44 protein-coding genes, 1 tRNA gene and 1 pseudogene (2 of these 46 cut by a window edge) are annotated in these 57,671 nt (G+C 59.7%); 20 read left to right on the top strand and 26 right to left on the bottom strand.

Going from position 1 to position 57,671, the window contains the following annotated elements; translation table 11 throughout:
- The 6 genes from FGA82_RS00455 to FGA82_RS00425 all read left to right on the top strand — a co-directional run.
- Positions 1-278, top strand: partial view of a hypothetical protein gene (locus FGA82_RS00455; RefSeq protein WP_141125612.1) — the 3' portion only. 172 nt of this gene lie to the left of the window's left edge; only the last 278 of its 450 coding nucleotides appear in the window; its start codon lies off the left edge, out of view; the stop codon is at positions 276-278.
- Between the two features lies 1 nt (position 279).
- A complete protein-coding gene (locus FGA82_RS00450) occupies positions 280-855 on the top strand; it encodes an adhesin (protein ID WP_141125611.1) in 576 nt (191 codons plus the stop codon).
- A 73-nt stretch (positions 856-928) separates the two neighbouring features.
- Positions 929-1,951, top strand: a complete 1,023-nt coding sequence (locus FGA82_RS00440) for a heme utilization protein (protein WP_171057220.1) — start codon at positions 929-931, stop codon at positions 1,949-1,951.
- 63 nt (positions 1,952-2,014) lie between these two features.
- Positions 2,015-2,695: a C39 family peptidase gene (locus tag FGA82_RS00435; protein ID WP_141125608.1), complete on the top strand. Its 681-nt coding sequence runs from the start codon at positions 2,015-2,017 to the stop codon at positions 2,693-2,695.
- 44 nt (positions 2,696-2,739) lie between these two features.
- Positions 2,740-3,486, top strand: coding sequence for a hypothetical protein (locus FGA82_RS00430; protein ID WP_141125607.1), 747 nt, complete (start codon positions 2,740-2,742; stop codon positions 3,484-3,486).
- A gap of 45 nt (positions 3,487-3,531) precedes the next feature.
- Complete coding sequence (locus FGA82_RS00425) at positions 3,532-4,839, top strand: transporter (protein WP_141125606.1); 1,308 nt, start codon at positions 3,532-3,534, stop codon at positions 4,837-4,839.
- 99 nt (positions 4,840-4,938) lie between these two features.
- On the opposite strand, the gene FGA82_RS00420 is transcribed toward FGA82_RS00425, so the two are convergent.
- On the bottom strand, positions 4,939-6,264 hold the full coding sequence (locus tag FGA82_RS00420; RefSeq protein WP_141125605.1) for a sigma-54 dependent transcriptional regulator: 1,326 nt from the start codon (positions 6,262-6,264) through the stop codon (positions 4,939-4,941).
- Positions 6,265-6,617: 353 nt separating this feature from the next.
- On the opposite strand from FGA82_RS00420, the gene FGA82_RS00415 reads away from it, so the two are divergent.
- The 3 genes from FGA82_RS00415 (at position 6,618) to nhaB (ending at position 10,041) form a co-directional block, all read left to right on the top strand.
- A complete protein-coding gene (locus tag FGA82_RS00415) occupies positions 6,618-6,884 on the top strand; it encodes a hypothetical protein (protein ID WP_016983763.1) in 267 nt (88 codons plus the stop codon).
- Between the two features lie 279 nt (positions 6,885-7,163).
- Entirely contained in the window at positions 7,164-8,465 is a 1,302-nt protein-coding gene (locus tag FGA82_RS00410; protein ID WP_141125604.1) for a hypothetical protein, read from the top strand.
- Between the two features lie 73 nt (positions 8,466-8,538).
- A complete protein-coding gene (nhaB, locus tag FGA82_RS00405) occupies positions 8,539-10,041 on the top strand; it encodes a sodium/proton antiporter NhaB (RefSeq protein ID WP_141125603.1) in 1,503 nt (500 codons plus the stop codon).
- Positions 10,042-10,162: 121 nt separating this feature from the next.
- Here nhaB and FGA82_RS00395 read toward each other — a convergent pair whose 3' ends face one another.
- Genes FGA82_RS00395 through gnd form a run of 3 tightly spaced genes read right to left on the bottom strand, consistent with a single transcriptional unit; the run spans position 10,163 to position 13,481 of the window.
- Positions 10,163-10,984 carry an HAD family hydrolase gene (locus FGA82_RS00395; RefSeq protein ID WP_141125602.1) on the bottom strand — a complete coding sequence of 274 codons (822 nt, stop codon included), beginning with the start codon at positions 10,982-10,984 and terminating at the stop codon, positions 10,163-10,165.
- Positions 10,981-12,504, bottom strand: a complete 1,524-nt coding sequence (gene zwf / locus FGA82_RS00390; protein WP_141125601.1) for a glucose-6-phosphate dehydrogenase — start codon at positions 12,502-12,504, stop codon at positions 10,981-10,983. The genes FGA82_RS00395 and zwf overlap by 4 nt, the downstream gene beginning before the upstream one ends.
- Positions 12,501-13,481 carry a phosphogluconate dehydrogenase (NAD(+)-dependent, decarboxylating) gene (gene gnd, locus FGA82_RS00385; RefSeq protein ID WP_007914838.1) on the bottom strand — a complete coding sequence of 327 codons (981 nt, stop codon included), beginning with the start codon at positions 13,479-13,481 and terminating at the stop codon, positions 12,501-12,503. Before gnd ends, zwf begins: the two co-directional genes overlap by 4 nt.
- A gap of 273 nt (positions 13,482-13,754) precedes the next feature.
- On the opposite strand from gnd, the gene FGA82_RS00380 reads away from it, so the two are divergent.
- The 6 genes and pseudogenes from FGA82_RS00380 to FGA82_RS00360 all read left to right on the top strand — a co-directional run bounded on the left by FGA82_RS00380 (position 13,755) and on the right by FGA82_RS00360 (position 17,825).
- Positions 13,755-13,937 carry a DUF6026 family protein gene (locus FGA82_RS00380; protein WP_007914840.1) on the top strand — a complete coding sequence of 61 codons (183 nt, stop codon included), beginning with the start codon at positions 13,755-13,757 and terminating at the stop codon, positions 13,935-13,937.
- A gap of 210 nt (positions 13,938-14,147) precedes the next feature.
- Positions 14,148-15,896, top strand: a complete 1,749-nt coding sequence (locus FGA82_RS00375) for a phosphoethanolamine transferase CptA (RefSeq protein WP_141125600.1) — start codon at positions 14,148-14,150, stop codon at positions 15,894-15,896.
- Positions 15,897-16,133: 237 nt separating this feature from the next.
- Positions 16,134-16,217, top strand: a pseudogene (locus tag FGA82_RS32785) (DUF6124 family protein); the annotation flags it as partial.
- A 247-nt stretch (positions 16,218-16,464) separates the two neighbouring features.
- Positions 16,465-16,710, top strand: coding sequence for a type II toxin-antitoxin system ParD family antitoxin (locus tag FGA82_RS00370; protein WP_141125599.1), 246 nt, complete (start codon positions 16,465-16,467; stop codon positions 16,708-16,710).
- The gene (locus FGA82_RS00365; RefSeq protein WP_141125598.1) at positions 16,703-16,993 is read left to right on the top strand and encodes a type II toxin-antitoxin system RelE/ParE family toxin; all 291 of its coding nucleotides are present in this window, start codon (positions 16,703-16,705) and stop codon (positions 16,991-16,993) included. The genes FGA82_RS00370 and FGA82_RS00365 overlap by 8 nt, the downstream gene beginning before the upstream one ends.
- Positions 16,994-17,465: 472 nt before the next feature.
- Positions 17,466-17,825: a DUF6124 family protein gene (locus tag FGA82_RS00360; RefSeq protein ID WP_141125597.1), complete on the top strand. Its 360-nt coding sequence runs from the start codon at positions 17,466-17,468 to the stop codon at positions 17,823-17,825.
- A 165-nt stretch (positions 17,826-17,990) separates the two neighbouring features.
- On the opposite strand, the gene FGA82_RS00355 is transcribed toward FGA82_RS00360, so the two are convergent.
- The 7 genes from FGA82_RS00355 to fdnG form a co-directional block, all read right to left on the bottom strand.
- Positions 17,991-18,086 (bottom strand) — tRNA-Sec (locus FGA82_RS00355).
- A gap of 6 nt (positions 18,087-18,092) precedes the next feature.
- Positions 18,093-20,009, bottom strand: coding sequence for a selenocysteine-specific translation elongation factor (gene selB / locus FGA82_RS00350; protein ID WP_141125596.1), 1,917 nt, complete (start codon positions 20,007-20,009; stop codon positions 18,093-18,095).
- Positions 20,006-21,409: an L-seryl-tRNA(Sec) selenium transferase gene (gene selA / locus FGA82_RS00345; protein ID WP_171057224.1), complete on the bottom strand. Its 1,404-nt coding sequence runs from the start codon at positions 21,407-21,409 to the stop codon at positions 20,006-20,008. Before selA ends, selB begins: the two co-directional genes overlap by 4 nt.
- Positions 21,410-21,454: 45 nt before the next feature.
- Entirely contained in the window at positions 21,455-22,381 is a 927-nt protein-coding gene (fdhE, locus tag FGA82_RS00340) for a formate dehydrogenase accessory protein FdhE (protein ID WP_141125594.1), read from the bottom strand.
- Positions 22,382-22,384: 3 nt separating this feature from the next.
- Positions 22,385-23,050: a formate dehydrogenase subunit gamma gene (locus tag FGA82_RS00335; protein ID WP_141125593.1), complete on the bottom strand. Its 666-nt coding sequence runs from the start codon at positions 23,048-23,050 to the stop codon at positions 22,385-22,387.
- Entirely contained in the window at positions 23,047-23,982 is a 936-nt protein-coding gene (gene fdxH, locus FGA82_RS00330; RefSeq protein ID WP_141125592.1) for a formate dehydrogenase subunit beta, read from the bottom strand. Before fdxH ends, FGA82_RS00335 begins: the two co-directional genes overlap by 4 nt.
- Complete coding sequence (fdnG, locus tag FGA82_RS00325; protein WP_141125591.1) at positions 23,983-27,048, bottom strand: formate dehydrogenase-N subunit alpha; 3,066 nt, start codon at positions 27,046-27,048, stop codon at positions 23,983-23,985. It abuts the gene before it with no gap.
- 319 nt (positions 27,049-27,367) lie between these two features.
- Here fdnG and FGA82_RS00315 point away from each other — a divergent pair, with 319 nt between their 5' ends.
- The 4 genes from FGA82_RS00315 to FGA82_RS00300 all read left to right on the top strand — a co-directional run bounded on the left by FGA82_RS00315 (position 27,368) and on the right by FGA82_RS00300 (position 31,563).
- Positions 27,368-28,522, top strand: coding sequence for a MalY/PatB family protein (locus FGA82_RS00315; RefSeq protein WP_141125589.1), 1,155 nt, complete (start codon positions 27,368-27,370; stop codon positions 28,520-28,522).
- Positions 28,523-28,717: 195 nt separating this feature from the next.
- Positions 28,718-29,575 (top strand): glucose 1-dehydrogenase, encoded by an 858-nt coding sequence (locus FGA82_RS00310; RefSeq protein ID WP_141125588.1) that lies wholly within the window; start codon positions 28,718-28,720, stop codon positions 29,573-29,575.
- Positions 29,576-29,735: 160 nt separating this feature from the next.
- Positions 29,736-31,079: a cation:proton antiporter gene (locus tag FGA82_RS00305; RefSeq protein WP_141125587.1), complete on the top strand. Its 1,344-nt coding sequence runs from the start codon at positions 29,736-29,738 to the stop codon at positions 31,077-31,079.
- A gap of 187 nt (positions 31,080-31,266) precedes the next feature.
- Positions 31,267-31,563 (top strand): hypothetical protein, encoded by a 297-nt coding sequence (locus FGA82_RS00300; RefSeq protein WP_141125586.1) that lies wholly within the window; start codon positions 31,267-31,269, stop codon positions 31,561-31,563.
- A gap of 301 nt (positions 31,564-31,864) precedes the next feature.
- Here FGA82_RS00300 and FGA82_RS00295 read toward each other — a convergent pair whose 3' ends face one another.
- The 4 genes from FGA82_RS00295 to FGA82_RS00280 form a co-directional block, all read right to left on the bottom strand.
- The gene (locus tag FGA82_RS00295; RefSeq protein WP_016983364.1) at positions 31,865-32,401 is read right to left on the bottom strand and encodes a hypothetical protein; all 537 of its coding nucleotides are present in this window, start codon (positions 32,399-32,401) and stop codon (positions 31,865-31,867) included.
- 77 nt (positions 32,402-32,478) lie between these two features.
- Complete coding sequence (locus FGA82_RS00290) at positions 32,479-34,398, bottom strand: hybrid sensor histidine kinase/response regulator (RefSeq protein ID WP_141125585.1); 1,920 nt, start codon at positions 34,396-34,398, stop codon at positions 32,479-32,481.
- Between the two features lie 5 nt (positions 34,399-34,403).
- A complete protein-coding gene (locus FGA82_RS00285; protein WP_141125584.1) occupies positions 34,404-36,722 on the bottom strand; it encodes an ATP-dependent DNA helicase in 2,319 nt (772 codons plus the stop codon).
- A complete protein-coding gene (locus FGA82_RS00280; RefSeq protein WP_141125583.1) occupies positions 36,719-38,371 on the bottom strand; it encodes a VRR-NUC domain-containing protein in 1,653 nt (550 codons plus the stop codon). The genes FGA82_RS00285 and FGA82_RS00280 overlap by 4 nt, the downstream gene beginning before the upstream one ends.
- A 195-nt stretch (positions 38,372-38,566) precedes the next feature.
- Here FGA82_RS00280 and FGA82_RS00275 point away from each other — a divergent pair, with 195 nt between their 5' ends.
- Positions 38,567-38,791 carry a YgdI/YgdR family lipoprotein gene (locus tag FGA82_RS00275; protein ID WP_077572987.1) on the top strand — a complete coding sequence of 75 codons (225 nt, stop codon included), beginning with the start codon at positions 38,567-38,569 and terminating at the stop codon, positions 38,789-38,791.
- A 144-nt stretch (positions 38,792-38,935) separates the two neighbouring features.
- On the opposite strand, the gene FGA82_RS00270 is transcribed toward FGA82_RS00275, so the two are convergent.
- The 11 genes from FGA82_RS00270 to FGA82_RS00220 form a co-directional block, all read right to left on the bottom strand.
- On the bottom strand, positions 38,936-39,310 hold the full coding sequence (locus tag FGA82_RS00270; RefSeq protein WP_141125582.1) for a hypothetical protein: 375 nt from the start codon (positions 39,308-39,310) through the stop codon (positions 38,936-38,938).
- A gap of 240 nt (positions 39,311-39,550) precedes the next feature.
- Positions 39,551-41,404 (bottom strand): polyurethane esterase, encoded by a 1,854-nt coding sequence (locus FGA82_RS00265; RefSeq protein WP_141125581.1) that lies wholly within the window; start codon positions 41,402-41,404, stop codon positions 39,551-39,553.
- 210 nt (positions 41,405-41,614) lie between these two features.
- Positions 41,615-43,303, bottom strand: coding sequence for a polyurethane esterase (locus FGA82_RS00260; RefSeq protein ID WP_141125580.1), 1,689 nt, complete (start codon positions 43,301-43,303; stop codon positions 41,615-41,617).
- A 57-nt stretch (positions 43,304-43,360) separates the two neighbouring features.
- Positions 43,361-46,438: an autotransporter serine protease gene (locus tag FGA82_RS00255; RefSeq protein WP_141125579.1), complete on the bottom strand. Its 3,078-nt coding sequence runs from the start codon at positions 46,436-46,438 to the stop codon at positions 43,361-43,363.
- Positions 46,439-46,598: 160 nt separating this feature from the next.
- Positions 46,599-49,550: an autotransporter serine protease gene (locus tag FGA82_RS00250; RefSeq protein WP_141125578.1), complete on the bottom strand. Its 2,952-nt coding sequence runs from the start codon at positions 49,548-49,550 to the stop codon at positions 46,599-46,601.
- Between the two features lie 262 nt (positions 49,551-49,812).
- Positions 49,813-51,183 carry a TolC family outer membrane protein gene (locus FGA82_RS00245; RefSeq protein ID WP_141125577.1) on the bottom strand — a complete coding sequence of 457 codons (1,371 nt, stop codon included), beginning with the start codon at positions 51,181-51,183 and terminating at the stop codon, positions 49,813-49,815.
- 2 nt (positions 51,184-51,185) lie between these two features.
- Positions 51,186-52,535, bottom strand: a complete 1,350-nt coding sequence (locus FGA82_RS00240; RefSeq protein WP_034154169.1) for an HlyD family type I secretion periplasmic adaptor subunit — start codon at positions 52,533-52,535, stop codon at positions 51,186-51,188.
- Positions 52,532-54,307: a type I secretion system permease/ATPase gene (locus FGA82_RS00235; protein WP_141125576.1), complete on the bottom strand. Its 1,776-nt coding sequence runs from the start codon at positions 54,305-54,307 to the stop codon at positions 52,532-52,534. Before FGA82_RS00235 ends, FGA82_RS00240 begins: the two co-directional genes overlap by 4 nt.
- 209 nt (positions 54,308-54,516) lie before the next feature.
- Positions 54,517-54,939 (bottom strand): AprI/Inh family metalloprotease inhibitor, encoded by a 423-nt coding sequence (locus FGA82_RS00230; RefSeq protein WP_171057219.1) that lies wholly within the window; start codon positions 54,937-54,939, stop codon positions 54,517-54,519.
- A 93-nt stretch (positions 54,940-55,032) separates the two neighbouring features.
- Positions 55,033-56,499 carry a serralysin family metalloprotease gene (locus tag FGA82_RS00225; RefSeq protein WP_141125574.1) on the bottom strand — a complete coding sequence of 489 codons (1,467 nt, stop codon included), beginning with the start codon at positions 56,497-56,499 and terminating at the stop codon, positions 55,033-55,035.
- 456 nt (positions 56,500-56,955) lie between these two features.
- Positions 56,956-57,671, bottom strand: partial view of a polyamine ABC transporter substrate-binding protein gene (locus FGA82_RS00220; protein WP_141125573.1) — the 3' portion only. 370 nt of this gene lie beyond the right edge of the window; the window shows 716 of its 1,086 coding nt (coding positions 371-1,086); its start codon lies off the right edge, out of view — the gene reads right to left on this strand; it ends in the stop codon at positions 56,956-56,958.

Here is a 57,671-nt window from a genome sequence, read left to right as displayed (position 1 = left end):
TCAATGCCAACCCTTCCGGCCGCATCAACCAGGCGATGAACAGCACCGAACTCAATGACGGTGACTTCGCCAGTGTAGCCAGTGGTTCGTCGATTCGCGGCGGTATGTCGACCGCAACCGGTAGCCTGCCGGGGACCAATGTGCTGACCAACCCCAATGGTCTGCCCGGCATGAGTGCCGGTCATGGCGGCGGCGGTGGCAGTTCCATCTCCAACACCGTCAACCGCGCAATGGGCGCCGGCCTCGCTCCGCTGACCCGCATGGCTGGAGGCCAATAAGATGAATCGCACCCTGCTCCTGCTTACCCTCTTCGGCTGCGCCAGTGCCATGGCGGCCGACCCCAGTTCAGTGAACAACGCGAACATTCAGGACACCGGCATTCAGTACCGCGGCAATTACAACGTCAACCAGGCCGCCGGCGACCAGATGCAGCAAACCAATGCCAAATCCATCGCCATTGGCACGTCGGCGAGCGCTACGACGATCGTCCGCCAACACATCGATACACCCGGCAATCCGTCGACGAATGCCAGCGCCACCATCGGCGGCAACTCTTTCAGTAATGGCAACGGGATTCTCGGTGTGAACCAGGGTGCCGGCGCCAACAACCAGATGGCCAACGTGACGCGCGTCAGCATCAGTGCTGCCCCGCAGAGCGTTGACGACAGTGCCCTTTCACAACAGAACGTGGCGCTTTTACCGAGCTCAGGAGCAACTGGTACCTCACCCGGCAGTCGCCAGGTCACGACAAGTGATCAGGCCTTCACCGGCAGCCGCGGGGTAATCCAGGTGAACCAGAGTGCCGGGGTGGGGAACCGAATGGCTAACACCCTGAGCATCCGGGTCGCTGACTGACCCAAACAACAAAAGCAGTGCAATTAGAAAGTACCAACACTTAACCAACTAATAAGCACGATGGAGAAACACCATGAAACCTACAATGGCTCTCAAACCACTGGTTTTCGCACTTGCAGCAGTGATGGCAATCGCAGCACAGGCAGGCGGTCGTGATGACAATGATCACGGTCATGGTAACGGGAACGGCAACGGTCATGGCAATGGCCATGATCCAAAAGGCCCTACCCTCGAAGAACTGCTGCAAATCGGCGCTGGCGCCGGTGCCGCAGTGCTCGATACGCAAAGCAGCGGCGGCAATGCTGTGCTTAACCAAGGCACTCAAAACAACGCCAGCGTCAGTGGCTCGCTCAATGGTGCCAACGGCAACATCGGTGCGAACAACACCGCAGGCGACGGCAACCAACAAGACAACGCTGCGGCTCTGGCGACTGCTGACGAAAGCTTCATCTTCGGCACCGCAGTGGCTGCTTCCAGTGCCACTCAAGTCAACGCCAACAACGCTGTAGGCAACTACTCCAGCACCGCCAACGCCAGCCTCAACAACGTCGGCAACAGTGGCTCGGGTAATATCGGCGTGAACAACAGTGCCGGCAACTTCAACCAACAGAAAAACAACCTGGCAATCGCTGTGTCCGGTGGTCGCGTAGCTCAAGCAGCTGCCGCTGCCAACCAAAGCTCCAGTGGTTTGTCTGTCGCCAACAACGGCACTCAAACCTACAAAAAAGATACCCTCACTGGCACTGTTACCGCCGCCGGCGCATTCGTCGCCGCCGGTACTGCAACCACCAAAGATGACGATCATGGTCATGGCGGTGGCGGCTATGGCAACAATGACAAAGGGCATGGCGGCAATGGTGGCAACAAACCATCCAGCTCTGACTTCGTCGCTGTGGGTGTCTTCGGTCTGGCTGGTGTAACCACTCAACAAGTGATGACTCCAGATGGCTGGAAAAACCCTGTCACCAACAATGCCAACATGACCAACGTGGGCAACAACTGGTCTGGCAACGGTGGCTTCAACAACGCCGCTGGTGTTGGCAACCAACAAAGCAACTCGCTGTCCATCGCTGCAGGTTGCAAAGCCTGCATGTAATCGCGATCGAAAAGAAAGCCCCGGAAACGGGGCTTTTCCTCAGTCCGCAAAGGCGTATCGATCATGCGTAAAACTGCCCTTTTCGCTCTGCTTTGTGTCTGTGGCCTGACTCAGGCCGGTCAGATGCCCGTTGCCGCCTTGCCGGGTGGCACGCTCATCTACAAGAACGTGCAAAGCATTCGTGAGCGCAAATTTTCCGACATCGTCGAACAGAAAACCGATTTCAGCTGCGGCGCTGCTGCACTGGCCACGGTGTTACGCCAGGCCTATTGGCTCGACGTCGATGAGGAGCACATCATCAAAGGCATGCTGGTCAACGCAGACCAGGACCTTGTTCGTACTCAAGGGTTTTCCATGCTCGACATGAAGCGCTACATAGAAAGCATCGGCATGCGCGCCAGGGGTTACAAGATTCCACCGGAAAAGCTCGACGCTGTAACGATCCCGGTGGTGGTACTGATGGAAATTCGCGGCTACAAGCATTTCGTGGTTCTGCAGCGTTCGGACAAGGACTGGGTTTACATCGGAGACCCGGTTTTAGGCCATAAACGCTACAAACACGATGACTTTGTCAAAGGTTGGAACGGCATAGTCTTCGCCATCGTCGGCCCCGGTTATGACAAAACCAATGCATTGCGCAGCCCGCCGACACCGCTCACGGCCAAGAACAAGCTGGATAACTTCAACCCTGTCAGAGATGCTGAATTGATGGACTTCGGGTTCATACAGAGCGACTTCTTTTAATCGCCGATTATAAAGAATGGGGCTGGATGTCCCGGGAGCAGCAAATGAAAACCTCATACTGGCTGGCCGCCGCCTGCCTGGCAGCGAGTGCGTCAGGCTATGCCAATGCAGGATTCAAACCTATCGAGATACAGGACAAGGAGTTGTCCGAACTACGTGGTCGTTATGTCATGCCGGGGCGGATCATCAGCTTCGGCATTGTCATGAGCAGTACCTGGCGCAACGCCAGTGGCGATCTGATCGGGGCGTCGACCTCGATGCAACTTCAGGCAGCATCGATAAAACCCGAATTCTATGTGCAAACGATCAAGGAACACGGCAACGGCAGCACCCTCTCAACGGGTAACGGCACGATCACCGGTGGCGCCGGCCTCGACAGCAGCCAGGGCGTGACGCAGAGCGTGCGTGCCGCTGGCGACAGCAATACCGCCTACAACAATGTCGCCATCAACGTTTCGGAAGCCAATCAGGCGCCCGCGCTGGTGCCCGCTCAAGGGCAGGCGCTGATGGCCGGGCAAACCATCGGAGGTAGCAATGCTGCTGGCAGCGTGGCGGTTTCGGCCACCGGTGGCGGCGTACAAATGGCCATTCAGGCCGCCGGCAATCAGGGCACCGCCCTGCAACAGGTCGCCCAGGGCGGTTTGCTGCAGAACACGCGCCTGCTGGGAAGTGCCAACGTGGTCAATAACATGACTCAACTCAACGTCGTCCTGAACAATAACGGCATGAGCGCCGGCGCACTGGATTGCAACCTGACTCAACTCAGGGCACTACGCACTATTGGATATTGAACTACGCTGAGTCTCGATCATTGGGCTTAAAGGGACGGCTTATTCATGTATCGATCAGTATCACTGCGTGCCGCTGTTTGTTTGAGCACTCTTCTACCTGCAGCCATGCTGCACGCGGCACCGGACGCCGATGTAGAAGTCCTGAAACAAGAGCTTCTGGAGCTGAAGCAACGATACGAAGTACAACAAAAAGCCCTGGCGGTGCTCGAACAACGGGTTCGCCAGGTCGAAGATCAACCGGCGGCGCCGCAACCGAAACGGTTGGCCAAGTCGCCGTCGGATCTCAAAGGCAATCCCAAAGTGGCCACCGGTACCGGGGCCGCAGCAGCGTCGGGGGGCGCAGCCGGAGGCAGTGGGGCCTCTTACGGTCAATCGCTGGCAGATGATTCGCAACCGGCACAGAGTGTGTCCAACCTGTACGACGAAGCCAGTGGTTTCTTCGGCGGTGGCAAATTCAGCTTCGAAACCGGTGTCACCTACTCGCGCTATGACACCCGTCAGTTGATTCTGAACGGCTTCCTGGCACTCGACTCGATCTTTCTCGGCAACATCAACCTTGACCGGATCAAGGCCGATACCTGGACCCTTGACCTCACGGGTCGCTACAACTTTGACAACCGCTGGCAGTTCGACCTGAACGTGCCCGTGGTCTACCGTGATTCGACCTATCAGTCCGGCGGTGGCAACGGCGGCGCGTCTAACGTCACGACCGAACAGGACGTCGACCGCGACCCGACCATTGGCGACGTCAACTTCGGTATCGCCTATAAGTTCATGGATGAATCGGTCAACACACCGGATGCGGTCGTGACCTTGCGGGTCAAGGCGCCAACCGGCAAGGATCCATTCGGCATCAAGCTGCGCCAGACCGACGCCAACTCCAACCTGTTCGTGCCTGACACCCTGCCTACCGGCAACGGCGTCTGGTCGGTCACCCCGGGGATCTCGCTGGTCAAGACGTTTGACCCGGCGGTGCTGTTCGGCAGCTTGTCCTACACCCACAACCTCGAGGAATCGTTCGACGACATCAGTTCAACGGTCAACCAGAAAACCCCGGGCAAAGTGCGCATTGGCGACAGCTTCCAGATCGGTGCCGGTATCGCCTTTGCACTGAACGAGAAGATGAGTATGTCGTTCTCGGTGTCTGACCTGGTGCAACGCAAGAGCAAGCTGAAACAGGATGGCGGGGATTGGGAATCGGTAGTATCCAGCGACGCCAACGCCGGTTACTTCAACGTCGGCATGACCATTGCGGCCACCGACAACCTGACCATCGTGCCCAACCTGTCCATCGGCATGACCGACGATGCCCCGGACTTTTCCTTCAGCCTGAAATTCCCGTATTACTTCTAGGCAAAAGCAAAAGATCGCAGCCTTCGGCAGCTCCTACATCGGATTCATGTAATCCCTGTAGGAGCTGCCGGAGGCTGCGATCGTTTGATCTTCAGCCAGCTAGCGGATCTGGTGCTTGTGCAGCAAACGGTAAAACGTCGGCCGGGACACGCCAAGGACCTTGGCCGCAACACTGAGATTGTCGCTGTGCCGGTTCAACACATCACACAGTGCCTGGCGCTCGGCACGGGTTTTGTAATCTTCCAGCGTGCCCATGGGGGTAGCGATCGAGTGCTGGCTGATCAGCCCCAGGTCTCGGGCCTCGATCTGCCGGCCTTCGGCCAACACCAGCCCGCGCCGCACACGGTTGGCCAGCTCACGGACGTTGCCCGGCCAGTCATGTTTGCCCATGGCAATCAGCGCGTCTTCGCTGAAACTGCGCGGGCGTCGACCGGTTTCGTGGCTGTAGAAGTGGGAAAAATGGTTGGCCAGCATTGAGAGGTCGCCATGGCGTTCACGCAAAGGCGCGGTGACCACTTGCAACACGTTGAGCCGGTAATACAGATCTTCACGAAAACGCTTCTTCTCGATGGCGGCTTCAAGATCGACGTGAGTCGCCGCCAGAACGCGCACATCCACCGGGATCGGCTGGCTGCCGCCGACGCGTTCGATGTGCCTTTCTTGCAGGAAGCGCAGCAGATTGGCTTGCAACTCCAGCGGCAGATCACCTATTTCATCGAGAAACAGCGTACCGCCATTGGCCGCTTCGATGCGCCCGACCTTACGTTGATGCGCGCCGGTAAAGGCGCCCTTTTCGTGGCCGAACAGCTCGGATTGAATCAAATGCTCGGGAATCGCCCCACAATTGATCGCCACAAACGGTTTGCTGTGACGCTGGGACTGTCGGTGCAGCGTGCGCGCAACGAGTTCTTTACCGGTACCACTTTCACCGCGAATAAGAACCGGCGATTCGGTGGGTGCCAGTTTGCTCAGTAATTTGCGCAGTTCGCGGATCGGTTTGCTGTCGCCGAGCAGTTCATGTTCGGGCTGATCCACGTGAATCGTGCCCTGCCCGCGCAACCGCGCCATGCCGAATGCCCGGCCGAGGGTGACCTGCACCCGCGACACATCGAACGGCAAGGTATGAAAATCGAAAAACCATTCACAGACGAAATCACCTACATTTTGTAAACGCAGGACTTCCTGATTGAGCACAGCGATCCATTCGGTGCCGCTGCGACTGATCAGTTCTTTGACGGCTTCGGGACGTTCGAGGTGGAACGGCTGCAATCGCAACAAACCGACATCACAACTTCGATCGCCGGCGTTTTCCAGGGTACAGCTGTCGACATCCCACCCTACGGCGCGTAATCCGGGCAATAAGCGGTGGCAATCGTCGCACGGATCGACCACCAGTAAACGTCGTAACGCAGGCGCTTCGCTCATGACTGTTCCTTGGCGCCAAATATTAGAAATGATTGTAAAAACAGTCATTTGGCAGACCCGACTGTAACATTAGCAAGATTTTGACAGCGCCTTGTATCGATTGCTTATAGGTGTACAAGCAAATGCGTTATAAGAACAGAAGTTGTTAGTAAGCTATCGACTAATTCCAGTCTTTAGCTTTCACGGAGCTTTCAAAAACCTGTCTGTAAAGCAATGCCATGAAAGAAAGTTGAAATTTCTTTGTTTCATGTGTGACCTGCCTGCAGGTTCGGTGCATCAGTACAAGTACCAGCCGAACGGTAAGCCCAACCGACGGCACATCACTTGATTGGGCACGACAGAGAGAAAACCCCATGACCGCCCCGCTCCGTATCAACGAAGCTCTTTTGATTGCCAACCACGCGTTCAAACCTTTCCAGTGCGTGGCCTGGGCGCCACAAGACGGCAATGGCGAACTGAGCCTGACCGTGATCGACCGGACCAATTCGCACATTGGTCGCAAACAGATCCCAAGCAGCGCCTACTCCGATCCAGCGCAACTCGAGCAACTGCTGCAGCAAGCTCGCGCTGAACTCAGCGAAGAAGGTTACAGCCTGCAATCCTGGTCGATGCCACACTAACAACCAAGCGATGCGGATGACGTTCAGGTCATCCGCCCTACTCTGTTAGTTGTAATCTTTTTAACTCTCCGTACTTTTGTACAACTATTTGCAACTTGTTCAGGCGTAACTGCTTGGCCGGCTTGCTATTGGTTCAAAAAGACACTGTTCTGGCACAGTGCGACTCTCCACCTGTTAGTTCTTACAGTTGTACTTCTCCCGGTTCAGGGATTGAATGTTTCGCTCATGCAGTTACCCGCCCGGCTCCCGGTACGGGTCAACTCGCAAGGAGATGCGTGCATGTCCACTCTGAACACTTTTTCGCTACCGGCGTTATCAACGACGTTATTGAACCGGACCGGTCAACTCGACAGAACGTTTGCCGGGACTGGCGTCGCCCAAGTGTATTTCGCTGGCAGCGTGTCCAGCCTGACGGAGGATGTCGCCATCGATGCGCAGGGTCGCATTCTGGTCGCAGCGAAAGTCGGCGTCACCGCCGGCAGCCGATTCGGACTGGCGCGGATGTTGGCCGATGGCTCAGCCGACCTGGCCTTTGGCGATCAGGGCAGCGTGATCGATACCTTTGCGCCAGGTTTCGAAGCCACCGCCGGCAAAGTCCAGACACTCCCCGACGGGCGCATCCTGCTCGCCGGCCTGCATTATGAAAACGCTCATCGCACCCTGCCCGCGCTGGCCTTGTTCGATGCACAGGGCAACCCGGATCGGCGCTTCGGTCACAACGGTTACCAAGTAGTGCGCCTGCCGGGTGATTTGTCCATGGGCAGCCGCGACAGCTGGCTGCCGCCCGGCGTACCGGGTGCCGAAGCCTGCGACTTTGTCGTCCAGGACGACGGGCATATTCTGCTGATCGCCAATCACCACTTCGAACTCGCCGACCATGCCGGCATGCTGATCCGCCTCAAGCCCGATGGCAGTCTGGATGAAACCTTCAACGGCCGTGGTTTCGTGATGATTCGCCATCTACTGTTGAACACCTGGCTCAGCAGCCTACTGTTGCAAGACGACGGACGGATTGTCGTGGCAGGCTCCATCGACTTTCCACAGGAGGGTTTGTTGGCGCGCTATGAGCCCAATGGCCGCCTCGACGAGCGTTTTGCCGTAGACGGATTCATGGCCTTCAAGGCCCACGGTAAAAGCGCCCAAGTCAGTCGGGTGATTGAATCTTCAGACGCCCTGCACTGCTTCGGTAGCAGTCGCGATCCGATTCGTTGCATGGCCTACAGCGTTCACACCAATGGCCGTCCGAACCTGCACAACCATGGCGGCCAGCCACAGCTGTTGGAAATCGGCCCCAGCGGCTGCCAATGGAGCGCCGCCCAGCGCATGGCGGACGGCCGTATTATCGCGGTCGGGGCAACCATTGGTGGAATCGAAGCGGATTTTATCGTCGCCCGCTACTGCAGTGATGGCGGCCTGGATCACAGTTTTGGCGACGGCAAAGGCTGGCTGCGCACGCGCCTGGGACGCAGCCTCGATACGGCTAATTCGCTGGCCGTGCAAGCCGATAACGCCATCCTCGTGGGCGGTTATTCACTGGATGGCAACTACCGGGCAATGGTGGCGCGCTACCTCAACCTCTGAAAAACACGGACTGTACTTGATCTTCAGCAACGCATCCGGCAACTTGCGCGCTTCTAAAGACAAGGAGCAACCGATGTCCGGTTCAATGGCCCAGGCGTTCGCGCACAATTTTCTCGGGCAATCGCCACGCTGGTACAAGGCGACCATCGTCGGTTTTCTGATCCTCAATGCGCTCGTGCTGTTCACCGTTGGCCCGGTCGCGGCCGGCTGGTTGCTGGTGATCGAATTCATCTTCACCCTGGCGATGGCGCTCAAGTGCTATCCGTTGATGCCCGGCGGCTTGTTGCTGATCGAAGCACTGCTGCTGAAGATGACCACGCCGCAGGCTCTTTACGATGAGCTGGTGCACAATTTCCCGGTGATCCTGCTGCTGATGTTCATGGTGGCTGGTATCTACTTCATGAAGGACTTGTTGCTGTTTCTGTTCTCGCGCCTGCTGTTGGGCGTGCGATCAAAAGCGGCGCTGGCCTTGATGTTCTGCTTTCTTTCCGCGTTTCTGTCGGCGTTTCTGGATGCCCTGACGGTAACGGCGGTGATCATCAGCGCCGCGGTCGGCTTCTATTCTGTCTACCACCGCGTCGCGTCCGGCAATGATCCGCGTCAGGACAGCGAGTTTGCGGACGACCATAACCTGCCGACATTGCATCACGAAGACCTGGAACAGTTCCGCGCCTTCCTGCGCAGCCTGTTGATGCACGGCGCGGTCGGTACGGCGCTGGGTGGCGTGTGCACACTGGTGGGCGAGCCGCAGAACCTGCTGATCGGCCATGAAATGGGCTGGCACTTCGGTGAGTTCTTCCAGAAAGTCGCACCGGTTTCGCTGCCAGTGCTGGCGGCGGGTCTGGTCACCTGCGTGTTGCTGGAGAAGTTGCGCTGGTTCGGCTACGGCACCCTGCTGCCGGATAATGTTCGCGCCGTGCTGGCCAACTACGCCGCCGAAGACAACGCCGAACGCACAGCTCGCCAACGCGCCGCGCTGCTGGTGCAAGGCGCGGCGGCATTGATCCTGATCGGCTGCCTGGCTTTTCACATCGCTGAAGTCGGCCTGATTGGTTTGATGGTGATTGTGTTGATTACCGCGTTTACCGGCATCACTGACGAGCATCGTCTGGGCAGCGCATTCAAGGACGCCATGCCGTTCACGGCGCTTCTGGTGGTGTTCTTCGCAGTGGTAGCGGTGATTCATGATCAACAGTTGTTCGCGCCGTTGATCCAGTGGGTGCTGGCGCTGCCCGTCGATCAGCAACCGGGCATGCTGTTTATTGCCAACGGCCTGTTGTCAGCGATCAGTGACAACGTGTTTGTCGCCACGATCTACATCACCGAAGTGAAACAGGCGTTCCTCGCCGGGCACATGAGCCGCGAGCATTTCGAGACGCTGGCGATTGCGATCAACACAGGGACTAACCTGCCGAGCGTGGCGACGCCGAATGGTCAGGCTGCGTTTCTGTTCCTGCTGACCTCGGCGATTGCACCGCTGGTGCGTTTGTCGTACGGGCGGATGGTGTGGATGGCGTTGCCATACACCTTCGTGATGGGCCTGTTGGGCTGGTATGCGGTGAGCTATTGGCTCTGATCAACACCGATTAAAACTGTAGGAGTGAGCCTGCTCGCGATAGCGGTGTGTCAGCCCAAGAAATGGTGGCTGATACATTGTTATCGCGAGCAGGCTCACTCCTACATTTGTTTGGGTGGTGTCAGTGAGGGAGGATGTATTTTTCGATCGCTTGTGCCACGCCGTCTTCGGTGTTCGGCGCGGTGACCACATCGGCCTGACGCTTTACCGCGTCCTCAGCCTGGCCCATGGCGATCGATAAGCCGGCGCAATGGAACATCGCCGGGTCGTTGCCGCCATCGCCGATCGCGGCGGTCTGTTCCAGCGGGATGCCCAGATGCTCGGCAATGGTGGTCAGCGCAGTGCCTTTGTTGGCTTCCAGCGCGGTAACGTCCAGATACACCGGTTGCGAGCGCGAGACTTGCGCCATGCCGTTGACCTTCGGAATCAAGCGCGCTTCCAGTTCGATCAGCAGCTCAGTGTTGTTGCTGGTCGCGACGATCTTGTCGATGTGCTCCAGATACGGTTCAAAACTCTCAACCACCACCGGCGGATAACCGAGACCGTGCTGCTCGCGCGGCACCATCGGCCCGTGCGGATCCTTGAGCAGCCAGTCACCGCCGCTGAACACCCAGATTTCGACATCCGGTTGATCGGCGAACGTGGCCAGCGCAATCAGCGCAGTGGTGGCCGGCAGGTAATGCGCAACCAACAAACTGCCATCCGGATTGACGATGGTTCCACCGTTAAACGCCGCTGTCGGCAGATCAACGCCCAAGGCTTCGATCTGCTGCAACATGGCTTTCGGTGGTCGACCGGTGGCGAGACTGAACAACACGCCCGCCTCACGCAGCGAACGCACCGCATCAATGGTGCGCTGGCTCAGCGTGTGATCGGGCAGCAAAAGCGTGCCGTCCATGTCGCTGAGCAGAAAACGGATGGGTTGTTTCGGCAAATCGCTCATCCGAGACCATGCCAGACGCGGCCATCGCGAGTCAGCAAATCTTCCGCAGATTGCGGGCCATCTTCACCGGCGGCATAGGTCTGCACGCTGGCATCCTGCTGCCAAGCGTCGAGGAAAGGTTGCACGGCGCGCCAACCATTCTCAATGTTGTCGGCGCGCTGGAACAGCGTCTGATCGCCGGTCAGGCAGTCGTAGATCAAGGTTTCGTAACCCGTCGACGGCTGCATCTCGAAGAAATCCTTGTAGGCAAACCCCAACTCGATGTTGGCCATGTTCAACGCCGGCCCCGGCCGTTTGGCCAGCAGGTCGAACCACATGCCTTCGTTTGGCTGGATCTGGATGCGCAGGTACGTCGGCTGCAACTCGTCAACTTCGGTGTCACGGAACTGCGCGTAAGGCGCCGGTTTGAAGCAGATGACGATTTCGGTGTCGCGCACGCTCATGCGTTTGCCGGTGCGCAGGTAGAACGGCACGCCGACCCAACGCCAATTGTCGATCATCACTTTCAGGGCGACGTAGGTTTCGGTGTTGCTGTCCGGCGAAACGTTGGCTTCCTGGCGATAGCCGTTCAGCGCTTTGCCGTCGACTTCGCCAGCGCTGTACTGGCCGCGAACCGAATTGGCCCGAGCCTCTTCAGTGGTCCAGGGACGAATCGCGCCAACCACTTTGGCCTTTTCGCCGCGCACCGCATCGGCGCCGAACGCCGCCGGCGGTTCCATCGCCACCATGGCCAGCAACTGGAACAGGTGATTGGGCACCATGTCACGCAGTGCGCCGGTATGTTCGTAAAAGCTGCCACGGGTTTCGACGCCGACGGTTTCAGCGGCGGTAATCTGCACGTGGTCGATGTAGTGATTGTTCCAGAAGGCTTCGAAGAGGCTGTTGGAGAACCGGCTGACCAGAATGTTCTGCACGGTTTCCTTGCCCAGATAATGGTCGATCCGATAGATCTGCTTCTCGGACATCACCTTGAGCAGACAGGCGTTCAACGCTTCGGCGGTTTGCAGGTCGGAGCCGAACGGCTTCTCGATCACCACCCTTCTGAACGCTTCGGGGGTTTCTTCGAGCAGTTTCGCGGCGCCCAGTCGGCGCACCACTTCGCTGAAGAAACGCGGCGCGGTGGCCAGGTAGAACACCGCATTGCCAGTGCCGCTGTCGGCGATTTTCGCCGCCAGCGCAGAATAAGTGCTGTCGTCCAGGAAGTCGCCCTGGACGTAGCTGATACCTTTGGCGAGCTTGGCCCACAAGGCCGGATCAAGCATCTGATCGCCCTTGCCGACTTTTGCCGCCACTTCGGTACGGATGAAGTCTTCGAGCTTCTGCGCGAAGGCTTCATCGGTAATGGCGTTGTGATCAACGCCAACGATCCGCAGATTGTCGTCAAGCAAGCCGTCGCGACTGAGGTTGTACAGCGCCGGCATCAGCAAGCGCTTGACCAGGTCGCCGTGGGCACCGAACAAAAACAGCGTGGTCGGTGGTGCGGGTTCTGCCTTGGATTTTCTGCGGATCGTATGGGTCATTTCTTCGGTGTCTCCACATGGCCGCCGAAGCCGAAGCGCTGGGCCGAAAGAATTTTGTCGCCAAAGGTGCCCTGGCCGCGCGAACGGTAGCGCGAGAACAGCGAGTTCGACAGCACCGGCACCGGCACCGCTTGTTCCATGGCCGCTTCGATGGTCCATTGACCTTCGCCGCTGTCCGCAACAGAGCCGGAGAAACCGTCGAGCTTCGGATCGCTGGCCAGTGCATCGGCAGTCAGGTCGAGCAGCCACGAGGAAACCACGCTGCCGCGACGCCACACTTCAGCGATGTCGGCGACGTTCAGATCAAAACGCTGATCTTCCGGCAGACGTTCACTGGATTTGGTCTTGAGGATGTCGAAGCCCTCGGCGAACGCGGCCATCATGCCGTACTCGATGCCGTTGTGAATCATCTTCACAAAGTGACCGGCACCGGCAGGACCGGCGTGGATGTAACCGTGCTCGGCACGGTGGTCATCGGACTTGCGATCCTTGGTGCGCGGGATGTCACCCATGCCCGGCGCCAGTGCGGCGAACAGCGGATCGAGGCGCTGCACGGTTTCGGCGTCGCCGCCGATCATCATGCAATAACCGCGCTCCAGGCCCCAGACGCCGCCGGAAGTACCGACGTCGATGTAGTGCAGGCCCTTTTCGGCCAGGGTCTTGGCCCGGCGGATATCATCCTTATAGTTGGTGTTGCCGCCGTCGATGATGGTATCGCCAGCTTCGAGCAAAGTGCTCAGGGTGTTGATGGTGTCTTCGGTTGGCGCGCCGGCCGGCAGCATGACCCAGACCGCACGCGGCTTGGCCAGGCCGGCAACCAGTGCCGGCAAGTCGGCGACGCCGGTGGAGCCCTCGGCGACCAGGTTATCGATGAAAGCGGTATTGCGGTCGTAAACAACGGTGGTGTGACCGTTGAGCATCAGACGTCGCGCAATATTGCCGCCCATGCGGCCCAGTCCAATAATCCCGAGTTGCATGTGCTGATGCTCCTTACTACAAATAAATGTGTGTCATTGGTTATAGCCCAACGCGACTGATGGAGGTTAGTCCAGAGCGTTGCGATGAAGTTTCCGGGCATTGTGCCCGATCCAGACTGATAACGCCCCGAATCATGCAGAAGACACACCGACCATGAAAAATAAAAAAGTTCCATTCACAGGCAAAAGAAATCAAAATCGGCGCCGATAGTAAGTCAGCACCCCAGAGCCGGGGCGCCTTACAGTTGATGCACGCCATTTGCGAGGTGAGCAATGGGCACAGTACACACAGCAATGCCGCCACAAACCCTGTACGTGACAATCCGTCGCGATGAATTGCGTCAGTTGAAAGACGAACGCGACCAGTTGAAGCAGGAGCTGGCGCAGCTGCGCCTCTTGACCCAAGGTGTGCAACCGCAACCTTTGCCGGTCGTTCAGCGTCATCCCCACGCCTGATCCCCGCCTGATTCGGGAACGGCCGCCGCTGTTCCCGACATGACGCACCGCTGCCCGCCTGGCGAAAGCCGGAAAGCGGCAACTCACAAACTTTTCACATTCTCTTCGTAATACTCCGCCCCATTCTGGCCGTACCTGCGTGTACGGCCTCCGTTCGTCGGTTTCATGGATGTTCCGGCGGTGGTTGTAACGAGTGAGCTGGAGCGCCGAATGGCATTGTTCAAACGCAGCAAAACGACTGCGACAGGTTTCGACTGGGCCGGTTTTCTCTGGCTGTTTGTATTCTTCTGGTACTTCTCGGGCATTACCCAGCTGCTGATCCAGTTGACGGGCACCTCCGGTTTCACCGGGTTCCGTCAAGCGTTCGTCATGAGTGCGATCTGGCTGGCGCCGATGCTGCTGTTTCCCAAACGCACCAAACTGCTCGCCGCCGTAATCGGCGTGGTGCTGTGGGCCTGCTCGATGGCCAGCCTGGGTTACTTCTTCATCTATGAGCAGGAGTTCTCCCAGAGCGTCATCTTCATCATGTTCGAGTCGAACATCTCTGAAGCCGGCGAGTACATGACCCAGTACTTTGCCTGGTGGATGGTGCCGGCATTCCTCGCGCATACCGCCTTTAGTTATTTCCTGTGGACACGTTTGCGCCCGGTGTATATGCCCCGTGGCCGCGCATTCGTCGCAGCAATGGCCATTCTGATTGCGGTCATCGGTTATCCGCTGGTCAAACAAACGATGCGCATGGGCACGTTCGCCCAGGGCTTCGAGAAATTCGAAACCCGCATCGAACCGGCGGTACCATGGCAAATGGTCGTGGCTTATCACCGTTACCAGGAAACCCTCGCCGACATGCAGGGCATGCTGCACAACGTCAGCAAGATCCCGCCGCTGCAAAACCTCAAGGACGCCTCGGCCGAGCAACCGAAGACCCTGGTGCTGGTCATCGGTGAGTCGACCAACCGTCAGCGCATGAGTCTCTACGGCTATCAGCGCAACACCACGCCGGAACTGGACAAGCTCAAGGATCAACTGGCGGTGTTCGACAACGTCGTCACCCCTCGCCCGTACACCATCGAAGCGTTACAGCAAGTGCTGACCTTCGCTGACGAAGAGCATCCGGATCTGTACCTGTCGACGCCGTCGCTGGTCAGCATGATGAAACAGGCAGGCTACAAAACCTTCTGGATCACCAACCAGCAGACCATGACCAAGCGCAACACCATGCTCACGACCTTCTCCGAGCAGGCCGACGAGCAGGTGTACCTGAACAACAACCGCAATCAGAACGCCGCGCAGTACGATGGCGACGTGATCGAGCCGTTCAACAAGGCGCTGGCTGACGCGGCACCGCGCAAGCTGATCGTCGTGCATTTGCTCGGCACACACATGAGCTACCAGTACCGCTACCCGCCGACGTTCGACAAGTTCCAGGACCGCAACGGCGTACCACCGGGCGTTCGTGATGACCAGGTGCCAACCTACAACAGCTACGACAACGCCGTGCTGTACAACGACTTCGTGGTGTCGAGCCTGATCAAGGATTACGCCAAATCCGATCCGAACGGCTTCCTGTTGTACCTCTCCGACCACGGTGAAGACGTGTTCGACTCAGTGGGCCACAAGACTCTGGGCCGCAACGAAAACAAGCCGACCGCGCCGATGTACACCATCCCGTTCATGGCGTGGGCCTCGCCGAAGTGGAAAGCCAATCACGACTGGAACTTCGCCGGTGATCTGGATCGCCCGTACAGCAGCTCGCACCTGATCCACACCTGGGCCGACCTTGCCGGTTTGAGTTTCGATGAACTCGACCGCAGCAAGAGCCTGGTAAGCGACAGCTTCAAGGCGCGGCCATTGCTGATCGGCGACCCGTACCAGACCGAACAGCGCGCGCTGATCGACTTCAGTTTGATGAAGCCGAAAAAGCCCGATGCCGCTGTCGCGGACGCGGCGGAGCAGTAACACCAGAAGGGGCCGGAAACGGCCCCTTTTTCATGGCCGCCGCTCGCGAAGGACTGATCGCCATACTCAGGGTGAGCAGTGCATTGCCATGGCGAGTTTTTCGGAATTCGCTGGATACGGTGGAGCAAAAGATCGCAGCCTGCGGCAGCTCCACCCATTTCTGCAGGAGCTGCCGCAGGCTGCGATCTTTTGCTTTTTGAGGTGTTATCAGGGACAGACCACCTTGCCCCGAGATAGACGCTGTTGGGGATCGCGCAACTGATCATGCTTGGGGAGCTGGCGGTGAATCGGGTGATGGATAATCTGGAGTTGCCGCAGTAGCGGGCCTCTATGATCGTTCCCACGCTCTGCGTGGGAATGCCTCAACGGATGCTCCGCGTTCGGCTTTGGAAGGGACGCGGAGCGTCCCGGGCTGCATTCCCACGCGGAGCATGGGAACGATCAACACCGGCGATCTTTTGATTTTACAGTGACGAGGACTATCGTTTGTTCAACGGGCTCAATGCTCGTTAGCGCACCAATAGTGTGATAATTTGCGCACATTCGATCATTCTCCGGAGGCCCGTTCATGGCAACTGTACGAAAAACCATCACCGTGACTGACCAGCAAGACCACTGGATCAAAGCCCAGATCGAAGCTGGTCATTACACCAACGACAGCGAATACATCCGCGATCTGATCCGCCGAGAACAGGAGCGAAACGCCGAACTGGAAACCATCCGTGCGGCGCTTCGTGAAGGTGAATCCAGTGGAAATCCTCGCCCCTTCGATCCCGAGGCATTCAAGAAGAGAATGTTAAGCGCGCATGGCTGAATATCGTCTCACCCCCGCCGCTGAGGGTGACCTTGAGGCGATCTGGAGTTATACGGCTCAGCAATGGGGGCTGGATCAGGCCAATCGCTACATCGACATGATTACCGCAGCCTTCGAGCAATTAGCCGAGCGCCCAAAAACCGCGCTGGCCTGCGACGCAATCCGCCCCGGTTATCGGCGTTGCAGTGTGGAACGCCACATGATCTATTTTCGGATCACCGCGTACGGAATCGCGATCATCAGAGTCCTGCATGATCGGAGGGAAGCGCAGCGTAATCTCTGACAAAGACTCGCATTTCGCTGGATACGATGGTGGGCGGGTACCCGTAAGATCAAAAGATCGCAGCCTTCGGCAGCTCCTACAAAGATCAGCGTTATCAGGGACAGACCGCCTTTCCCCCCAGATCTTCGCCCGACTTTTCGTTTTTTTAAACTGGAGTGTTTAAAAGACACCTCCAGACACGCCTTCAAGGCTACAAATTCTTGCGCCATTGCCTACAGCTACGCCAGAATCCGCCGGCTTGTGCGCCTTGGGGTCGGGTTCTATTGTGGTGCGGTCGCTGACGAATCAGCGATCGGGTTTAGCAGCTCGGCAATTTCAAGGCACGCGGGTATCGCCATATGTTATGGCGGCTTTGCGTGGGGCACTTCGGTGCGCCGGGATCCTTGAGCCTGGTCTGCTAACCCGCGTACAGCCGCCACCCTATCCGTTTAGCAGCGATGGATGACGGCTCCACATCTCAAGGAGCTTTACCATGATAAAACCAACACCCAACCCACCCGAAACCGACCTCGCCTCCCCCTACGAATCCCTCGATTCAAAAAAGCTCAACGAAGCCGCCGAACGCGCGCTCGATCACTACCTCTGCCCACCCGGCTCCACCCCACCGCCACGCAAAACCCGCCGGATGTACGCCGTTACCGCCGACTTCAAAAACGAGGAACTGCTGGCCGATGCCAGCGAAACACTCGCCTCAGCCAGAACTATCGCCCATGACTTCGCCCACCTCATCCCCGCGTCGCAGCGCAGAACGCTGTTGGGGATCGCGCAACTGATCATGCTCGGCGAACTGGCGGTGAATCGGGTGATGGATAATCTGGAATTGCCGGATTAGTTCGGGTACAGATCGTTCCCACGCTCTGCGTGGGAATGCAGCCCGGGACGCTCTGCGTCCCTTCCAAAGCCGAACGCGGAGCGTCCGTTGAGGCATTCCCACGCGGAGCGTGGGAACGATCAATTCGGGACAGGCCCAAGGGCTGTGATCTTTTTTTAAGAAAACTGGCGGAAGGCAGCCGGAGTCGAACCTGCCCGGGAACGGATGCCGTCCCCAACCGGGTTTGAAGCCCGGCCGCGCCACCGGGCGCGATTGCCTTCCTTGAACTCATTGTGCGCAGGCGTGGGCCAGCGCGTTGTCGGGGCGGATCTGGCGGGATTCGCCGAGGCGTCGGGTCAGGCCGACGCGGTCGAAGTATTCGAGGTACTGAATACAGCGTTTGCGACCCAAGCCTAGCGCATCGCGGAAGGTTGTCACCTGGATCTGCGGATTTTCCTTGGCGAGTTGGAGCAACACGTTGGCCATTTGGCGCAGTTGCACGTCACTCAAGAACAGGTCGCGCACCACCTGATGCATCAGACCGAGCCGCGCCAGTTTGCGCAGCAGCAGGCGTACGACGGCATCTTCCTGACCGAGTATTTTCGCGATGTCGCGCACCCATGGCGGGTCGAAACCGGCCTGTTCGAACAACGGCTGTAATTGCAGCAAGAGGCTTTCGTCCTCGGCATTCAGACGCACCTGATGATCCGGCAAATGCAGCCACGGTCCGCTTGCCTGAACCGATCCGGCGGTGAGCAATTCATCCAGCAGACTGACAAACGTCGAGCGCTCCAGTGCCAGACCACTGAAGCGCCGCAAGCGATCGCGGTCCGGGCCCATCTGGTCGGGCTCCAGTTCATGAAACTGTGCGAGTTGTTCCAGCAGGGTGAATTTCAACTGCCCCCAGCGTTGCACGTTGAACAGCACCGGGCCTTGGCGGGTGTCGATCAGGCGCACGTTTTCCGCTAACGACCAGGACGCGCGTGGGCGATTGAATTGGCGTTCCAGCCGCAACGGGTCGAGGCCGCCCGCACTGTAGTTGAGCAACACGGGCAGTACCTGTTCGAACTCGTCGCCCGAAACCAAGGCGCGCAATTGCGCCAGACGTTCCGGGCTGCGACGTTGTCGCGCCGGGGCGAACGGGTCGAGGACCTGTCCGCCACCGAGGGTACGTTGCGCGCTCTGGTCGCGCAGGATCAATCGATCGCCCTTCACCGCGTGCACCGGTGCGTTGATCAGCAGTTGCGCAAACATCCGCTCGCCGGGACTCAAGCGCGGACCTTCGAGCAAGGCGACGCGGGCGATCACATCCTGCGTGCCGAGGTGCATGTGTACCGGATGAAAGTGCTCGAAGGTGCGCTCGCCAGGCAGCAGTTGAAAGTCGATGTCGACCCGTTGTGTCGGCGCGTGCAGCCACTCGCTAAGCAACCACTGGCCGCGATGGATCTGCGCCAGTTCAAGACGCTCGCCGCTGATATTCAAAGCCACTCGCTGCCCGGCGAAAGCCTGTTCGGCGGGTTGATTTTGCGCGTGCAAGCCGCGAACCCGGACCGATTTGCCGGAAGGTCCGAGCAACAGTTTGTCGCCGACTGAAACAGAGCCCGACAACGCCGTGCCGGTCACCACAATCCCCGCACCGGCAACGCTGAACGCACGGTCGATGGCCAGACGAAAACCACCTTCACGGCTACGCTCGTGCACCTCGCTTTGCGTCTGCAACAACACCTCGCGCAGTGCCTCAATGCCCTGCCCGCTCAGGCTCGACACGGTCAGGATCGGCGCCTCGGCAAACGGCCCGGGGGCGAGCAGGTCCAGCACTTGGCGCTGCACCTCTTCCACCCTGCCCGCCTCGACCCGATCGCATTTGGTGATCGTCACCAAGGCACGCGGAATACCCAACAATTCGACAATCGCCAGATGCTCGCGGGTCTGCGGCATCACGCCGTCATCGGCGGCGACCACCAGCAGCACCAGATCAATGCCTTGGGCGCCGGCGAGCATGTTGTGGGTGAATTTCTCGTGGCCGGGGACGTCGATAAACCCGGTCAGGCCCGCGCCGGGTTCGAGTTCCGCGTAGAGGTAGCCAAGATCGATGGTCATCCCGCGCTCGCGTTCCTGCGGACGGCGGTCGCCGGTTTGTCCGGTCAGGGCTTGCAGCAGCGACGTCTTGCCGTGGTCGATGTGCCCCGCCGTGCCGACAATCACAGGTCGACCTGCAACTGCGGCAATTGCCTGAGCCAGGCCGGTTCATCGTCGAGTTGGCGAAGGTCGAGCCACAACGCATCGTCGTCAATGCGCCCGAGCACCGGGATCGGCAAGGCTCGTAACGCGGCTTCCAGACTCAACAGGCAACGCCCGCGCAAGCGCTTGGAGACTTGCGGGCGACAACACAGCGCCGCACTCGGCAAACGCGCCACCGGTTGGCTGCCGCTGCCGATCATGCCCAAGGCCTCGACTGCGCTGACCTGCCACAGCGAACCCAAGACTTCAGCCATCAAGGGCTGCAACCGTGAAGCCTGCGCGAAGATGTCTGCTTGCGGACGAGTCAACAGGCGCAGACTCGGCAGACGTTCAGCGAGGCGATCCGGATCGCGATACAAACCCAGGACCGCCTCCAGTGCCGCCAAGGTCAACTTGTCCACCCGCAATGCGCGTTTGAGCGGGTTCTTCTTGATCTTCGCGATCAGCTCTTTACGCCCGACGATCAATCCCGCCTGCGGGCCGCCGAGCAATTTATCGCCGCTGAAGGTGACGATATCCGCGCCATCCAGCAGCGCCTGACGCACCGTCGGTTCCGCCGGCAATCCCCAGCGTGTGAGGTCGAGCAGACTGCCACTGCCCAGATCTTCCAGCAACGGCAAGCCATGCCGATGCGCCAACTCGGCCAGCTCAGCGGTCGGCACCCGAGCGGTAAAACCTTCGATGCTGTAGTTGCTCGCATGCACACGCATGATCAAGCCGCTGCGAGGGCTGATCGCCGCTTCGTAGTCGCGAGCATGGGTGCGATTGGTCGTACCGACTTCATGCAGGCGCACGCCAGCGCGGGCCATGATGTCGGGGATGCGGAACGCGCCGCCGATTTCGATCAACTCACCGCGCGAGATGATGCCTTCCTTGCGTACGCCCAGACTGTTCAGCGTCAGCAGCACGGCGGCGGCATTGTTGTTGACCACGGTGACGGCTTCTGCGCCGGTCAGTTCGCGGATCAGGCCTTCGATCAGATCATCGCGATCACCGCGATTGCCGCTGGCCAGATCGAATTCCAGATTGAGCGGATAACGCGCGGCCATTTGCACGGCGTCGATGGCTTCGTCCGGCAACAAGGCGCGGCCCAGATTGGTGTGCAACACCGTGCCGGTGAGGTTGAACACTCGGCGCACCTTGCTGCGTTGTTGCTGGGCCAGGCGTTCACCGACGCGGCCGGCGAGCACTTCAAGGCTGATTTCGACGGCTGATAACTGCCCGTTCAACACGCTTGAACGCAGTTCATCGAGCAATTGACGCAGACTCGCCAGCAGCGACTCACGGCCGTGACGCTCAAGCAAAGGCACGCATGCCGGGTGACGCAACAAACTATCAATGGAAGGTAACCGCAGGGACATCAGCCACTCCTGGAGACAGATCACTGCGCCAGAGTGTAGACGCTCACTTCATTCGTCTCCCGGAGCCAGCAACAGATTCGGCGCCAGGCGCTGATAACCGTCCTGCGCCAGACGCATATCCAGCAGCAGACTGCTCAAATCAGCCGACAACGCCTCCGCATCGGCATCGTTTTCCAGATAAACCAGTTTCAGATAGCTGTTACAGCCCGGACAGACCTCCGCCCTTATCGGCGCCTGATTAGCCGCGTGGCGATCATCCTCAAGGCTGAAATAATCCAGACCCTTACTCGACTCGCAGTACACACACTTGACCCGCACCACATGCCATTCACACGCACACAGCGAACACACCAGATATCGCAAACCGTTGTGCTTGCCACGATGGCGGATCACCCCGGCCATCGCCGGTGAACCACAGGCCGGGCATTGGCTGAGGCTGTCGCCGGGTTTGAGTTTCAGGTCCGGCGCGCTGAGCAGCCAGTGACTCCACGCCACTTGCAGCGCCGCGCCAAGAAACGGCACCAGTTGCGCCGGCACCATTGAGTATTGACCACTGACCAACGCCACGGCCCACGAACGTAACTGGCCGATACTGGCGACCCGCAACGTCGTCACTGCATCAATAACAGCGGGATTCTCAGAAGGATCATAACGCTGCAGCAAAGCTTCGAGATAAGCCTGCCAGCCCTCTTCACGCACCAACGTGTCAGCCGCGAACGGAGGCAAACCATGCTGCTGGCAAGCCTCGATCCGTTGCTGATCGAACGGCGCCGTCAGCGGCGGATCGTCAAATACCTGCTGCTGCACCCGGCACAACCCGGCAATCAGCCGCAGATACTCCGCCAGCGCATGCCCCTCGGCCAGTTGCTCCAGTCGGTCAGCCCGCAGCGCAAACAGGTTCGAAGGCGGCAGATGCAGAAACGGCGGCGAACTCGCCGCCGCTTCGATTTCCCCAGGTTCCAGAATGGTTGGCAAAAGTCAGCCCTTTTTGGTGATCGGTCGCTCCGGCACGTCCGGTTGGCGTTCATCGCGGGTGATGTCGCGATACCAGAGTTCGTGGTGTTTCTTCGCCCAGGCGCGGCTCACCCAGCCATGCATCATCGCGTCGACCGAGCCTTTGATCCACAGCCCGGCATAGATGTGGATGATGATGCTCAACACCAGAATGAACCCGGCCAGCGCATGCAGGAGCATCGCCCAGCGAATCACGGTGATGCCGAAATACGCACTGAAATACGCGCGCCAGATCACCAGCCCGGTGAACAGCAATCCGAGCATGCACAGCAGTAAAGTCCAGAACAGCAGCTTCTGCCCGGCGTTGTACTTGCCTACCGGCGGCACGCTTTCTTCATCGTTGACCAGCACCCGATCGATGCGGCGCATCCACTTCCAGTCGTTGTCGATAAAGAAGTTCGCACGCCAGAAACGGAACACCAGGCCGAGGAACAACACAAACATCGCGATGCCCATGAACGGGTGCAGAATCCGCGTCCACGGCCCGCCACCGAACAGGTTGCTCAGCCAGAAAAGTGACGGATGAAACAACGCCAGCCCGGACAGCCCGGCCATGAAAAACAGGATCGCCACCAGCCAGTGATTGGTGCGCTGGTTGGCGGTGTATCGCAGGATCGTCTTGTTGCTCATGGCCGCTCCTCCCCGCGTGGATCGAAGGTGTGCACCGCCGGGTCGACGACGTGCACCGAGGTGTCGGGCGGCGCCGGATGTTCATCCTCCTCGACGCGATTCGGGCCGATGCGCACGTAATGGAAGAACCCGGCCAATACCGCCGCGCCCATGGCCAGCAGACCCAAGGGTTTGCTGATGCCTTTCCACAGTCCAACCAACGGACTGATCGCTGGATCCTGCGGCAGGTTGGCGTAGATCGTCGGCGTATCGGCGTGGTGCAACACGTACATCACATGCGTGCCGCCAACACCGGCCGGGTCATACAGACCGGCGTTTTCGAAGCCACGGCTTTTCAGATCGACGATGCGTTCGGCGGCGTGTTCCTTCATGTCTTCCTTGGTGCCGAAGACGATCGCGCCGGTCGGGCAGGTTTTCACACAGGCCGGTTCCAGCCCCACCGCCACGCGGTCCGAACACAAGGTGCATTTGTAGGCCTTGTGATCTTTCTGCGAAATGCGCGGGATGTTGAACGGGCAACCGGTGATGCAATAACCACAACCGATGCAGTGATCCTGATCGAAATCGACGATGCCGTTGGCATGTTTGATGATCGCGCCGGGGCTCGGGCACGCCGCCAGACAACCCGGCTCGGCGCAGTGCATGCAACCGTCCTTGCGGATCAGCCATTCGAGGTTGCCGGCGTCGGTTTCGTGCTCGGTGAAGCGCATCAACGTCCAGGTTTCGGCGCTGAGGTCTTGCGGGTTGTCATAGGTGCCGTGGTTGTGGCCAACCTCGTCGCGCAGCTCGTTCCATTCCGAGCAGGCGACCTGGCAGGCCTTGCAGCCGATGCATTTGGTGGTGTCGATCAGCTTGGCGACTGCCTCCTGATTCCTCACCGACGGCGGCACGGTTGTGGTGGCCGAGCGGGCAATGATGTCTTGGCTGGCCATCTATAGTTTCTCCACGTTGACCAGGAATGACTTGGATTCCGGGGTCTGTGTATTGCCATCGCCGAGGAACGGCACCAGGGTGTTGGTCAGGTAACCGTGACGCGTCAGACCGGTGAACCCCCAATGCAGCGGGATGCCGATCTGATGCACGACCTGGCCGTTGACTTGGAGCGGCCGAATCCTTTTCGTCACCACCGCCACCGCTTCGATAAAGCCGCGCTTGCAACTGACGCGCACGCGATCACCGGCAGCAATGCCCTTCTCTTTCGCCAGCACTTCGCCGATTTCCACAAACTGCTCGGGTTGAGCAATCGCGTTCAACTTGCAGTGCTTGCTCCAGAAGTGGAAATGCTCGGTGAGCCGGTAACTGGTGCCGGCGTACGGGAAGTCCTTGGCCTCACCGAGGGTTTCCCAGACCGAATCGAAGATCCGCGCCGCCGGGTTGCTGGTGGCTTTCTTGTTTTGCGGGTGCAGCGGGTTGATGCCGATCGGCGTTTCGAACGGCTCGTAGTGTTCGGGGAATGGCCCTTCGTTCATCTTGTCGACGGCGAAGAACCGCGCGACGCCTTCGGGGTTCATGATGAACGGGTTCATCCCGGCTTCTGGTGGCACATCGGCTTTGTAATCCGGCACATCGGTGCCGCCCCAGGCCTTGCCGTTCCACCACACCAGGCGTTTTTTCGGATCCCACGGTTTGCCCGCGACGTCCGCCGAAGCACGGTTGTAGAGAATTCGCCGGTTGGCCGGCCAGGCCCATGCCCAGCCGAGATGCTGATGCATGCCGAACGGATCGCTGTTGTCGCGCCGGGCCATCTGGTTGCCGGCCTCGGTCCAGCTGCCGGCGAAGATCCAGCAACCGGACGCGGTGCTGCCGTCATCCTTGAGCAAGCCAAACCCGGCCAGTTGCGAGCCGGCCTTAACCGCAACGCCGGTGGCATCGGTGAAATCAGCCACGGCGCTGCCGTTGATTTCCTTGGCCAACTCTTCCGGCGAAGGCTCGTCGGCGATCTTGTATGGCCAGGTCAGCTTCAGCAGCGGATCAGGGAATTTGCCGCCCTCGGCCTGATAGCGCTTGCGCAGGCGCAGGAAAAGTTCGGCCATGATGCGGATGTCGGTCTGCGCCTCGCCGGGGCCATCGGCACCTTTCCAGTGCCATTGCAGCCAGCGGCTGCTATTGACCAGTGAGCCGTCCTCTTCGGCAAAACAGGTGGTGGGCAGGCGAATGACTTCGGTCTGGATCTCCTCGCTTTTCACATCGTTATACGGCCCGACGTTGTGCCAGAACTCCGAGGTCTCAGTGGCCAGCGGATCCATCACCACCAGCCATTTCAGCTTGGCCAGTGCACCCATTACGCGGTTCTTGTCCGGCAGCGCGGCGATCGGGTTGAAGCCTTGGCAAAAGTAGCCGTTGACCTTGCCCTGGCTCATCAGGTCGAACATCTTCAGGACGTCGTAGTTGGGGATGTCGAGTTTCGGCAAATGGTCGTAGCACCAATTGTTCTCGACAGTGGCGTTGGCGCCGTACCACGACTTCATCAGGCTGACGTGGAATTTGCTGTAGTTCTGCCAGTAGGACAGTTGGCCCGGACGCAGCGGCACTTGCGTGCGTTTGTGGATGAACTGGGCGTAATCCTGTTCGGTGTCGCTGCCCAGTGTCAGATAGCCCGGCAGTGCATTGGAGAGCAAGCCAAGGTCGGTCAGCCCTTGGATGTTTGAGTGCCCGCGCAAGGCGTTGACCCCGCCACCGGGCATGCCGACGTTGCCCAGCAACAGTTGCACCATCGCCGCGCTGCGGATGATCTGCGCGCCGATCGAGTGCTGGGTCCAGCCGAGGGCGTAGAGAATCGTCATGGTCTTGCCCGGGATCGAGCAGGTGGCGATCTCTTCCCAGATTTTCTGCATGGCGTCGACCGGCATGCCACAGATCTGGCTCGCGAGGTCGATGTTGTAGCGGCTGTAATGCTGCTTCATCAATTGATAGACGCAGCGCGGATCTTGAAGGGTCGGGTCGACTTTGGCGAAGCCGTCGTCGCCCAGTTCGTAACCCCAGCCGGATTTGTCGGTGTAGCTGCGCTTGGCGACGTCGTAGCCGCTGAAGATGCCGTCTTCAAAGCCATAGCCTGCTTTGACGATGAACGACACGTCGGTGTAATTGCGCACGTATTCGTGCTGGATCTTGTCCTCGGTCAGCAGGTAATTGATCAGCCCGCCCATGAAGGCGATGTCAGTGCCGGTGCGGATCGGCGCGTAGTAGTCGGCCACCGAAGCGGTGCGGGTAAAACGCGGATCAACGACGATCAGCCGCGCAGCGTTATGCGCCTTGGCCTCGGTCACCCATTTGAAGCCGCACGGATGCGCTTCTGCTGCGTTGCCACCCATCACCAGGATCAGATTCGCGTTAGCGATATCGGTCCAGGTATTGGTCATGGCACCACGGCCGTACGTCGGGGCAAGACTTGCCACCGTCGGGCCGTGTCAGACACGCGCCTGGTTATCGAACCCCAGCATGCCGAGACTGCGAATCACCTTCTGGGTGATGTAACCGGCTTCGTTGGACGCCGCCGATGCGGCGAGGAACCCGGTGCTCAGCCAGCGATTCACCGTTTGCCCGTTGGCATTTTTCTCGATGAAGTTGGCGTCCCGGTCGGTTTTCATCAGGTCGGCGATGCGGTCGAGCGCTTCGTCCCAACCGATTCGCGTCCATTCACTGCTGCCCGGTTTGCGAGTTTGCGGGTAAAGCAAACGGCCGGGGCTGTGAATGAAGTCGAGAAGGCCTGCGCCTTTCGGGCAAAGGGTGCCGCGGTTGACCGGATGGTCGGCGTCGCCCTCGATGTGAATGATGCTCTGCGCTACGTTCTTCGCTCCATCGCCCTGGCTGTACATGATCAAACCGCAGCCGACCGAGCAATACGGGCAGGTGTTGCGGGTTTCATGGGTGTGGGCAAGCTTGAAGTGGCGCACCTGCTCGGCGAAGGCTTGCGTCGGGGCCATGCCCAACGCGCCCAAGCTCGAGCCTGCAAGGCCGATACCAGCGACCTTGAAGAACTGACGACGGCTGAGATCCATCGTGCACTCCTGATCAGGTGGAACCCGGTACTGGTGCCGGGTTTTATCTGGACAATCACGGTTGCGGCAGACAAGTGCCGACCTTTTCACTGTAGACAATGCCCACACGATCTGTGTGAAAACCGACCGTCGGCCGTTTGTCGGCTCTATCATTGAAGACCACCAAACCCTGTGGGAGCGAGCTTGCTCGCGAAAGCGGTGTGTCATTCAACATCGATGCTGGCTGATCCGACGCCTTCGCGAGCAAGCTCGCTCCCACATGGATCGCGTAAGGCTTAGAATGGCGTCCAGGACCAATCCCGCCTTCACGAGACCGCGCATGACTTTCGATTTTGATCAGGTATTCGACCGCCACAACACCGGCAGCACCAAGTGGAGCCGCTATTCGGCCGACGTGTTGCCGATGTGGGTCGCTGATATGGATTTCGCCGCGCCGCCGGTGGTGATCGAGGCACTGCAGCAACGCTTGTTGCACCCGTTGGTGGGCTACAGCGTGGCGCAGGAAAACCTGCGTGAAGCCATCGTCGCCGACCTCTGGAACAAATACGCCTGGAAGGTCCAACCGCAAGACCTGATCTTCCTGCCGGGCGTCGAGTCCGGTTTCAACATGTCTCTGAAAGCACTGGTGCAGCCACAACAGAACGTCGTGGTGCAGGTGCCGAACTACCCGCCGCTGCGCCACGCCCCGGGGCATTGGGGGTTGAACAAGGTTGAGCTGGAGTTCGTCGCGCAAGCTGACGGTACTTACTTGACGCCGCTCGACGTGCTGCGTGAATCGCTGAACGGTGGCGGCGCGTTGCTGCTGAGCAACCCGCACAACCCGATCGGCAAGGTGTTTGCCCGTGAAGAACTGCAAGCCGTGGCCGACATTTGTGCGGCGCAGGACGCGTGGATCATCTCCGACGAAATCCACGCCGAGCTGTGCTTCGATGGTCGCGTGCATATTCCGACCGCGTCGCTGAGCACGCAGATCGCCGAGCGCACCATCACCCTGATGTCGGCGAGCAAGGCCTACAACATCGCCGGTCTGAAGACCTCGTTCATGATCATCCAGAACGCCGCCCTGCGCGAACGCGTCAATCACGCCCGTTGTGGCATGGTCGACAGCGTCAACCCGCTGGGCATGGAAGCCACCCGCGTTGCCTACAGCGAAGGTGCGCCATGGCTGACCGAGTTGAAAACCTACCTGCAGGCCAACCGTGACTGGCTGGTTGACGCGGTGCGCAGCCGTTTGCCGGGCGTGACCATCAATGTCCCGCAGGGCACGTATCTGGCCTGGTTGGATTGCTCGGCGCTGGATCTGGACAATCCGCAGCAGTTCTTCCTTGAGCAGGCCAAAGTGGGTCTGAGCCCGGGTCTGGATTTCGGCGATCAACACCAGCAATTCGTACGCCTGAACTTCGGCTGCCCGCGCTCGTTGCTCGAAGAAGGCATCGCCCGCATGGAGCGCGCCCTGACACAACGCAACACCTGAAAACACCACATCCCCTGTAGGAGCTGCCGAAGGCTGCGATCTTTTGATCTTGCTTTTTTAGAAGATCAAAATCAAAAGATCGCAGCCTTCGGCAGCTCCTACAGGGAATTTGCGTCGCGTGTAAATCCGATCGAACTCACGGCAAACGCACCGGGTCAACCACCCATACCTGCCCTGAGACCTCGGAGACCCGCGATGACCGACTATCCAAAACCACCCTTCCCCGCACAGGCCCAGGCCGTTCCCGGTTCACAGCGCAAAATGGAGCCCTATCCCGATTGCGGCGAGCAAAGCTATGTCGGTTCCGGGCGACTGGCCGGCAAGATTGCCCTGATCACCGGCGCCGACAGCGGCATCGGCCGCGCAGTGGCCATTGCTTTCGCCCGTGAAGGCGCTGACGTGGCGGTCGCCTACCTGAAAGAACACGAAGACGCTAAGGAAACTGCGCGCTGGGTCGAGCAGGCCGGGCGTCAATGCCTGCTGTTGCCAGGCGATATCGCGCAAAAGGCTCAGTGTCAGGCCTTGGTCGACAAGACCGTCGAGCGCTTTGGCCGCATCGACGTGCTGGTCAACAATGCCGCATTCCAGATGACCCACGAAACCTTCGAGGAAATCCCCGACGAAGAATGGGTGATGACCTTCGACGTCAACATCACCGCGATTTTCCGGTTGTGTCAGGCGGCGATCAAACACATGAGTGCCGGCGCGTCGATCATTAACACCAGCTCGGTCAACTCGGATATGCCCAAACCCACCCTGCTCGCCTACGCCACCACCAAAGGCGCGATTGCCAACTTCACCGGCGGTCTGGCGCAGATGCTCGGGCCGAAAGAGATTCGCGTGAACTGCGTGGCACCCGGACCGATCTGGACGCCGCTGATCGTCTCGACCATGCCCGACGAGGAAGTGCAGAATTTCGGCGGCAACACCCCGCTCGGCCGCCCCGGCCAACCGGTTGAAGTGGCGCCGATCTACGTGCTGCTGGCTTCGGACGAAGCCAGTTACATCACCGGCCAGCGCTATGGCGTGACCGGCGGTAAGCCGATGCTGTGAGTAAACGCACTGTAGGAGCTGCCGCAGGCTGCGATCTTTTGATGTGGATGCTAAAAACAAGGTCAAAGGATCGCAGCGTGCGGCAGCTCCTACAGGGGCGGCGTCAGAAGCGAAAGGGTCTCTGCAGGCGGCCGTCATTAATCACTGAGGGCGGCACATCATGAGTTTTGTCGTGTGGGTGGCGGTCCTCGGCGCGGTCCTGCTGACCCTGGCACTGACCTCGTCGTATCTGCGCTGGATGCCAGTGACCACTTCGGCTGTGTGTTTGCTGCTGGGGATCGGCATCGGCCCCAGCGGCCTCGATCTGCTGAAACTATCGTTGGAAAACGCCTCGCTGTGGATGGAGCACCTGACGGAAGTCGCGGTGTTGTTTTCCCTGTTCGTCTGTGGCCTGAAGTTGCGCCTGCCCCTGCGCGACAAGCGCTGGCGGATCGCCTTTGGTCTGGCCGGGCCGGTGATGGTGCTGACCATCGTCGGCGTTTGTCTGCTGCTGCACTTTGCGTTGCACTTGCCTTGGGGGCCGTCACTGTTGATTGGCGCGATTCTGGCACCGACCGACCCGGTGCTGGCGGCGCTGGTGCAGGTCAACGATGCCCGGGATGTCGACAGCGTGCGTTTCGGCCTGTCGGGTGAGGCAGGGCTTAATGACGGGGTGGCGTTTCCTTTCGTGATTCTCGGCTTGTTGTTGATTCACGGTGACGGTTCTGCCGCCGAGTGGCAGGGTTGGGTCTTGCGCAATTTATTGTGGGCGGTGCCCGCAGGATTGCTCACCGGTTACTGGATGGGTCGCGGTATCGGTCGCGTGACTCTCTCGCTGCGTATCCACAATGACGACAGTACGCTCAGCCCGAATGATTATCTGGCGTTGTCGCTGATCGCTCTGGCCTATGTCGTCGCCGAGGCGATTGGCGGTTATGGCTTTCTGTCAGTGTTCGCCGCTGGCCTGGGCCTGCGGCAGGTCGAAGTGAAATCCACCGGCGCCAGCCAAATGCCTGCCGAGCATCTGGTGCAACCGGTGGTCGGCCATCAGAACGTCGAACCGCAACACGCGGTACACGGCGACACCGAACGGCTGGAAAGCAGCCAGGTTGCCGCCGGGATCATGATGGGCGACATGCTGTCGTTCGGCAGTCTGGTCGAACGCGCCATGGAAGTGTTTCTGGTGACCCTGCTCGGCGTGGTGCTGGTGGCGCACTGGGACTGGCGGGCGTTGCTGGTGGGCGGCGTGTTGTTCTGCCTGATCCGCCCGGCCTGCGTCGCGCTGATGCCGTGGGGTGCATTGTTGGAGGGGCGGCAACGGCTGTTGATCGGCTGGTTCGGCATTCGCGGGATCGGTAGCCTGTTCTATCTGTTTTATGCCTTGAATCATGGGCTGACCGATAGCGTGGCCAGCGTGTGTACCGACCTGACCTTGTCGGTGGTGGCGCTGAGCATTTTGCTTCATGGCATCAGCACGCAGCCGATCCTGGCGCGCTACGAACAACATAAGAAACAAAAAACCTGATTATTGATTACGGGTTTCATCAGGAAATTGATCGAACTTCTTGCTGTAAAAAAATGGATCGAGGGGTAATCGCTGGCAGTCACAAGCATAACCCCTCGCCAGATGCATCCGGCGGGGCCCGGCAGGTTCGGTTCCACTGCGGCGTTTAAGCCTGTTAAAGGAATCCTTGAAGAATAAGGTTACGGTCATGAAAGAATGCTCGACTCCTGCGCAAATCAAGGCTTGCAGAGCACTGGCTCTGGAACGCAATCGTCAATTGTTCGATAACGCCCACACCCTCAACCGCGCGGCCAATGCGCTGCTCGACGTGGCTGATCTGGACATTGAACAGTTTGAGCGCTACCGCGCGCTGCGCAAGAAAGCCGATTCGATGTTTGAAGATGCGATCGACCATTTGTGCGTCTTGAATGAAGACTTCCCGCCGATTCCAATGTCCTCGCAGAACTCGGTGGCGTTGCGTCGAGAGCTTGAGACCGTGGAGTAAGCCAGAACAGCCCCTCACCCTAGCCCTCTCCCAGAGGGAGAGGGAACTGACCGCGGTGAATGGTTGAGATACGCCGACCTGAGATACCGGGTTGCACGCAGATTTTGAGCAGCGCAAAGATCTGCACTGAGATACCGAGTCGAACGCAGATTTTGAACTGCACGAAGATCTGCTCCCTTCCCCCTCGCCCCCTTTGGGGGAGAGGGCTGGGGTGAGGGGGATCGATCTAAAGTGCACCACAAAATCCAGCCAAAATGGAAAAAGCCCGGCTACATGAGCCGGGCTTTTACGTGAAGACCAATCATCCCCCCGGATTGGTCACCTGAATAAACACCGCATAACTCCCCAGCAACACCCAGAACGTCGCAAAGATCCACGGCGTACGCACCGAAAACAGCAGCGACTTGCGATACCCCTTGTGGCTCGACTCCATCTCGCTGAACAGCGGCGATTCGTCGTACGCCAGGCCCATCAGCGGCTCGCTGTGCAATAAGTGGCTCTGCTTGAAATGCCAGTGATCGATGATGTCGTACGCCGCGCGAATCCCCGGCCAGGCGTTCAGCGAGCTTAGCAACCCGAGCAGAGCCAGAAACGGCGGCACCACCAGCGTGAACAACTTGCCCCACTCCGGGTTGAGGTTGGCCATGCACGAGGCGAAGGCAATCACCAGAAACGACTGCGCCGCCAGATAGGCATCGGTACGGTTGGCAAGAATACTGGTTTCGTACTGGATCTCCCGGCGATAGAAATCCAGCCGTTCCTTGGGTGAGCCGAACATTTTCGCGTCATGTTCGGTCAGGGTTTCTTCAGCGGTGGGCTCAGTCAGTATGCGAGACAAAAGATGCACGCTCCGGGGTGGGGAAAACGTTTAGAAGTCCCCGTTGGCGCGCAAGTTCAGCCGGATTGACCGGCGCCTCACTTCATCGATTGAGCAATGATTGCCACCAGATTCATCTGCGTGAACGGCTTGGGCAACCGTGGCAGTTGCGCGGCAAAACCTTCCAGACGCTCGGCGTAACCGGTGGCCAGGATAATCGGCAGATCCGGTTTGAGCAGGCGCACTGCGTGGGCCAGTTGCGCGCCGCTCATCTGCGGCATGGCCATGTCGGTGATCATCAGGTCAATGACCTCGCCCTGATCGAACAACGCCAGCGCCTGCGCACCGGACGTCGCACTGACCACGCGATGACCGAGGTCTTCGAGCAACAGGCTGGTACTGGTCAAGACCAATGAGTCGTCATCCACCACCAGTACGCTGAGTCTTGGCACCACCACCGGCTCGGCGTGTGGCAGCAGCGGCTTGCTGACCACGCCCTCGACGGCCACCGGAATCCAGAGTTCAGCCGTGGTGCCTTGAGTCTTTTCGCTCTTGAGAATGAAACGGCCACCGAGCTGTTCAATAAAGCCGTGGACCATCGACAACCCCAGTCCGGTGCCCTTGCCCAAGCCTTTGGTGGTGAAAAACGGATCTCTGGCCGACGCCAGTGTGCGCGCATCCATGCCCTCCCCGGTATCGATCACACTGAGGCAGACGTAACGCCCCGCGGGCAGATCCGAATGCCCCAGCTCAAGCACCACTTTCGGTTCAGCGGTGATGCTCACCGCGCCCCCGTCGGGCATGGCGTCGCGGGCGTTGGTCGCCAGATTGAGCAAGGCCAGCTCCAGTTGATTGGTGTCCGCCAGCACCGGTTCGAGATCGTCGGGAAACCGCGTATCGATACGGATGCCCGGCCCCAGGGAGCTGCGCAACAACCCGGTAATGCCCTGAACCAATTGCGCAATATCGACCGACTCGGTTTTCAATTCCTGACGGCGCGCAAACGCCAGCATGCGCTGGGTCAGCGACACACCGCGCAATGCACCTTGGGTGGCGTTTTCCAGCAGACGGCTGACTTTCGCATCGTCACCCACGCGCTTTTGCACGATCTCGAGGTTACCGAGGATCACCGTCAGCAGATTATTGAAGTCGTGGGCGATGCCGCCGCTGAGTTGCCCGATGGCCTGCATCTTCTGCGCCTGGAACAGCGCTTCCCGGGTTTTCTCCAGCGCTTGCTGCGCCTGATGGGCTTCGGTGATGTCGCGGGTGATCTTGGCGAAACCGAGCAAAGTGCCGGTATCGCCACGAATCGCATCGACCACCACATGGGCGAGAAACCGCGTGCCGTCCTTGCGCATGCGCCAGCTCTTGTTTTCAAAGCGGCCCACGCGGGTGGCAATCTCCAACGCACGTGCCGGCTCGCCGAGCTCGCGGTCTTCGGGGGTATAGAAGATCGAAAAGTGCTGACCGATGATTTCTTCCGGCAGATAGCCCTTGATCCGCTGGGCGCCCTGGTTCCAGTTGCTGACCCGGCCTTCGGGGCTGAGCATGTAGATCGCATAGTCGGTGACGCCCTGCACCAGCAAGCGGAACTGCTGCTCGCTTCGCTTGAGGGTTTCCTCGGCCATCTTGCGGTCGGTCAGGTCGCGGGTGATCTTGGCGAAGCCGAGCAGTACGCCATTGGGATCGATGATCGGGTCGATCACCACGTGCGACCAGAAGTTGGTGCCGTCCTTGCGCACCCGCCAGCCCTCGCCTTCGAAACGTCCTTCACGGATCGCCGTGTCGAGCGCCCGTTGCGGCAGGCCGGCGGCGCGGTCGTCAGCGGTATAGAAGCGGGAGAAATGTTCGCCGAGGATTTCCGCTTCTTCGTAGCCCTTGAAGCGTTTGGCGCCGGAGTTCCAACTGGTGATGATGCCGTCGGGATCGATCATGTAGATCGCATAGTCGACCACCGCATCGATCAGCAGACGAAAACGCATCTCTTCGATCGCAGCAGTCTTGGTTTTTTCGCTCATCACACTCACCGGGCATTGTCATGAGCAGAAGTATGCGTCAATCCGGCGAATTGGGAAGCGGCCGTCTCATGATTGATCGCCCACCAGCGCGGTAGCAGCTGTTTGATCCGGCTCTCGGCAAAGCGATCGTCAATCAGCATCACCACGCCGCGATCCTCGCGGGTACGGATGACTCGCCCGGCGGCCTGCACCACTTTCTGCACGCCGGGGTACAGATAGGTGTAGTCATAACCGGCGCCGAAGATGGCGGCCATGCGGTGTTTGAGTTGTTCGTTGACCGGATTGAACTGCGCCAGCCCCAGCGTCGCAATGAACGCGCCGATCAGTCGCGCACCGGGTAGATCGATGCCTTCGCCGAACGCACCGCCCAACACGGCAAAGCCGACACCCTGGCTGTGTGCGGTGAATTGATCGAGAAAAGCCTGCCGCGCGCCTTCGAGCATTCCCCGCGATTGCTGCCACAGGGTAATGTGCGGATACCGCTCAGCGAGCAGCGACGCCACTTGTTGCAGATAATCGAAGCTGCTGAAAAACGCCAGATAGTTGCCCGGACGTTCGCTGAACTGCCGCGCGATCAATTCGACGATCGGCTCAAGCGACGCTTGCCGATGGTTGAAGCGCGTCGAGATGCGGCTGACGATCTGCACCTGCAACTGTTCGGCGCAAAACGGCGATTCGACGTCGATCCACACGGTGTCGGCGGGCGTACCGAGCAAATCGGCGTAATAGTGGCGCGGGCTGAGGGTCGCGGAAAACAGCACGCTACTGCGCGCCGCTTTCAGGCGCGGGCCAATGAACGCGGCCGGCACCACGTTGCGCAGGCACAATTGCGACAGCGGCTTTTTACGGTCGAGGTCACGCTTGCTGATGTCGAACAGGTAATGCTCGTCGTACAGCTCCGCTACCCGACTGAATTGCAGCAGGTCGAAATAGAGGTTCTGCAAGCCGCTGTCGAGGCCTTGCGGATGATCATTGAGGTAATCGCCAATGGCGGCGCAACACAGCGAAATCGCTTGCAGGAGTTTTTCCGGGGCTTTGTCGTACGCCTGATACGCGGTCAATTGCGGCGCATGCAGGGCGTTCCATTCACGGTTGATCCGTTGCAGAGACTTTTTCAACGGCGCCGGTGCGGTTTTGCGTACGCTGCCCAAGGTGAACTGATCGAGACTGGCGCTGTACATCTGCCGCCCCCGTTCGACGAGGTTGTGCGCCTCGTCCGCCAGCACCGCGACTTTCCATTGGTTGAGCTGGGCGAGACCGAAGAGCATGGCGCTGAAGTCGAAGTAATAGTTGTAGTCAGCGATGACCACGTCCACCCAACGGGCCATCTCCTGACTCAGGTAATACGGGCACACCGCATGTTGCGCGGCGACCTCGCGCATGGCGGCTTGATCGAGCAACTGGATTCGACTGGCTGCCTCACGCGCGGCAGGCAGGCGATCATAAAAGCCTTGGGCCAGCGGACAGGATTCACCGTGACAGGCTTTGTCCGGGTGTTCGCAGGCCTTGTCCCGAGCGACCATTTCCAGCACCCGCAAGGGCAAGGCTGGCGACTGATCGAACAACACCTGGCTGGCATCCAGTGCCAGTTTGCGTCCCGGTGTCTTGGCGGTGAGGAAGTACACCTTGTCCAGTTGCTGCGGTGCCATGGCTTTTAGCATCGGGAACAGCGTGCCGAGGGTTTTGCCGATGCCGGTCGGTGCCTGGGCCATCAGGCAACGCCCGGTGCTGACGGCCTTGAATACCGACTCGGCCAGATGCCGCTGGCCGGGACGGAAATCCGCATGGGGGAACGCCAGTTGTTGCGCGGCCCGATTGCGCGCCTCGCGATGGGCCATTTCCTGTTCGGCCCATTGCAGGAACAGTCGGCACTGCTGCTCGAAAAACGCTTTCAACGCATCTGCGCTGAACGCTTCGACCAGACAGGTCTCTTTCTCGCTGACGATATCGAAGTACACCAACGCCAGATTGATCTGTTCAAGCTCGAGCTTGCGGCACATCAACCAGCCGTAGATCTTCGCCTGCGCCCAATGCAACTGGCGGTGGTTGGCCGGTTGCTTGCTCAGGTCGCCACGGTAGGTTTTGACTTCTTCCAGGCAGGTTTGCGCCGGGTCGTAGCCATCCGCCCTGCCCTTGACCTTCAATTGCAGGAACTCGCCTTCGAGCGCCACTTCGCTTTGATACTTTTCGCTGCGCCGTGAGGCCACGGTACGGTGGCCGGCAATGCCTTCCAGCGCCGTGGGTGATGGTGTGAAGCGCAGGTCGAGGTCGCCGGTTTTGGCGGTGAACTCGCACAGTACGCGCACGGCGATGCTGTAGCTCAAGCGTTCTGCTCCGCCCATTGCACGTAACACACCGCCACTGGCATCTGGTGTTGATGGCAGAACTCCAGCCAGCGCAACTGGTTGTCCTGCAGGCGATCGCCGGGGCCTTTGACCTCGATCATCCGGTAGGTTTTGTGCTGCGGCCAGAACTGGATCAGGTCGGGCATGCCGGCGCGGTTGGCTTTGATGTCGAGCAGCAAACGGCTGAACCAGTGTTTGAGGTGTTCGGCGGGCAGACAGGCCAGTGCCTGCTCCAGCAGCTCTTCATTCAATGCGCCCCAAAACACGAATGGCGACTGGATGCCCCACTTGTCGATAAAGCGCTGGCGAATGGTCGCCGCATATCGACCGTCGTCGAGTTCGCTCAGGCACGCCTGAAACAGCTCGGCGCGGCGTTGCTGGAAATCTTCGTTGAGCAGGTCCACCGGGCCGCGCTGGAACGGGTGAAAGAACGCCCCGGGTAACGGCGCGAAGATCGCCGGCCAGCACAACAGACCGAACAGCGAATTGATCAGGCTGTTTTCCACGTAATGCACCGGACCATCGTCATCGTGCAGATGCGCCTGCACGTAATACTCCACGGACAACGCGGGATCGCTTCGCGGCAAGTGCAGGTCCAGACGCTCGACGGGCTTCGCGGTTGTGCGCTTGAGCGGCGGGCCGCCGAGCTTACGCCGCAGCCTTGGCAGAATCCGTTGCAGGCCTTGCTGCTCGGCGGCGCTTTCCGGCGCCTGCTCTGCCAATGTTCCAAGTTCCAGCGCCAGCGGGTATTCGCCGCTGCGTTCCAGCACGCGAATCATGCGCAACCGGGCGCCGGGATAGGCGCAGTCGCGGTAAATGCTCAGGGCCAGGACAAATTCGCTGATGCGCTCGCAATACTGGCCGATCTGGAACAGCACCTTGCCACGCCGGCGTTGCAGCCACGGGTTGTCGAAGTGCAAAGCGCTGATCTGCTCGACAATGATGTCCAGCGGCTCACCGGCCTCGAAGCGTAGTTGGCAGTCGTGCAGGAACAGGCAGGCGTCGACGTCTGCGCGGCTGCGCAAGCCTCGCGAATCCGCGCAGAATTCGACTTTTTCATAGGTGAAGATGCCGAGGTCAGCGAGGACGAATTCCGACCAGTCCTGATACAGATTGCCAAAGAACATCAGACGCAAGCGGTCACACAGGTCCATGATGGTCAGGCTGAACAAACGATCATCGAGCAGCGGCGCCCATTCGCAGAGACTGCGAGCGTCTGCAAACTGCTCGGCGAGTATCGGCAGCCAATCGTCCTTGCGGCCCTTGGGCTGCTCGATGAAGGCTGCAAACGCTTGCAGAATTTCGGCCTTGAGCAACACGTCGAACAGCTCGGCGAGGGCCAGCGGTGCGTGCTCGTCGATCCAGCCTTGCTCCAGCAACGGTTGCGCGGCCTCGGCGATGTCGCCGATTTCTAAATAATTGAGTTTGCCCGCCCGAAAATGCACGCCCTTGCGCATCACCATCCGCACCAGCAAACCTTGTGAAACCCGGGGCAAGGCGTTGAAGTCGCGGATGAACGCGTATTCCGTTTCGCTCATCACATCGGCGTAGCGAAGTTCAAGCCAATCAAGCACTTGCCGGAAGTTGTTAAGGTAATAGAACGGGTCGTCGAGGGGATTGGCAGTCACGGGAATTCTGGGGCCATAGCGAACGAATACTGGTTATGCGTACAGATACCAGCTGTGCCCTGCCCGGTGCAAACGGAAAATGATCAATGGCATTTTTTCGTCGGGCTATCGAACTTTTCCTCCGGGGATGGCACCAACCGCGTTAGAGGGCCGACAATGCTCGGCATCACATCGAATGAGGATTTAGAGGTGGGTATGAAAATCAAGTCACTGGGCATCCCTTTCGCCGTCGTTGCCGCGCTGGCACTGGCCGGTTGCTCGACCCCGACGGTGGTCACTCTGCAGAACGGCACCCAGTATCTGACCAAGGACATGCCGAAAACCAAAACCAAGGACGGCTTCTATGAGTTCGAAGATATTTCCGGGGCCAAGGTGAAGGTCCGCGCTGATGAAGTGGCCACGGTGCGCGAGGAAGACTAGGTTTCGCTCGTGTCGATCGTTCCCACGTTCTGCGTGGGAATGCAGCCCGGGATGCTCCGCGTCCCTTCAAAGCCGAACGCGGAGCGTCCGTTAAGGCATTCCCACGCAGAGCGTGGGAACGATCATTGACAGGGGATGTTTGTGTTATTCGAAGGCTGGCATGCCCGGAATGCTGCCGTCACAAGGCATGTACGTGCCGCCCCGCTTGACCACTTCACCCTGCAAGCGCCGGCAGCGTTCCAGATCCTGCTGCGCCATGCGATCGATGCTCAGATTGCCCGTGGTCTGCGGCTGCTTGCCGTCACCCAGGCGGATGGTCACGAACGGTTGTTCGGGCTGAATCTGAAAGCGGCTCTTCTCTTCAACCGGTTCAACAACGTCGAATTTCGGCGGGCTCGGCAGTTGGTCGGTGGTGATGCCGTAACGGCTCAGAATCGAACTTTGAGGCAGATCGGCGCAGACATTGGCCGAACACAGCGCCAGTGCGACTAACCCGATATACCCCTTGAAACCTTTCACGTTTGAATCTCCTGTACTCAATGGCGGCTAGCTATAGAACGTGTGCGCACGTGCTGGCTTTAGGCCGCATTTCCTGTTTTCGCAGGGGTTTGAGTCAGGTCGTGGCCATCGAGTCACTTTTAAACCGCGCTATCGTTCTTCGCGAGCAGGCTCGCTCCCACAGGGGATTGATAAACGACACAGATCCAGTGTGGGAGCGAGATTGCTCGCGAAAGGGCCCTTACCGGCACCCCATCAACATCAGGCGATCACAACACCATCAGCACTCAAGCTATTGAGCGACACCCCGACCAACGTCACCGAATCGTTGCCAAACGTCAGCACCGTATCCTGCCCAACGGTCGCGGCATGGGCACGGAAATCCTCCGCCGGCAAAACACCCTGCACGCCGAGAAACACCAGTTTGTCGTTGGACGTGTAACCCACTACCCGGTCCTGCCCGAACGCACCGTTGAACAGGAACGTATCCGCCCCGCCCCCCGATTCCATCAGGTCGTTGCCGGCGCCACCAACAAACACGTCGTTGCCCGCACCGCCAATCAGGTGATCGTTGCCATCGAGGCCGAACAACCAATCGCCACCGTCATGCGCCTTCAGCGTGTCGGCGCCAGCGGTACCTTTGACGCTGGACTCGTAAGCAGTGACGTTGTTGCCGACCTTCAAACCGCTGGCCGTAACGCTGTGAGTCACATCGTCCTTGAACAAGCCCCAGAGAAACCCCGGTTCTTTGGTGACGATGCTGCCGATATCGCGGGTGATGCTGATCCCGCCGTTGGCATCGCGCACGTACAAGTTGCCGGCGCCGTCATTGGCGAAGTCGAAGTTCTTCACCGCGCTTTGCAGATCGAGGGTATTGCTGCCCTGCCCGCCAAGGATGACGTTGTAGCCGCCGCTGTCGCGGAACGTATCGTTGCCGGCGCGACCTTCCAGATAATCATTGCCGCTGCCGCCCTGGATCAGGTCATTGCCGTCACTGCCGATGATGAATGTGCTGCCCTTGTGGGTTTCGGCGTTGCGGTTGAGGTCCTGCACCCAGGTATTGGCCCGCGCCGGGTCCGAGAGGTTGGCGACAATGATCGTCGAGTCGCGGCTGGTGAGGTCGTAGAATTTTGAGTCGATCACCCGGTTCATGCCGTCGCCATACGCGGTCGGCAAGTGCGAGATCCAGGTGGGGATGTTGAGGATCGAGTACGGCAGCAGATTCCACGCGGTCGAGGCGTAGTGATCGTTGAAGCTGACGATGTTGTCGGTGGCCGATTCTTTCGGCGCATCGTGCACGCCGACGGATGCGCCGGTGAAGGTCGAGCCGTCGAGGGCACGAAACACCGGGTCGTTTTCGTAGCCGACGTTGAGCACTTTGTCGGTGCTGCTCTGGGTTGGCGAGGCGTAAGCGATGTAGTTGGAATCGGCAAAGAAACCGCCCCACTTGCCGCCACTCAGATCCGCCATGCTGTTGACCGCCAAGCCACCGAGGCTGTGGCCGCTGACCAGCACATCCTTGCCGCTGAGGCCGTTGGCCTTGGCAAACGCCACCACATCATTGAGCAGATTACCGAACGCTTCGCCGACGTAGTTCTTGGCGTAATCCTTAGGGCCGAACGCCGCGAGCAGGTCGTTTATCACGTCGCCAATCGAGTCGAGGATCAGGTTTTCCCGTGGGCCGCTGGTGCCGCGAAAGGCAATGCCGAGTTCCGTGAGATGGCCCTGGGCGTCGTACTTGCCGAGGATTTCCACTTGCGCGGTGGTGTAGCCGGCCTTCTCGCCGAAGAAGGTGCCCCGGGCGTCGGACTTGCCGTCGTAGCCCAGTTGCGATGCGGTGATCGGCGTCCAGCCAGCCTTTTTCACGGCGTCGAGCGCGAGTTTTTCCGAATCGGGGTTCCACGGAATGCCGGGAATCACCCCTTGCGAGTCGGTGCCGCCGAGCAGCGCCGTGACCAGCGTGGCGGGCAGGCCCAGACCGAAACCGTTGTGCTGATAACCGGCGGCAAAGCCGTTATCGAGGTTGTGGTAGGAATACAGCGTGATCGCCATGGCATCGCTGAACAACGCCTTGGAATCGGCTGTGCCGAAGTTCTTGTAGTCATACACACCCATTGCTATTGCCTCTCTCTTTGTTGGAATTGTTAGAGATAGCTCACAGCCAGGGCGCCCCACGGGGACGCCCCGGAGCATTTCGATACAACACTTCTTTAACGCGACCTTTGTAGGAGCTGCCGAAGGCTGCGATCTTTTGACTTTGCTCTTAAAAGCAAGATCAAAAGATCGCAGCCTCGTTTCACTCGACAGCTCCTACAGGATTACTGTTTAGGCGAACACGAACGCCGAGTCCGACAGGTTAGCCACTCCCACCCCGATCAGGGTCACGGCAAAGTCGCCAATCTTCAGCACGGTATCGCTGCCGGCCTGCGACGCGTGTTGCTTGTAGTCGTAGCCCTGCCCCGCGCCTTCAACGCCCATGAATACCAGTTTGTCGCTGCCCTGATAGCCGTTGATGGCATCGAAACCGAACGCGCCGCTGAACAGGAACGTGTTGTTACCACCCACGGCAGTCATCACGTCATTCCCGGCGCCACCGACGAAGGTCACATGGCCCTTGTCGCTGATCAGTTTGTCATCGCCGCCGAGGCCGAACAGCCAGTCACCGTCAGCCGTGGCATGCAGCGCATTGCCGTAGCCATCGCCGCTGAGCGAATGGTTGTACTGGGTCAGCTCGCTGCCATTGGTCAAACCTTTGGCCGTGACGCCCCAGGTGATTTCCTTGCTGCCCCACCACGAACCCGACTCCTTGCTCACCAGTGCGCCGATGTCGCGGGTCATGCTGATGCCGCCGTAGGCATCGCGCACGTAAAGCGTGCCGTCACCGTCGTTGGCGAAGCTGAAGTTCTGCAACGGTTTCTGCAGTTCGAAGGTGTTGTGGCCCTGGCCACCAAGCAGGATGTTGTAGCCGCCGTCATCACGGAAACGGTCATCGCCCCCCAGGCCTTCGAGGAAGTCATTGCCCGCGCCGCCCTTGAGCCAGTCGCTGCTCTGGGTGCCGATGATGAAGGTGCTGCCGGTGTGCGGCTCGCCGCTACGGCCGAGATCTTCAACCCAGGTCTTGCCGCGAGAAGCCTCTTCCAGGTTGGAGACGATGATCGTCGAGTCTTTATGCGTCAGGTTGTAGAACTTCGAATCGATCACCCGATTCAAGCCATCGGCATAGCCCAGCGAGCTGTGGGCCGACCAGTTCAGCGGATTGACGATGCTGAACGGCACCAGGTTCTGCGCGGTGGAAGCGTAGTTGTCGTTGAAGTTGACGATGTTGTCGGTGGTCGAGTCGTGGGGCTTGTCGTGCTTGCCCATCGACGCGCTGCTGAACGTGGTGCCGTCGAGCACGCGGAACACCGGGTCGTTCTCGAAACCGATGTTCAGCACGTTATTGCCAGTGCTGCTTTGGGTCGGCGAGGCGAAGGTGATGTAGTTGGCGTCCTTGAAGAAGCCGCCCCAGTTGCTCGCGCTCAATTCGGCGACGCTGTTGACCCCGAGGCCGCCGAGGCTGTGGCCGCTAAGCAGCACGTCCTTGGCGGCGATGCCGTTGGCTATGGCAAACGCCGCGACTGCCTTGAGCAAATTGTCGAAGGCGTTTTTCGCGTAGTTACTCGCATAGTCCGATGGACCGATAGCCGCCAGCAGATTGTTTTTCAGGTCGCCGAAGGTGTCGCTGTAACCCAGCCCACCGGTGCCACGAAAGGCCACGCCGATGCCGATCAGTTTGCCGGCGGCGTCGTATTTGCCGAGCACTTCGGCTTCGGCGCTGGTAAAGCCGTCCTTCTCGCCGAAGAACGTGCCCTGCGGCCCGACCTTGCCCTGATAGCCCAGCGCCGTCGCTGTGACCGGCGCCCAAGCGCTGGCCGGCAACGGTTTGCCAGTCGGCGTGTAGGCATACAGCGTCAGTGCGATGGCGTCGCTGTACAACGCTTTGCCATCGGCATTTTTATAATCGAACAGTCCCATGTTGTGCTCTCTCTTCCTTCAAAAACCGGCAGTTCCTTGCAGAGCTGCCGGTACGCTTTAGAACTGCCAGTCGAGGGTCAGACCCACACCGTGGTCTTTCTCGTTGTCACCGATCAGTCCGTTGTAATCCAGATTCACCCGCACATCGCGATTGAGCGCCAGACCTGCGCGCACGCCGACCACCGCCGCATCGCGATCCATCGACACACCCTGCACGGTGAACGCGCTGTTGCCGTTGGCAAAGGCCAGATGGCTGTCGGCATCGACGTTGTTCAGGTTGTGCTGCCAGCCCAGGCTCGCGCCCAGTTCCAACTGATGCTGATCCGACAAGGCGAACGAACGCTTGGCGCGCACACCGAGGGTCGACAGCACCACATCGCGATTGTCCTCACCGCCCTTCAACGCTGCAGCATCACCCTTCTCGGTGAAGCTTTCGGTATTGAGGTGTACGTAAGCCAGGTTGGCGAACGGCTCCAGATTCATCGGTTGCAGGCCCAGATCATAAGCGGCCTCGGTGAACACTTGCGTGGTTGCGGCATCGTGCTTGGTCTTTTGTTTACCGCTCACGTCCCCGAACTGCAGGTCACGTTTGACGTCGACACGGTGCCAGCTATAGGCGCCACCGACGGTCAGACGCAGCGCATCGATCTGGTGCCCCAGGTACGCACCCAAGTGGTAGCTGTCGACCGACGCCGACGAATGCGTGCCGCTGCCCATGCTCAACGAGCTGTCGCTATAACCGGTAACGAAACCCAGACGGGTATCTTCAGCGATCAAGCCGTCAACACCGGCCAGCAAGCCACCGATAGAGCTGTTGGAGTCGGCATTGTCATGCCCGCCATCGCTCTTGCCCCACGACCCCAAGACCTTGACCCAGGCGTTGCTGCGATCGTCAGTCGGTGCGCCGGCGTTGAACAGGTCACGCTCACGCAGACGCTCGCCCACCGCTTCACGCAGGTAACGACTGTCGTTGATCAGCAGGGTGCCAATGGCCGGATGAATCTCGCCGGACAGTTGCTGGAAGGCTTGCTGCGCCGACGCCGCATTCGGCGACAGCAACAGGGTTTCGAACAGCGCATTACCAGCGCCCAGCCGTTCAGCCGCCGCACCGACGGCGCGTTGGTTTGGCGTCAGGCCGACGCTGGCGAACGAGGCCTCGTTACGACCGACCGCCAACTGGATGCCATCCGCCGAGTACGCCAGCGTGCCACCGAGGAACGCGTAGTCCGGCAACACCTGACCGAAGCGCCCTTCAATACCGCCGGCCGCTTGCAGGATGTTGTAACGCGTGCCGAGCAGACTTTGCACTTCGCTGGTGGTCAGCAGCGTCGGGCTGTTTTCCAGCGACATGCTCACAGTGGCGCCTTCGATAACCGCTTTGCCGGTAGCGATAACCTGATCGCTGCTGGTCGGCGACAGCTCTACGGCGTAGGTTGAACCCGGTGCAAAGGTTACGTCACCGGCCACGTTCAGGGTGCCGATGGAATTACCCGGCGCGACCGTACCGCCGCTGTTCACCGACAGCGCGCCGATGCGGCCGTTGCCGCCGAGAATACCGCCGTCATTCACCGTCACCGCCGACTGCAGCGAACCGTTGATGGCCAGACGCCCCTGATTGACCAGGGTCGGGCCGCTGTAAGTGTTGTTGCCGGTCAGCACCAGCGTGCCGATACCTTGCTTGGTCAAACCGCCGTGACCGGAAATGTCGTTGCGCCAGGTGTCGAGGCCGCAAGTGATGTCGGTGCACACGCGTTCGGTCGGTTTGCCTTGATCGATGATCGCGCCGATGCCCGGCAGATCGGCGACAAACTGGCCGGAGCCGTAAGCGCCGTCGATGCGGAATTCCGCCGGAATATCCTGTTCGGTGACGAACATCGACGGGCCGTCGATGCCCTTGCGCAGGTTGATCATGCCCCAGCCGTACAAGGCGTCGATGCCCGGTGCGCCGAGGTCGGTGGCGGTGGTGCGCAAGACCGTGGCGACTTGATCACCGGTCATGTACGGGAAGCGCTCCATCAGCACCGCCATGGAACCGGCGACGTGCGGCGCGGCCATCGAGGTACCGTTGTAATTCTTGTAGGCGGTTGTCAGGTTGTCGGCGTTGGTGCCTTCAATGATCGAACTGAAGATTTTCGTGCCCGGCGCCGAGACGCAGAAACTCGCGGTGTAGCCGCAGCGCGAAGAGAACGTACTCATGATGTACGGGTTGGCGCTGGCCAGGTCCGGGTTCTGTTGCAACGCGGCGACGGTGATCCAGTTCGGCGCGATGTCCGGGACGAAATAGCCGAGGCCGGCAATGGCGTCCGGGTTGTTGAGGTTGTAGTCGTTGCCGGCGGCGAAGATCGTGACGATGCCGCTGCGCGCGGCGGCAATCGCACCGTCGTAGGCGCCGCCGGGTTTGGTGCCGAGCAGTGTGCGGATCTCGTTGAACTGCAACTGCGCGTCATTGACGGTGAAATGCGGGTACGCCGGATCGCGGCCACCGAGGTCGAAACGGTCGGTGATGCCGATGCCCCAACTGTTGTTGATGATCCGCGCGCCGCTGGCGATCAGGGCATCCCAACCGGCCTTGTACACCGCGCCGTCGTTGCCGCGAACGATGCCGTCCTCCGGGCCCGGGTCGCCGTTGTCGGCGCTGATGATCTGTGCACCGAACGCCACGCCGTGCATCGGTCCGCCGTCGCGACTGCCGGCGGCGATACCGCCGACGTGGGTGCCGTGGGCGCCAAGTTTGCCGTCGGAGCCGACCGAGGGCGAACCGTCATAGCGGAACGCATCGCCGGCTTTGACCGGGATGTACGGGTCGGTGTATTCGCGGATCCCGCTGGTGACCAGGGTGACGACTTTATTGCTGCCGGAAAACTCCGGGTGCGCGGCATACACTGGCTGGTCAAAGATCCCCAGTTTCACGCCTTTGCCGGTATAACCGGCGGCGTAAGCGTGATCGGCACCGATCGCGCCCAGGCCCCAATCGGCCTGGAACTCGGCACTGCGCCAACTCGACGGATCGCCGGTGCGACCGTTCTCCACGTAGGGCGCAGCATGAGCTGTGCCGATCGCACAGAGCACGGCGAGTGTGAGGGTTTTCAGGGCAAAGCGGCCTCCCGTTTGCGCGGGGGTATTGTTGTTATTCATCCAGCGACCTTCCTTAGTGATGTTGCGAAAAATCCGTCTCTTCAGCTGTTGATAGTTCCCACGCTCCACGTGGGAATGCCTCTAGGGACGCTCTGCGTCCAGTGACGCGGAGCGTCACGGGCTGCATTCCTTTGCTGCGCGTGGGAACGATCAGCGTGGGTTAGAACTGCCAGTTAAGGCTCAGGCCTACGCCATGAAGCTTTTCGCGATTGGCCAGTTGTCCGCTGTAATCAAGGTTGACCCGCACGTCCTTGCTCAGCGCGAGGCTGGCCTGCACGCCAACCAGCGCGGCATCGCGTACCAGCGCCGAACTTTCAACCGCGTACGGCGTGCCGCCGCTGGCAAAGCGCAGATGCTGTTCGGAGTCGATATCGCTGAGGCTGTGCTGCCAGCCGAGGTGGCCGCTGACGTCGAGTGATTGCGCAGGCGAAAGATTGAAGGTCTTGATCGCCCGCACGCCGAGTGTGCTCAGCACGGCGTCACGTTGATCGCCCGAGCTTTTCAGCGCGGCAGCATCGCCCTTCTCGGTCAAGCCTTCCGTGTCCAGGTGCACATAGGCCAGATTGGCGAATGGCTCCAGCGCCAGCGGTTGCAGGTGCAAGCGGTAAGCCGCCTCGCCGAACACTTGAGTGGTCGCTGCATCGACCTTGGCTTTCTGTTTGCCGCTGACGTCGCCGTATTGCAGGTCGCGCTTCACATCCGCGCGATGCCAGCTGTAGGCCGCGCCGCTGCTCAAGCGCCATGCGCCGATTTCACGACCGGCGTATGCACCCAAGTGATAGCTGTCGACCTTGGCCGATGAGTGCGTACCCGAACCCATGCTCAGCGAACTGTCGCTGTAACCAGTGACCAGACCGATGCGCGTCTGCTCATCCAGTGCGCCATCGACACCCGCCAGCAACCCGCCAATCGAGGTGCTGTAGCCTGCCGTGTCGTGGCTCGAATCGGTCTTGCCCCACGCCCCGAGGGCTTTGATCCAGCCGTTGCTTTGTGCCGCGTTGGTATCGTGCAAGCGCTCGCCCACCGCGTCGCGCAACTGGCGGCTGTCATTGATCAGCATCGAACTCAATGCCGGGTAGATCTCGCCGCTCAACTGCTGGAACGCTTGTCGCGCGGAACTCGCATCAGGTGAGCGCAACAGGCTTTCGTAGACTGAATTGCCGGCACCCAGGCCTTCGACGGCAGCGGCCACCGAGCGCTGATTCGGGGTTTGTCCGACGCTGGCGAAGGTTGTCGAGTTACGTTCGATATCGAGCTGAATGCCATTGGCGGCGTAGTCGAGGCTGCCGCCGATAAATACATAATTCGGCAGCACCGCACCGAACTGGCCCTGAATGCCACCGGCCGCTTGCAGGATGTCGTACTGGCGACCGAGCAGGCTCTGCGCTTCGGTGGTGCTGAGCAGCGTCGGGCTGTTTTCCAGCGACAGGCTGACGGTGGCGCCGCTGATGTTGGCGGTGCCGCCGGCGACGATACGGTCGCTGCTGGTCGGCGACAGTTCAACGGCGTAAGTCGAACCGGGCGCGAAGGTCACGTCACCGGCCACGTTCAGGGTGCCGATGGAGTTGCCCGGCGCCACGCGGCCGCCGCTGTTGGCAGTCAACGCGCCGATCCGCCCGGAACCACCGAGGGTGCCGCTGTCGTTCACCGTGACAGCGGAAGTCAGCGAGCCATTGACCGTCAGCAAGCCGCCATTGACCGTGGTCGCTCCGCGATAGGTGTTGTCGCCAGTGAGAATCAACTGACCGCCGCCGGATTTGATCAGGCTGCCCTGGTACACCCGATTCGCCGCTGCTGCATCGCGAGCGGTGCCAACGGCGTAATCGGTCTGATCCTGTTGGCTCGCACCTGCAGCAACGCCGTTCTGCCAACCCTTGTCTTGCAGGGTTTGCTGCCAGGCGCTGTGCTCGGCGAGGTCCTCGGCCTGACGCTGGATCAGCGCCTTGTCGGAGATGTCATTGCTCCAGACATCGCGCTGCCCTGCCGCCAGGCTGGCATCAAACGCACCGAGCAATTGCCCCGGGCCGCGCATTGCTCGGTTCAGATTGGCCACGCCCCAACCGACACGCTCGGTCGGCGCATCGGTGACCGAGCCATCCAGTTGCGTGGCGTTGGTCAGCAGTACTTCGAGGGCCTGCTGATTGTTCATGTACGGGTAGCGTTCCATCACCAGCGCCAACGCGCCGGTCGCATGCGGCGCCGACATCGAGGTGCCCGACTTGATCGCGTAATCACCGCCGGGAATGGTGCTGTCGATCTTCGCTCCCGGTGTGGTGATGCACCAGTATTTGGCGAGGCCGCACTGGTTGTACTTCTGCTGATTGCTCTGATCGAGCCCCGACACGGCCAGCCAGTGACCTTCCAGATCCGGCTGGAAATACGGCAACGCCGAACGCACGCTGGCATTCGGGTAGCCGCTGTTGCCGGCGCTGAACACGTTGATCACACCGCGTCGGGAAACATCGGCGGCGGCATCGAGCCAGGTGCCCTTGTTCCAGTGCTGGGCGTAAGCGGCGTGCAGATCAGCGAGGGTGCGGTAGCTGACATCCGGTGGCTGGCTGCCCCAACTGTTGTTGATTGCGCGTACGCCAGCATCGGCGAGGGCGTCGTAAACCGCTTTGAAATAGCGCGGATCGGGGTTGGGGCCGAACAGGAAGCTGTCGTTCTTGTTGGTGTTGCCGACGTAGATCTGCGCGTTGTACGCCACGCCGTGCATGCCGCTGCCATCGCGTGAGGCGCCCATGGTGCCGACCACGTGGGTGCCGTGAGAGTCGTTGTTGGGATTGAGTGTGCCGTCGACGTTGAACAGTGAACCGTCGATATAGCTGCCGCTTGCCGTGACCGGGTGATAACGGTCGCTGGCGAATTCCGGGTGGGCGGCATCGAAACCGGAATCCAGCGCGCCGATTTTCACGCCTTTGCCGGTGATGCCGGCGGCGTAGGCTTGCTCGGCCTGCATGCGGCTCAGCCCCCAGTCGCGGAGAAATTCAGCGCTGCGCCAACTGGCGGGATCGCCGGGTTGGCCGGCTTCGAGGTACTGGGCCTGAGCCTGGGTTGCAGAAATCACAAGCAGCAGGGTGCCGACCGAAATCGGCTTGATGCGTACGTCCATGTTCACCACTCACTTTTATTGTTTTATGCAGGTTCTTCTGCGGTGTTGCCTGTTCCCCTCACCCCAGCCCTCTCCCCGAGGAGAGGGAGCCTACCGAGGTGTCTTGCGTCATTCATCGACCTGGAAAAACGCGTCGATTTTGGATTCGGTGCGTCATGCATCGACCTGAAAAAACGGGTCGGTGTTGGATTCAGTGACGCTCGTTCAAGTCGGTGTACTTCTGCAATATCCCCGGTCAGTCCCCTCTCCCTCTGGGAGAGGGTTAGGGTGAGGGCTGTTGAGCGACCACAAAAGCCTCATCCACCCGCGCCAGATCCTGCTCGTTCAGTGTCCCGGCGTAGTAATGCAACTTGGTCCAGGCCATCAGATAGTCGTACCGCGCCTGCGCCAGATCGCGGCGGGTGGTAAACAGTTGCTGCTCGGCGTTCAACGCGTCGAGGTTGGTCCGCTCACCTCCTAGAATGCTCTGCTTGGTCGACACCACCAACGCTTCAGCCGAGCTCAGCGCCTTCTGATAAGCGCGCAGTTTGCTCACGCCAGACAAACAAGCGCTGAACTGCCGACGCAGTTCGATCAGCGTCTCGCGCGTCTTGCCATCGAGTTCATACTCCGCCTGTTCCATGGTGCGGCTGGCCTGACGCGTGGACGCCGAGACACCGCCACCGGCATACAACGGCACGCTGACTTCAAAACCGATGGTGTTGGTTTCGTAGCGCTGGTTGTAGGTGTTGCCGCTTTCCGATTCGTTCTGGCGCATCGACGCGTAAGCACTGACTTTCGGCAGATGCCCGGCGCGATTGCGCTCCACTTCATACCGCGCGACTTCCACGGCCTGGCGCTGCGAGGCCAGATTCGGGTTATTGCTCACCGCCATTTCGTGCCAGGTATCGTAATTGGCAGGCATCAGCGCAAACGTCTGAAAATTCTGATCGAGCGGAGCCAGATCGCCAATATCCACCGCGGGCGTGCCCACCAGCGCACCCAGTTCACGCAGCGCGGCATCCTGTTCGTTGCGCGCCTCAATCTCCTCGGCGGTCGCCAGTTCATAGCGCGACTCGGCCTCAAGAATATCGGTGCGCGTGCCCTCGCCCTGCTTGAACATGTGCTCGTTCTGCTGGAACTGCTGCTCGTAGGCCTTCTTCTTCGCCTGAGCGATGTCGATCTGATCCTGCGCGAACAGTGCCTTGGTGTAGTTGTCCAGCACACGAACCAGCAATTCCTGACTCTTGCCGCGAAAATTTTCATCAGCAAACAACGACTGCGCGACACCTTTGCGATACGCGGCATAAGCCTCGTAGTCGAGCAGCGGTTGTTGCAGGGTCAGGGCCGAACCGTAACTGTTGTAGTTGCGATCATCGGTCCGGTTACGTGCGCGCTCATCCAGAGAGGTAGCTTTCGACGTGTTGCGGCCCTTGTTGTAGGTGTAACCGATACGTGGCAGCAGACCGGCACGGCCAATTGCACGGTTTTCCAGGCCGGCGTCGCGCTCCTTGATCGCCCCGAGGAACACCGGGTCATTGCGCAACGCCTGTTCGTAGATCTCGAACGGCCCCATGGCCGCTACTGCTGAGTGACTCGCGAGCAGCATCATTGCCGCCGCGAGCATGGAAAGCTTATTCATACAGCCGAACATCCTTATTCCTCGGTCAACGCGGAGCCGGCCCGGTCGAGCAGCGGTTTGAACAGATAGTTGAGGAGTGAACGTTCGCCAGTGCGCACGAACATTTCTGCCGGCATGCCGGGCTTGATCACCAGACCGTTGAGTTTTTCCATGGCCTGATCGCTGACGCTGCTGCGCAGGACGTAGTACGGCACGCCGGTTTTCTCGTCGACCATCTGGTCGGCGGAAATCAGGCTGACTTCACCCGGTACACGCGGGGTTTTGCTCTGGTTGAACGCGGTAAACAGAATGTCCACCGGCAAATGCGCGCCAACCTTGTCGATCAGGTTGATCGGCAGGTGCCCTTCCACTTCCAGCGTGGTGCCTTGCGGAACGATCTCCAGCAACGTTTCACCTTGGCGCACCACCGCGCCCTCGGTGTGCACGCCGAGGTTGACCGCGACGCCGTCGGCGGTGGCGATGATTTCGCTGTGTTGCAGGTCGAAACCGGCCGAAGTCAGTTGCTCCGACAGGGTCACGCTTTTCAGCTGCGCGTCGGCCAGTTGCGTGCGGACTTCCTTCTGGTATTCCTCGGCGTGCTGTTGCAGCTTCAGCCGCGACTCAAGAATGCCCTGCTCCACCCGGCCGCTTTCACCGGTGTTTTCAGCCAGTTGCTGCTGCACTTGTGACAGTTGACGCTGGTATTCCATCAAGCGGTTGCGCGGGATGTAGCCGTTGTCGGCCAGCGGTTGCAGGTTGCTCAACTGTTGTTGCAGCGAGTCGGCCTGGGCATTGAGATCAGTACGCGCGCGACGCATGCCGGCCAGTTGCGCGGTGGCGCCTTCGATGCTCGCACGCAATCCGGCCTGCTCGCGGTAGTACGCCTCACGACGGCTGCTGAACAGTTGGCGCTGACCTTCCAGTACCAATGCCAGACGCGGGTCCGGGTCATTGCTCAGCTCTGCCGGAAAAGTCACTTGCTTGAGGTTGTCGCGTTCGGCCTGCCAGCGCGCGAGGCTGGCCCAAGCCATGCGGTACTGCGCTTGCAGCGACTGCACATCAGCCGCAACCTGGGTCTGATCGAGGCGGAACAGCGGCTGGCCCTGTTTCACGATTTCGCCTTCGCGCACCAGAATCCGGCTGACCACGCCGCTGCTCATCGACTGCACGGCTTTGCGCTTGCCCGAGACCACGACTGTGCCCTGCACCGGAATGCCTTGATCCAGCGGCGCCAGGGCGGCCCAGGTGAAGAAGCTGCCAGCACCGACAATCGCCAGAATCCAGCCCATGCGCGCGAAAAACTTCGCATCGCGCTCCGGGCGTTCAGTGATGTAGGCGTGTTCCATGCTCGCTTCGTTTTCAGTGTTCATGCTTGCGCTGCTCATACACCCGAATTCCTTGTCGAGGGCTGATACTGACGGCTCATGCTGAGCCCGCCCGGTGCCTGTGCAGCTTTTTCCCGTTGTTGTTCCTGCTGGCCGGAGAGTGCCTTGAGCACGTCCTGACTTGGGCCGAACGCCTGCAAGCGGCCGTCATTGAGCACCAGCAACTTGTCAGCCTGGGCCAACACCGAAGAACGGTGCGTCACCAGAACCACCGTGGTGCCCTGGGCTTTGAGTGCGGCAATGGCGCTGGCCAATGCCGCTTCACCGACGGTGTCGAGGTTGGAATTGGGCTCATCCAGCACCACCAGGCTCGGCGTGCCATACATGGAACGCGCCAATGCCACGCGCTGTTTCTGGCCGCCGGACAAACCACTGCCGTCCTCGCCCAGTTGCGTGTCGTAACCTTGCGGCAGACGCAGGATCATTTCGTGTACGCCGGCTTGTTGCGCGGCGGCGACGACCTTCTGCGGATCGGCCTCGCTGAAACGGGCGATGTTTTCGGCGATGCTGCCGCTGAACAGTTCGATGTCTTGCGGCAAATAACCGATGTAGGGGCCGAGCTGGTCGCGGTTCCAGCGATGAATATCGGCGCCATCGAGGCGCACGGTGCCGCCGAGGGTCGGCCAGACACCGACCAGCACCCGGGCCAGCGTCGACTTGCCGGAACCGGAAGCACCGAGCACGCCGAGCACTTCGCCGGCATTCAGATTGAAATTGACCATCTGCAGGGTTGCCGCGCGTTGCCCCGGTGGGCCGGCGCTGACTTGTTCGAAGGTGATCTGGCCTTTCGGCGCCGGCAGCGCCATGGCGTCGTCACTCGGCGGGAACGCTTGCAGCAGCGCATCAAGACGACGGTAAGCCAGTTTCGCCCCGCTCCATTGCTTCCATACGGCAATCAACTGGTCGATCGGGCTGAGTACGCGGCCCATCAGGATCGAACCGGCGATCATCATCCCGGCGGTCATGTCGCCCTTGATCACCAGCAGCGCGCCCAGGCCCAACACCAATGATTGCAGGCACAGACGCAGGGTTTTACTCACAGAGCTGATCACCGCACCGGAGTCGCTGGCCTGATTCTGCAGACCGAGGAAGCGCGAGTGCACCTGGAACCAGCGCTTGCGCAGGGAACCGAGCATGCCCATCGCTTGAATGGTTTCGGCGTTGTGCAAATGGCTGGTCGCCAACTGGCTGGATTTCTGCGAATAACCGGCGGCTTCGCCCAGCGGCTTTTTGGTCATGTATTCGTTCAGGCAGGCCAGGCCGATCAGCAGCAGAGCGCCCGCTGTAGCGAGTACGCCGAGCCAGACGTTGAACAGGTAGATCACAAACAGATAGACCGGGAACCATGGCGCATCGAAAAACGCGAACAGCGCCGGGCCGGTAACGAATTGGCGAATGTGCGTGAGGTCGCCCAGCGATTGCCCGGCGTTGCCCTCGCCCTTGAACAGGTTGCGTTCGAACGCCGCTTGGTAAACACGCAGGTTGAAGCGGCGCTCCAATTGGCTGCCGATGCGGATCACGATAAAGCTGCGGATCACTTCCAGCATGCCGATGAAGGCAAAGAAGCCGACGACCATCAGCGACAGCATCGCCAAGGTCGTTTCGTTCTGCGACGACAGCACCCGGTCATAAACCTGGAGCATATAGATGGAGGGCACCAGCATCAGCACGTTAATCAGCGCGGTAAAGCAGCCGACGCTGATCAGAATACTTTTATAGTCAGCCAATGCCTTGAATAAGGGAGCGGTGGCTGGGGCCTTCGCCATCTTCATTGATTCTTCCTGAAATGATCGGTCTCGCCACACTTGGGCGAGGCTTCAATTAATGTTCCGCTTACCTGCGAAAGATGACTTGCAAGTACCCGCTTACACTTTCATAACAACTTGCGCAAATAACTGCAGTGCAGTTGCCACTCGGTGTTTCTTATAACCAACGGCTGGCGCTTTATATTAAAACCTTGTCGCAGACTGGATCATCACAACTATTGCGCTACGCGCTCGAGGGTAATCACCAGGCCCGACTTCAAAGTGGTCAGATAAAACCCTTCACGTTGTCGGCTGAAGAACTGGATTCTTGAGCCTTCCTTGCCGGTGATGGACAGGCCGTCAGGGTCGGGAAACCAGCCGATCGGGGATTCTTCAAGCCAGGCACCGAGGCAGTCGGCGCCCTCGCCCAAGGTCTTGTTTACCTTCAATTCCAAGGCGCAACTGTTGGAAGGCTTGTCCTGCTGCTTTTGCGCTTGTGGATCATCACCTCGGGTGGACAGCGTCGCTTGCCACTGCCCGGAAAATACGGAGGGTTCTTCGAGTCTGAGGCTGCTTGCCATGCTGGTTTCTCCTGAAATCATGAAGAGCGCCGCCGAGAGCCACGCCGCTACCGTGTAGGTAAAAGCTTTATAGATCATAGGAATATTCGCTCCGGCGTGTAGCCTTGCTTACCTGCCAATACGATGCAAGCAAAGAAAGCGGCGCATCACACGCCGCTTTCTACTGCTACATCACGCCACGATGTCGCTGGTCGCTGCCTGGCCAACGGTGCTGACCTGGAAATCAGCCACGCCGTGCCCGGAGAAGTCCACCGACAACAGGCTGTTGCCGCCCGACGAGGTCAGGATGGCGTCGCCGGCAGAACCGGTGAAGCTGCTGACGAAGTGCAAGCCTGCACCGTTGGTGATGCCGGTCAGGTCGATTTTGTCCAGACCGCTGACGAAATCGAGGATCTGATCAATCGCACCCGGCTTGGAATCGGAGCTGGCGGCGAACACAAAGGTGTCCGAACCGGCACCGCCCCACAGCTTGTCAGCACCGCCAGCGCCGTAGAGGATGTCGTTACCGGCACCGCCCTTGAGCTCGTTGGCCACGCTGTTGCCGATCAGCAGATCGTTACCCGAACCGCCAATGGCGTTCTCGATGATCGCGCCCTTGGCGATGGACACGTTGCCCACCAGGCCGCCAACGTCGGAGAACGAGGCGTCATTGAGGTTGATCTTCTGGTTCTGGGTGAAACCCGAGAAGTCCAGAGTATCCTTGCCGCCCGCGTCCCACACCGAGAACACCACTTTGTCACTCGACGACGAAGCGCTGAGGAAATCGCGGCCAGTGTTGGAGTTGAAACCGTAGGTGGTGTCACCGGTGCGGGTGGTGGTGTTGGCACCGTAGAGTTTCTGGATGGCAGCGATATCGTCCATCAGCGGACCGGACGAATACGCTTCGACACCGCCCTTGCTGAAGTTCTGATTGGTGTTGCTTTCGCTCCAGTAGCTCATGACGCTGTAGCCGCGGGTGTCTTGCCCGTAGGACGCGTCGTTGTAGGTCGGGTTGCCATTGCCGGCGTTGTAGTCGCCAGGGTGAGCGAGACCCAGGCTGTGGCCGATTTCGTGCGTCAGGGTCTGACGACCGTAGTTGTTCAGATCCGGGTTCTTGTTTTGCGTGTAGCCACTGTTGATCAAGTACCACGAGGTGCCGTCATAACCGGCGCCGGTGCCTGGCAGATAAGCGAACGCTGCAGCGCCATCCTGGCCACCGCTGTAGTTACCGAAGGTCATGTGGCCGTCACCGCCCGAGGCTTTCTCGGTGAAGGTCACGTTGGCCACGTCAGCCCAGGATTGCATGGCGAGCTTGGCCTGGGCTTGTTGTTGCGCACTGAACTGACTGAACCCGCTGATCCCGTGCTTGTTCATCGTGCTGGACGATGCCGAAGTCAGGAACGTGTAGGTGAGTTCGATCTTGCCGCTGCCGTCCTTGTCCTGGTAGGCAGCGCCGTCGCGCAGCAACTGGGTTGCGGCCTGGTCGACGGAGAAGGAGGGTTTGCCATTGACCGTGAGGTTGCCGCCACGGTCGTACTGATGGCTAAAGCTATTGATCTGGTTATACGCCGAGCTGGCTGCGGCCAGTGGTTGTGGCGCCGCGGACAGCAGAAAAGCCTGTTCGGCGGTATCAATAGCATTCGCTTTAACTTTCGACATAAACACACTTCCTTGTTTAGCAATGGAACAGTTTTTGTCCGACAGGACTCTCTCTGGCGAGATCGTCCTATCACTCGCCCAATGAAGGCGTAAGAAACCTGACACAATTTGAAATCTGCCGTAAAGGATTTTTTTGAGATCAAATCGGGCTGTTTCGCAAAACTGCCGTAAACAAAGCGTGCGGAGGTAGAAGAATGTTTTAGTTGCGCGGTTTTTGCCTAATTGTCTGACGATTTTCTATTTAAATATTAAATATGGGTAAGTTGTTTTTTGTTAGGCGCGTCTCACTTTCCTGCACTCTATTAGTGCGATGCCAGTGTATTGATATCAATCAGATAGCTCGCTCAAACTGTAGGAGCTGACGAGTGAAACGAGGCTGCGATCTTTTGACTTTGCCTTCTAAAAGCAAGATCAAAAGATCGCAGCCTGCGGCAGCTCCTACAGGGGAAAAGCGGGTCAGCTACCCGTGCGGATCTTGTTCCACACCCGCGTGCGAATCCGGTCAATGTTCAACGGCATCGCCTCCAGCGCGAACAACTTGCCCATCATTTCCGGGCTCGGATAAACCTTGGTGTCGTTCTTGATCGCCGGCTCGATCAAGCTGTCCGCCTGCTCGTTACCATTGGCGTAATGCACGTAGTTGCTGATGCCGGCCATCACGTCCGGGCGCAGCAGGTAGTTCATGAACGCGTAACCGGCCTTCTCGTCCGGGGCATCGGCGGGCATGGCGACCATGTCAAACCAGATTGCCGCGCCTTCCTTGGGAATCGCGTAACCGATGTCGACACCGTTCTTGGCTTCCTTGGCGCGGTTTTCGGCTTGCAGGATGTCGCCGGAGAAGCCAACCGCCACGCAGATGTCGCCGTTGGCCAGGTCGCTGGTGTATTTCGAGGAGTGGAAGTAGCTGACATACGGCCGCACTTTCATCAGCAGCGCTTCGGCCTTCTTATAATCCTCGGGATTTTTGCTGTGGTGCGGCAGGCCCAGGTAGTTGAGCGCCGCCGGCAGCAATTCCGGGCCGTTGTCGAGGATGGCCACGCCGCACTTCTGCAGCTTTTCCATGTACTCGGGCTTGAAGATCAGGTCCCAGGAATCCACCGGTGCGTCATCGCCCAGCACCGCTTTGACCTTGGCGATGTTGTAGCCGATGCCGGTGCTGCCCCACAGGTATG

The sequence above is a fragment of the Pseudomonas fluorescens genome (genome assembly GCF_005938625.1).
Taxonomy (GTDB): Bacteria; Pseudomonadota; Gammaproteobacteria; order Pseudomonadales; family Pseudomonadaceae; genus Aquipseudomonas; species Aquipseudomonas fluorescens_BD.
This window is presented reverse-complemented; position numbering and strand designations above follow the sequence as displayed.

Coding starts and splice junctions, on each gene's coding strand:
- FGA82_RS00275 (WP_077572987.1), top strand. CDS start 38,567: ATGAAAATCAAGTCACTGGGCATCCCTTTCGCCGTCGTTGCCGCGCTG.
- FGA82_RS00430 (WP_141125607.1), top strand. CDS start 2,740: ATGAAAACCTCATACTGGCTGGCCGCCGCCTGCCTGGCAGCGAGTGCG.
- FGA82_RS00265 (WP_141125581.1), bottom strand. CDS start 41,404: ATGGGTGTGTATGACTACAAGAACTTCGGCACAGCCGATTCCAAGGCG.
- FGA82_RS00435 (WP_141125608.1), top strand. CDS start 2,015: ATGCGTAAAACTGCCCTTTTCGCTCTGCTTTGTGTCTGTGGCCTGACT.
- FGA82_RS00420 (WP_141125605.1), bottom strand. CDS start 6,264: ATGAGCGAAGCGCCTGCGTTACGACGTTTACTGGTGGTCGATCCGTGC.
- FGA82_RS00410 (WP_141125604.1), top strand. CDS start 7,164: ATGTCCACTCTGAACACTTTTTCGCTACCGGCGTTATCAACGACGTTA.
- FGA82_RS00360 (WP_141125597.1), top strand. CDS start 17,466: ATGATAAAACCAACACCCAACCCACCCGAAACCGACCTCGCCTCCCCC.
- FGA82_RS00415 (WP_016983763.1), top strand. CDS start 6,618: ATGACCGCCCCGCTCCGTATCAACGAAGCTCTTTTGATTGCCAACCAC.
- FGA82_RS00245 (WP_141125577.1), bottom strand. CDS start 51,183: ATGTTCGGCTGTATGAATAAGCTTTCCATGCTCGCGGCGGCAATGATG.
- FGA82_RS00395 (WP_141125602.1), bottom strand. CDS start 10,984: ATGAGCGATTTGCCGAAACAACCCATCCGTTTTCTGCTCAGCGACATG.
- FGA82_RS00315 (WP_141125589.1), top strand. CDS start 27,368: ATGACTTTCGATTTTGATCAGGTATTCGACCGCCACAACACCGGCAGC.
- nhaB (WP_141125603.1), top strand. CDS start 8,539: ATGTCCGGTTCAATGGCCCAGGCGTTCGCGCACAATTTTCTCGGGCAA.
- fdxH (WP_141125592.1), bottom strand. CDS start 23,982: ATGGCCAGCCAAGACATCATTGCCCGCTCGGCCACCACAACCGTGCCG.
- FGA82_RS00440 (WP_171057220.1), top strand. CDS start 929: ATGAAACCTACAATGGCTCTCAAACCACTGGTTTTCGCACTTGCAGCA.
- FGA82_RS00225 (WP_141125574.1), bottom strand. CDS start 56,499: ATGTCGAAAGTTAAAGCGAATGCTATTGATACCGCCGAACAGGCTTTT.
- FGA82_RS00450 (WP_141125611.1), top strand. CDS start 280: ATGAATCGCACCCTGCTCCTGCTTACCCTCTTCGGCTGCGCCAGTGCC.
- FGA82_RS00425 (WP_141125606.1), top strand. CDS start 3,532: ATGTATCGATCAGTATCACTGCGTGCCGCTGTTTGTTTGAGCACTCTT.
- FGA82_RS00305 (WP_141125587.1), top strand. CDS start 29,736: ATGAGTTTTGTCGTGTGGGTGGCGGTCCTCGGCGCGGTCCTGCTGACC.
- FGA82_RS00375 (WP_141125600.1), top strand. CDS start 14,148: ATGGCATTGTTCAAACGCAGCAAAACGACTGCGACAGGTTTCGACTGG.
- FGA82_RS00260 (WP_141125580.1), bottom strand. CDS start 43,303: ATGGGACTGTTCGATTATAAAAATGCCGATGGCAAAGCGTTGTACAGC.
- FGA82_RS00230 (WP_171057219.1), bottom strand. CDS start 54,939: ATGATCTATAAAGCTTTTACCTACACGGTAGCGGCGTGGCTCTCGGCG.
- FGA82_RS00310 (WP_141125588.1), top strand. CDS start 28,718: ATGACCGACTATCCAAAACCACCCTTCCCCGCACAGGCCCAGGCCGTT.
- FGA82_RS00255 (WP_141125579.1), bottom strand. CDS start 46,438: ATGAATAACAACAATACCCCCGCGCAAACGGGAGGCCGCTTTGCCCTG.
- FGA82_RS00290 (WP_141125585.1), bottom strand. CDS start 34,398: ATGAGCGAAAAAACCAAGACTGCTGCGATCGAAGAGATGCGTTTTCGT.
- FGA82_RS00235 (WP_141125576.1), bottom strand. CDS start 54,307: ATGAAGATGGCGAAGGCCCCAGCCACCGCTCCCTTATTCAAGGCATTG.
- FGA82_RS00335 (WP_141125593.1), bottom strand. CDS start 23,050: ATGAGCAACAAGACGATCCTGCGATACACCGCCAACCAGCGCACCAAT.
- FGA82_RS00365 (WP_141125598.1), top strand. CDS start 16,703: ATGGCTGAATATCGTCTCACCCCCGCCGCTGAGGGTGACCTTGAGGCG.
- gnd (WP_007914838.1), bottom strand. CDS start 13,481: ATGCAACTCGGGATTATTGGACTGGGCCGCATGGGCGGCAATATTGCG.
- zwf (WP_141125601.1), bottom strand. CDS start 12,504: ATGACCCATACGATCCGCAGAAAATCCAAGGCAGAACCCGCACCACCG.
- FGA82_RS00240 (WP_034154169.1), bottom strand. CDS start 52,535: ATGAGCAGCGCAAGCATGAACACTGAAAACGAAGCGAGCATGGAACAC.
- FGA82_RS00380 (WP_007914840.1), top strand. CDS start 13,755: ATGGGCACAGTACACACAGCAATGCCGCCACAAACCCTGTACGTGACA.
- FGA82_RS00250 (WP_141125578.1), bottom strand. CDS start 49,550: ATGGACGTACGCATCAAGCCGATTTCGGTCGGCACCCTGCTGCTTGTG.
- FGA82_RS00300 (WP_141125586.1), top strand. CDS start 31,267: ATGAAAGAATGCTCGACTCCTGCGCAAATCAAGGCTTGCAGAGCACTG.
- FGA82_RS00370 (WP_141125599.1), top strand. CDS start 16,465: ATGGCAACTGTACGAAAAACCATCACCGTGACTGACCAGCAAGACCAC.